The organism is Silanimonas algicola (genome assembly GCF_054777375.1).
This window is the reverse complement of the sequence record NZ_BAAHAS010000003.1, coordinates 601,152-658,822: the sequence shown is the minus strand read 5'-3', so window position 1 is coordinate 658,822 and position 57,671 is coordinate 601,152. Positions and strand designations below refer to the sequence as shown.

The 57,671-nt window shown below is 71.1% G+C and carries 40 protein-coding genes and 1 riboswitch (2 of these 41 cut by a window edge); of the genes, 16 read left to right on the top strand and 24 right to left on the bottom strand.

Features of this window, described 5'->3' with window-relative positions; all coding sequences use genetic code 11:
- The 3 genes from ACYVAK_RS13025 to ACYVAK_RS13015 all read right to left on the bottom strand — a co-directional run.
- Positions 1-181: the 5' end (the start) of a BTAD domain-containing putative transcriptional regulator gene (locus ACYVAK_RS13025; protein ID WP_461061662.1), read on the bottom strand. It extends 1,514 nt beyond the left edge of the window; only the first 181 of its 1,695 coding nucleotides appear in the window; the start codon lies at positions 179-181; its stop codon lies beyond the left edge, outside the window.
- 97 nt (positions 182-278) lie between these two features.
- Positions 279-1,031, bottom strand: coding sequence for a DUF6445 family protein (locus tag ACYVAK_RS13020; protein WP_461061660.1), 753 nt, complete (start codon positions 1,029-1,031; stop codon positions 279-281).
- 2 nt (positions 1,032-1,033) lie between these two features.
- Positions 1,034-2,548, bottom strand: coding sequence for a tryptophan halogenase family protein (locus tag ACYVAK_RS13015; protein WP_461061658.1), 1,515 nt, complete (start codon positions 2,546-2,548; stop codon positions 1,034-1,036).
- A 139-nt stretch (positions 2,549-2,687) separates the two neighbouring features.
- On the opposite strand from ACYVAK_RS13015, the gene ACYVAK_RS13010 reads away from it, so the two are divergent.
- On the top strand, positions 2,688-3,644 hold the full coding sequence (locus tag ACYVAK_RS13010) for an alpha/beta hydrolase (protein ID WP_461061656.1): 957 nt from the start codon (positions 2,688-2,690) through the stop codon (positions 3,642-3,644).
- A 22-nt stretch (positions 3,645-3,666) separates the two neighbouring features.
- Here ACYVAK_RS13010 and ACYVAK_RS13005 read toward each other — a convergent pair whose 3' ends face one another.
- Together ACYVAK_RS13005 and ACYVAK_RS13000 are read right to left on the bottom strand one after the other, a co-directional pair.
- The gene (locus ACYVAK_RS13005) at positions 3,667-6,030 is read right to left on the bottom strand and encodes a glycoside hydrolase family 31 protein (RefSeq protein ID WP_461061654.1); all 2,364 of its coding nucleotides are present in this window, start codon (positions 6,028-6,030) and stop codon (positions 3,667-3,669) included.
- On the bottom strand, positions 6,027-8,375 hold the full coding sequence (locus tag ACYVAK_RS13000) for an amylo-alpha-1,6-glucosidase (RefSeq protein WP_461061652.1): 2,349 nt from the start codon (positions 8,373-8,375) through the stop codon (positions 6,027-6,029). Before ACYVAK_RS13000 ends, ACYVAK_RS13005 begins: the two co-directional genes overlap by 4 nt.
- Before the next feature lie 144 nt (positions 8,376-8,519).
- On the opposite strand from ACYVAK_RS13000, the gene pulA reads away from it, so the two are divergent.
- From pulA to malQ, 5 genes are all read left to right on the top strand, one after another.
- The gene (pulA, locus tag ACYVAK_RS12995; RefSeq protein ID WP_461061650.1) at positions 8,520-11,246 is read left to right on the top strand and encodes a pullulanase-type alpha-1,6-glucosidase; all 2,727 of its coding nucleotides are present in this window, start codon (positions 8,520-8,522) and stop codon (positions 11,244-11,246) included.
- Between the two features lie 80 nt (positions 11,247-11,326).
- On the top strand, positions 11,327-13,822 hold the full coding sequence (locus ACYVAK_RS12990; RefSeq protein ID WP_461061648.1) for a glycogen/starch/alpha-glucan phosphorylase: 2,496 nt from the start codon (positions 11,327-11,329) through the stop codon (positions 13,820-13,822).
- On the top strand, positions 13,815-16,049 hold the full coding sequence (glgB, locus tag ACYVAK_RS12985) for a 1,4-alpha-glucan branching protein GlgB (RefSeq protein ID WP_461061646.1): 2,235 nt from the start codon (positions 13,815-13,817) through the stop codon (positions 16,047-16,049). Before ACYVAK_RS12990 ends, glgB begins: the two co-directional genes overlap by 8 nt.
- Positions 16,046-18,181, top strand: a complete 2,136-nt coding sequence (gene glgX, locus ACYVAK_RS12980) for a glycogen debranching protein GlgX (protein ID WP_461061644.1) — start codon at positions 16,046-16,048, stop codon at positions 18,179-18,181. Before glgB ends, glgX begins: the two co-directional genes overlap by 4 nt.
- Positions 18,181-19,701 carry a 4-alpha-glucanotransferase gene (gene malQ / locus ACYVAK_RS12975; RefSeq protein ID WP_461061642.1) on the top strand — a complete coding sequence of 507 codons (1,521 nt, stop codon included), beginning with the start codon at positions 18,181-18,183 and terminating at the stop codon, positions 19,699-19,701. Before glgX ends, malQ begins: the two co-directional genes overlap by 1 nt.
- Before the next feature lie 40 nt (positions 19,702-19,741).
- Here malQ and ACYVAK_RS12970 read toward each other — a convergent pair whose 3' ends face one another.
- A complete protein-coding gene (locus ACYVAK_RS12970) occupies positions 19,742-20,119 on the bottom strand; it encodes a hypothetical protein (RefSeq protein WP_461061640.1) in 378 nt (125 codons plus the stop codon).
- 95 nt (positions 20,120-20,214) lie between these two features.
- Here ACYVAK_RS12970 and ACYVAK_RS12965 point away from each other — a divergent pair, with 95 nt between their 5' ends.
- Both ACYVAK_RS12965 and ACYVAK_RS12960 read left to right on the top strand, forming a co-directional pair.
- Complete coding sequence (locus ACYVAK_RS12965; protein ID WP_461061638.1) at positions 20,215-20,979, top strand: AraC family transcriptional regulator; 765 nt, start codon at positions 20,215-20,217, stop codon at positions 20,977-20,979.
- Positions 20,976-22,202 carry a saccharopine dehydrogenase family protein gene (locus ACYVAK_RS12960; RefSeq protein WP_461061636.1) on the top strand — a complete coding sequence of 409 codons (1,227 nt, stop codon included), beginning with the start codon at positions 20,976-20,978 and terminating at the stop codon, positions 22,200-22,202. The genes ACYVAK_RS12965 and ACYVAK_RS12960 overlap by 4 nt, the downstream gene beginning before the upstream one ends.
- 3 nt (positions 22,203-22,205) lie before the next feature.
- Here the strand turns inward: ACYVAK_RS12960 and ACYVAK_RS12955 are convergent, their stop codons facing one another.
- The gene (locus ACYVAK_RS12955; protein ID WP_461061634.1) at positions 22,206-22,790 is read right to left on the bottom strand and encodes a DUF4136 domain-containing protein; all 585 of its coding nucleotides are present in this window, start codon (positions 22,788-22,790) and stop codon (positions 22,206-22,208) included.
- Between the two features lie 27 nt (positions 22,791-22,817).
- Complete coding sequence (locus ACYVAK_RS12950) at positions 22,818-23,432, bottom strand: DUF4136 domain-containing protein (protein ID WP_461061631.1); 615 nt, start codon at positions 23,430-23,432, stop codon at positions 22,818-22,820.
- A gap of 186 nt (positions 23,433-23,618) precedes the next feature.
- Here ACYVAK_RS12950 and ACYVAK_RS12945 point away from each other — a divergent pair, with 186 nt between their 5' ends.
- Positions 23,619-24,713, top strand: coding sequence for a serine hydrolase domain-containing protein (locus ACYVAK_RS12945; protein WP_461061629.1), 1,095 nt, complete (start codon positions 23,619-23,621; stop codon positions 24,711-24,713).
- A 43-nt stretch (positions 24,714-24,756) separates the two neighbouring features.
- On the opposite strand, the gene thiC is transcribed toward ACYVAK_RS12945, so the two are convergent.
- From thiC to ACYVAK_RS12925, 4 genes are all read right to left on the bottom strand, one after another.
- Positions 24,757-26,637, bottom strand: coding sequence for a phosphomethylpyrimidine synthase ThiC (gene thiC / locus ACYVAK_RS12940; RefSeq protein WP_461061627.1), 1,881 nt, complete (start codon positions 26,635-26,637; stop codon positions 24,757-24,759).
- A gap of 55 nt (positions 26,638-26,692) precedes the next feature.
- Positions 26,693-26,786: riboswitch (TPP riboswitch) on the bottom strand.
- Positions 26,787-26,839: 53 nt separating this feature from the next.
- Positions 26,840-29,263, bottom strand: coding sequence for an Ig-like domain-containing protein (locus ACYVAK_RS12935; protein WP_461061625.1), 2,424 nt, complete (start codon positions 29,261-29,263; stop codon positions 26,840-26,842).
- 174 nt (positions 29,264-29,437) lie between these two features.
- Positions 29,438-32,599, bottom strand: a complete 3,162-nt coding sequence (locus ACYVAK_RS12930; protein ID WP_461061623.1) for an efflux RND transporter permease subunit — start codon at positions 32,597-32,599, stop codon at positions 29,438-29,440.
- A 6-nt stretch (positions 32,600-32,605) separates the two neighbouring features.
- Positions 32,606-33,814 carry an efflux RND transporter periplasmic adaptor subunit gene (locus ACYVAK_RS12925; RefSeq protein ID WP_461061621.1) on the bottom strand — a complete coding sequence of 403 codons (1,209 nt, stop codon included), beginning with the start codon at positions 33,812-33,814 and terminating at the stop codon, positions 32,606-32,608.
- 71 nt (positions 33,815-33,885) lie between these two features.
- Here ACYVAK_RS12925 and ACYVAK_RS12920 point away from each other — a divergent pair, with 71 nt between their 5' ends.
- The 3 genes from ACYVAK_RS12920 to ACYVAK_RS12910 all read left to right on the top strand — a co-directional run bounded on the left by ACYVAK_RS12920 (position 33,886) and on the right by ACYVAK_RS12910 (position 36,740).
- On the top strand, positions 33,886-34,545 hold the full coding sequence (locus tag ACYVAK_RS12920) for a TetR/AcrR family transcriptional regulator (RefSeq protein WP_461061618.1): 660 nt from the start codon (positions 33,886-33,888) through the stop codon (positions 34,543-34,545).
- 115 nt (positions 34,546-34,660) lie between these two features.
- Positions 34,661-35,314 carry a protein-L-isoaspartate O-methyltransferase family protein gene (locus ACYVAK_RS12915; protein WP_461061616.1) on the top strand — a complete coding sequence of 218 codons (654 nt, stop codon included), beginning with the start codon at positions 34,661-34,663 and terminating at the stop codon, positions 35,312-35,314.
- Between the two features lie 22 nt (positions 35,315-35,336).
- Entirely contained in the window at positions 35,337-36,740 is a 1,404-nt protein-coding gene (locus ACYVAK_RS12910) for a TolC family outer membrane protein (RefSeq protein ID WP_461061614.1), read from the top strand.
- Positions 36,741-36,799: 59 nt separating this feature from the next.
- Here the strand turns inward: ACYVAK_RS12910 and waaA are convergent, their stop codons facing one another.
- Positions 36,800-38,104 carry a lipid IV(A) 3-deoxy-D-manno-octulosonic acid transferase gene (waaA, locus tag ACYVAK_RS12905; protein ID WP_461061612.1) on the bottom strand — a complete coding sequence of 435 codons (1,305 nt, stop codon included), beginning with the start codon at positions 38,102-38,104 and terminating at the stop codon, positions 36,800-36,802.
- A gap of 38 nt (positions 38,105-38,142) precedes the next feature.
- Here waaA and lpxL point away from each other — a divergent pair, with 38 nt between their 5' ends.
- Positions 38,143-39,078, top strand: a complete 936-nt coding sequence (gene lpxL, locus ACYVAK_RS12900; RefSeq protein WP_461061610.1) for an LpxL/LpxP family Kdo(2)-lipid IV(A) lauroyl/palmitoleoyl acyltransferase — start codon at positions 38,143-38,145, stop codon at positions 39,076-39,078.
- On the opposite strand, the gene ACYVAK_RS12895 is transcribed toward lpxL, so the two are convergent.
- The 7 genes from ACYVAK_RS12895 to ACYVAK_RS12865 form a co-directional block, all read right to left on the bottom strand.
- A complete protein-coding gene (locus tag ACYVAK_RS12895) occupies positions 39,066-39,962 on the bottom strand; it encodes an LpxL/LpxP family acyltransferase (protein WP_461061608.1) in 897 nt (298 codons plus the stop codon). The two genes, lpxL and ACYVAK_RS12895, sit on opposite strands and share 13 nt — an antisense overlap.
- Positions 39,959-41,203, bottom strand: a complete 1,245-nt coding sequence (locus ACYVAK_RS12890) for an O-antigen ligase family protein (protein ID WP_461061606.1) — start codon at positions 41,201-41,203, stop codon at positions 39,959-39,961. Before ACYVAK_RS12890 ends, ACYVAK_RS12895 begins: the two co-directional genes overlap by 4 nt.
- Positions 41,184-42,284, bottom strand: coding sequence for a glycosyltransferase (locus ACYVAK_RS12885; RefSeq protein WP_461061604.1), 1,101 nt, complete (start codon positions 42,282-42,284; stop codon positions 41,184-41,186). The genes ACYVAK_RS12890 and ACYVAK_RS12885 overlap by 20 nt, the downstream gene beginning before the upstream one ends.
- A 15-nt stretch (positions 42,285-42,299) precedes the next feature.
- Positions 42,300-42,503 carry a zinc-finger domain-containing protein gene (locus ACYVAK_RS12880; RefSeq protein WP_461061602.1) on the bottom strand — a complete coding sequence of 68 codons (204 nt, stop codon included), beginning with the start codon at positions 42,501-42,503 and terminating at the stop codon, positions 42,300-42,302.
- Positions 42,504-42,565: 62 nt separating this feature from the next.
- Positions 42,566-43,249, bottom strand: coding sequence for a pirin family protein (locus ACYVAK_RS12875; protein WP_461061600.1), 684 nt, complete (start codon positions 43,247-43,249; stop codon positions 42,566-42,568).
- A gap of 69 nt (positions 43,250-43,318) precedes the next feature.
- Entirely contained in the window at positions 43,319-43,903 is a 585-nt protein-coding gene (locus tag ACYVAK_RS12870; RefSeq protein ID WP_461061598.1) for a YceI family protein, read from the bottom strand.
- 52 nt (positions 43,904-43,955) lie between these two features.
- Positions 43,956-44,543 (bottom strand): malonic semialdehyde reductase, encoded by a 588-nt coding sequence (locus ACYVAK_RS12865; RefSeq protein ID WP_461061596.1) that lies wholly within the window; start codon positions 44,541-44,543, stop codon positions 43,956-43,958.
- 151 nt (positions 44,544-44,694) lie between these two features.
- Between ACYVAK_RS12865 and ACYVAK_RS12860 the strand changes: the two genes are divergently transcribed.
- Complete coding sequence (locus ACYVAK_RS12860; RefSeq protein ID WP_461061594.1) at positions 44,695-45,723, top strand: mitochondrial fission ELM1 family protein; 1,029 nt, start codon at positions 44,695-44,697, stop codon at positions 45,721-45,723.
- Here ACYVAK_RS12860 and glnE read toward each other — a convergent pair.
- From glnE to ACYVAK_RS12840, 4 genes are all read right to left on the bottom strand, one after another.
- Positions 45,660-48,449, bottom strand: coding sequence for a bifunctional [glutamate--ammonia ligase]-adenylyl-L-tyrosine phosphorylase/[glutamate--ammonia-ligase] adenylyltransferase (gene glnE, locus ACYVAK_RS12855; protein ID WP_461061592.1), 2,790 nt, complete (start codon positions 48,447-48,449; stop codon positions 45,660-45,662). The genes ACYVAK_RS12860 and glnE overlap by 64 nt on opposite strands.
- 291 nt (positions 48,450-48,740) lie before the next feature.
- Positions 48,741-51,023, bottom strand: coding sequence for a beta-propeller fold lactonase family protein (locus ACYVAK_RS12850; RefSeq protein WP_461061590.1), 2,283 nt, complete (start codon positions 51,021-51,023; stop codon positions 48,741-48,743).
- A gap of 495 nt (positions 51,024-51,518) precedes the next feature.
- Positions 51,519-53,591 (bottom strand): dipeptidyl-peptidase 5, encoded by a 2,073-nt coding sequence (locus ACYVAK_RS12845; RefSeq protein ID WP_461061588.1) that lies wholly within the window; start codon positions 53,589-53,591, stop codon positions 51,519-51,521.
- A gap of 54 nt (positions 53,592-53,645) precedes the next feature.
- Complete coding sequence (locus ACYVAK_RS12840) at positions 53,646-55,169, bottom strand: AbgT family transporter (RefSeq protein WP_461061586.1); 1,524 nt, start codon at positions 55,167-55,169, stop codon at positions 53,646-53,648.
- Between the two features lie 120 nt (positions 55,170-55,289).
- Here ACYVAK_RS12840 and ACYVAK_RS12835 point away from each other — a divergent pair, with 120 nt between their 5' ends.
- Together ACYVAK_RS12835 and ACYVAK_RS12830 are read left to right on the top strand one after the other, a co-directional pair.
- Positions 55,290-56,846, top strand: a complete 1,557-nt coding sequence (locus tag ACYVAK_RS12835; RefSeq protein ID WP_461061584.1) for a C40 family peptidase — start codon at positions 55,290-55,292, stop codon at positions 56,844-56,846.
- On the top strand, positions 56,843-57,671 hold the 5' portion of the coding sequence (locus tag ACYVAK_RS12830; RefSeq protein WP_461061582.1) for a dipeptide epimerase. It continues 278 nt past the right edge of the window; only the first 829 of its 1,107 coding nucleotides appear in the window; its start codon is at positions 56,843-56,845; its stop codon lies off the right edge, out of view. The genes ACYVAK_RS12835 and ACYVAK_RS12830 overlap by 4 nt, the downstream gene beginning before the upstream one ends.

Sequence of the window (57,671 nt, the reverse complement as noted above, 5' to 3'; positions counted from 1 at the left end):
CCGATGCGGGCGGCAGATCCGGCCAAAGCAGTTCCGCGAGCTGTTCGCGCGGATGGCGTCGCCCTCCCTCGAGGACGAGGTAGCCGAGCAAGGCCCACGCCTTCCTGTATTGGATTCCCGGCCCGGCGTCGCTCGCGCCGTGGCGCAAGCGACGCTCGCCCAGCAGCTCCACCCTCAGCATGTCCTTCCTCCGCTCACCCGGTGGGGCGCCCGGCGCCCTCGCGCACCGCTCCCTGCGGACGCGGCTCCATTCTGCCAAACCGTCGACCGACCGACGCCTAGCGCGCGCGCCGACGGCAGGTGAAGAACCCGTTGATCGTCAGCCGGCCGACGGCGGGATCGTCGCTGAGGCGCTCGGGGTGGGCGATGTCGCCACTGTGGAACACGGTGCCGGAGTAGACGATCAGGCGGTTGAAGGCGGCCGGTACGCTGGCCACTTTCTCGAACCAGCCGTTGCTGCCGGTCAGGTAACCGGGCGCCACGCCGTGCTTCGCGCTGAACTCGGCGGGCGTCAGGCGCGATGAGTCCTCGATCATCGGCAACAGCTCGGCGAGCGCCCGCTTCGGCCGGTAGAACGCGGTGCCGCCCAGCATCGGATCATCGAAGAGATAGAGCACGGAGGCCGCGACCGACTGCTCCGGCGCGGTCGCCAGCTGGTCGACGTGCGGCTGCCATTGCCAGGGCATCAGGCTCTCGGGCGCGCGCGTCACCATCGACAGCCGGGCGTAGAAGCGCTCGGTGCGCCGGCCGTCGAAGCTGGCCCGGAAACGCTCGTCGAAGTAGGCGCCGAGGCCGGCGGCAACGGGTTCCGGCAGCCGCAACTCGGGGCCCGGAAAGGCGTTGTGCGGGGCATCGCGGAAGGCCGGCCGCGCCGCGACCGCGAACGCGCGCCAGGCCTCGGGGTTCTCGAGCGCGCCGTCGACGACGTGGCAGACCGGCACGCCGTCCACGGCCAGCACGCGGGCTTCCGCCCTGGGGGAAAACCGCAAGGCCGGCCACGACGGCGTCGGTGCGCCGTCGCCACGGTCCATGGTCACGCCGCCATCGGCGCGGCACAGTGGCGCGCGATGAACTCCTGGTGCGTCGGCATGGCGTGCACGCAGTTGGCGATCACGCCGCGCACGGCCTCGACGTGGCGCACGGCCTCCTCGGCGGGGATCGCATCGACCAATGCGTGGTAACCCCTCGGCATCCAGCGCTGGCCGATCAGCACCTGGATCCACGAGGGTTCGGCGAAGAGCTCGTCGTTCTGGCGGAAGACGCGGCCGTTCGAGCGGAAAAGGTCCATCTTGCGCTTCAGCGACTCCGGCACCCCCATCGTCCGCACGTGGTTCCAGAACGGCGTGTCGGTGCGCTCCGTCGCGTGGTAGTGCGCGATCAGGAAGTCGCGGATCGAGATGAACTCGTCGGCCGAATGGCGGTTGAACTCGGCGATGTCCGTGGCGTCGAAACCGGCGTGCGGGAAGAAGGCCGTCAGGCGCGCGATCGCCGACTGGATCAGATGGATCGAGGTCGACTCCAGCGGTTCCATGAAGCCGCTCGACAGGCCGACCGCGACGACGTTCTTGTCCCAGAACTTCTTCCGCATGCCGGTGGTGAAGCGCAGGATCTTCGGGTCCATCAGCGGCTTGCCTTCGAGCCGCGTCAGCAGCTTGGCGCAGGCCTCGTCCTCGCTGATGTGCGCGTTCGAGAACACGTAGCCGTTGCCGACGCGATGCTGCAGCGGGATGCGCCACTGCCAGCCCGCCTCCTGCGCGGTCGAGCGCGTGTACGGCGTCAGCGGGCCGGCACTCTCGCACTGCAGGGCGGCGGCACGATTGGCCGGCAGCCAATGGGTCCAGTCCTCGTAGCCGGCCTTCAGCGTCTGCTCGATCAGCAGGCCACGGAAGCCGGTGCAGTCGACGAACAGGTCGCCGGCGATGCGCTGCCCGCTCTCGAGCTCGATCGACGCGACGAACCCGTCCTCCGGACGCTGGTGCACGGCCTTGACCTTGCCCTCGATGCGCTTGACCCCGCGCTTCTCGGAATAGGCGCGCAGGTACTTCGCGTAGAGGCCGGCATCGAAGTGGTAGGCATAGCCGAGGTCGGCGAGCGGCGAGTTCGGCCGGTCGCGCAGTGCCGGCATGAACTTGTTGGCGCGGCCGGCGGCCGTGCAGATCGAGTAGTCGTCCATGTGGCCGGCACGGCCGAGCTGGCGCGCCTTGAGCCAGTAGTGGTGGAACGACACGGTGCCGAGGTCCTGGCCGATCCTGCCGAAGCCGTGGATGTAGCTGTCGCCCACCTGGCCCCAGTTGACGAACTCGATGCCGAGCTTGAAGGAGCCCTTGGTGTTGCGAATGAAGTCCGCTTCGTCGAGTTCGAGCGCCTGGTTGAACAGCTTGATCATCGGGATCGTCGCTTCGCCGACGCCGACGGTGCCGATCTCCTCGCTCTCGACCAAGGTGATCGAGTACGTGGGGCCCAGCACCTTGGCGAGGGCCGAAGCACTCATCCAGCCGGAGGTGCCACCGCCGACGATGACGATGGATTGGACGCGGGTGTCGCTCATGGTGGCGCGGATCCTGTGCAGGCACGGCGGCGCCCCCGCGCCGATCCGTGAGGCGCTAACGTTTAACCGAGCGCGCCGGGCCTGTCCACGTGAATACGGTTCCGGCGCCGTGAAGACCCTTCACCGGACGGAGACCCCGATGCCCCGCGCCCTGCCTGCCCTCGCCTTGCTGCTCGGATTCGCCCTGCCGGCCGGGGCCACGGCGCCAGCGGCCGACGCGCCGCCGCTGCCCGTCGTCGCCTCGGGACGCATCGATCGCTTCACGCTCCCCGCCGAGGGCCCCGTGGCGGCGCGCCCCGTCGACGTCTGGCTGCCGCCGGGGTATCCGGACGCGGCGCCCTACGCCATCGCCGTGATGTTCGACGGCCAGATGCTGTACGACGCCGGCACCACCTGGAACCGCCAGGAGTGGCGCGCGGACGAGACCGCCGCTGCCTTGCAGGCGGCCGGACGCACGCGCCCCTTCATCGTCATCGGGGTGTGGAACGCAGGTGCCGCACGGCATGCGGAGTACTTCCCGCAGCGGCCCTTCGACGCCCTGCCCGCCGACGTGCGCGACGCGCTCCGCCACGGCGCGAGGCGCGGCGAGGCGCCGCTGTTCAGCACGGACCTCTACAGCGACGCCTTCGTCGCCTGGCTCACCGATCGCCTGCTGCCCGAGGTGACCTCCCGCTATGCCGTCTCGTCCATGGCCGAGGACCGCGTGCTGATCGGCGCCAGCATGGGTGGCCTGATTTCGACTTACGCCCTGACGGAGCGCCCGGCGGCCTTCGGCGGTTTCGGGGCGATGTCGACGCATTGGCCGGGCCTCTTCCCCGAGGCCGACAATCCCGTGCCTCCGGCGTTTTTCGCCTACCTGCGCGAACACTTGCCCGCCCCGGGCCGGCACCGCCTCTACTTCGACCACGGTGATGCGACGCTGGACGCGCTCTACCCGCCCCTGCAGGCCGAGGTGGATCGCATCGCTGTCGCGAAAGGCTGGGCCTTCCCGGCATATCGCAGCCTCGCCTTCCCCGGTGCCGATCACTCGGAAAACGCCTGGGCGGCGCGCTTGGACGGGGTGTTCACCTTCCTGCTGCCGCCGCGCGCGGACTGAGTCTCGCGGCGACCGCCGCCGGTCAACACGCGGGCAGCGGGCGCCCCCCTTCGTCCTCGAAACGGCGCTCGCGTGGCGAGGCCTCCGTCCGGCCCTCGATCGTCTCGACGGCGACGCAGGCCACCCCGCGCGCCGTGCGCAGGGTCGCCCGCTGGCGCAGGAAGGCGCCGTCGCGATAGGCCATGGACTCGCCGTCGTCGTCGTACAGCGTGCCGGTGGCCCGGCCCTCGGCGTCGGGGAAGGCGCGGAACACGATCGGCTGCGCGGCCATCTCACCGGTGTGCTGCACGACAGGCTGCATCGCGATGATCGAGCCCGCACGCACGAAGATCGGCAGGCGCGCCACCGGCGCATCGACCTTGTGGGTCTTGCCGCCTTCGAGGCGCGCGCCGGTGTGGAAGTCGATCCACGCCCCCTTCGGGAAATAGACGTCCCGCGAGGTCGCCGCCTCGACGAGCACCGGCGCGACCAGCAGGTCGGTGCCGACGAGGAACTGGTCGCCGCGGCCGTGCGTCTGCGGGTCCTCGGGGTATTCGAGCATCAGCGGGCGCATCACCGGCAGGCCCGTGCGGCTGGCGTCCTCCACCGCGGTGTAGAGGTACGGCAGCAGGCGGTAGCGCAGCTCGATCGTGGCTTTGTTGATGCGCGTCCACGGCTGGCCGAAGGACCACGGTTCCTGGTCGGGCGTGGCCTGCTCGGTGTGGCCGCGGAAGAAGGGCGAGAACAGCGCGGCCTGCAGCCAGCGGGTGAACAGCTCGCCGGACGGGTAGCCCGAGAAGCCGCCGACATCGGCGCCGATGAAGGGGAAACCCGACAGACCGAAGTTCAGCAGCATCGGGATCGACTGCTGCAGCGAGGCCCATTCGGCGCGGTTGTCGCCGGTCCACACCCAGGCATAGCGCTGGCCGCCGGCGAAGGTCGCGCGAGTCAGAACGAAGGGGCGCTCGTTCGGCTTCAGCGCCGTGAGGCCCTCGAAAGTCGAGCGCGTCATCTGCATGCCGTAGAGGTTGTGCACTTCGGCGTGGTCGGTGGGCTGGCCCTCGTGGTCGAAGCGCACGTCGTCGGGCATGGTGTTGGCCGGCGGCACCCACACGGCCGGTTCGTTCATGTCGTTCCAGATGCCGGCGATGCCGATGTCGGTGAACATCTGGTGCTGCCGCCCCCACCACGCGCGCGTGGCGGGACGGGTGAAGTCGGGGAACACGCTGTTGCCCGGCTTGTTCGGCGCGTTGATCGGCCAGACCGGCCCTTCGAACAGGGTGCCGTCGGGGTTCTTGACGAAATGGTCGCCGGCCACGCCCTCGTCGAAGATGCGGTAGCCCGGCTCCTTGGTCGGATGCGGATCGAGGATCAATACGGTGCGGAAGCCCTGCGCGCGCAGGTCGGCGACGAGCTTCGCCGGATCGGGGAAGCGTTCGGCACTCCAGGTGAAGGGCTTGAACTCGTCCTGGTAGTCGATGTCGAGCCACAGCGTGTCGGCCGGCACCTGCTCCTGCCGGAACGTGTCGGCCAGCCGGCGCACGCGTGCCTCGGGGGTGTAGCTCCAGCGGCTCTGGTGGTAGCCCAGCGCCCAACGCGGCGGCAGCGGCGCGCGGCCGGTGAGCTGGGCGTAGCGCCGGACCACGTCACGCGGATGCGGACCCGCCACGATGTAGTAGTCGAGCTCGCCGCCATCGGCGCCGAAGCTCAGCAGGCCGCGGCGCTCGCGGCCGATGTCGAAGCTGCTGCGGTGCGTGTTGTCGAGGAACACGCCATGCGCGCGGCCCTCGCGCAGCACGAGGTAGAAGGGCACCGAGGCGTAGATCGGATCGGTGGAATTGTCGTAGCCGTAGGTGTCGCTGTTCCACATCACGTAGTGGTAACCGCCCAGCGACCAGCCGCGCTTGTTGAAGGCGCCGTTCTTCTCGCCGAAGCCGTAGACGTTGTCGGTGTCCCGCAGGGTCGTCCACGCGCGCACGGCCGACCCGTCATGGGCCATGCCGCGCCCCGGGTCGTCGGCGTGGATCACGCGGCCTTCGGCGTCCTTGATCACGAGGCGGAAGGGCGCGGCCTGCACCTCCACGCGCAGGGCGGCGGTGGCGATCACGCTGCCCGCGGCCGTGGTGTCGAAGCGGAAATCCTGTGCGCCGAGCTGGCGATCGACGACGGTGTCGCTGTGGTCACGACCGAAGGCCGTCGGCGAGTAGCGAACGCGGACCACCTCGGGGGCGAGCACGCTGATGGCGACATGCTCGGAACGGCCGCTGTCCGCGGCCGCGGTGAAGGTCACGGTGTTCCCCTCGCGCTGCACCTGCGGCAGCGATTCAAGGTGCCGCCACTGGGCGCCGGCGAGTGCCGGCACGAGCGAAAGCGTGACGAGAGCGAGCGAGCGGAGGCGCGGGATCATGGCGTGTCCTTGTCGGTGTCGGCCGGCGCCAGCAGTAGCGCGGCCGACGGTTGCGGCTGGCGGTCGAGGCCGCCGGATTCGATGAAGCGCTCGAGCACATCGCGCCCTTGGCGGATTGCCCAGCCCCCTGCGGGCGGGGTGGGCTCAGCGGCCAAGGGCCACGGGGTCGGCGGCGCCGGGATTGGCAGGTCGATGAGGAGTGGCGCGTCGTGCACGACCACGACCCGCGACTCGTGGGCGGCCAGCGCGCCCCCCAGCGACAGCCGGAGCGGCTGCTTGCGAGGCGCGAACGCCCAGCGTTGGCGACCGTCACGCTGCGTCACCGTGAATCGCAACGGCTCGCCGTCCCCCATCGGCAGCACGGCATCGATGTCGGTCCAGGCGGCGGGCAGCGCGGGCGCCAGCGCCACCACCCCATCGAGCAGGCGGGGCCGCACGCCGAGATAGTCCTGCACCGCGTTGCGAACGAACTCCGCCGTGCTCCAGCTCTGCGCGTAGGTGCCGGACGGGCGCACGCGACCGTCGTCGTCGAGCGTGGCATCGGCCAGTTCGGCGAGGTGTCCCGGGGCATCGTCCTCGAGGACCTGCCGGGCCAGTTCGCGGGTCACGCGGTAGGCGGTTTCCTGCTGGCCGAAACGCGCGAGGGCCGTGATCGCCGGACCGGCGGTCCACTGCCAGACGGTGCCGTTGTGGTAGGCGGCATCTTTGTGGTGATGCGCATCATCCACGTGCTTCGGATGGAAGCGCGGATCGTCGGGCGCGAGGGACAGCGGGCCGCGCGGAAGCAGCAGCGCGGCCGCGGTGTCGCGGGACACGGCTTCCTCGATGTCTGGCGACAGGAAGCGGTCACGCGAGGGCAGCGGCAGCACCGAGACCGCCATCCACGCGTTCGGGCGGACGCTGGTGTCGACCCGCCCATCGGGCAACAGGCGGTCGGCCAGTCGTCCATCGTTCCAGAAGCGCTTTTCGACCGCGGCGCGCACCCTCTCGGCCATGGCGCGATAGCGCAGGCCCGCCGTGTGGTCGCCGTGGCGTCGCTCGAGGTCGGCGCCGATCACCAGCACCGCATGCCAGAGGGCCTGGATCTCGATGGCGCGATCGCCGCGCGGCGACCAGCCGCGACCACCGCGGATCCGCGCATCCATCCAGGTGTCGGCCTCGGCATGCCGCAGCAGGCCTTCGCCGTCGAGGTGCGGCTCGGCACCGGCCGCGTAGTCGCGGATGACGTCGCGAAGCATCGCGAGGTGCCGCGTCTCGCCGGTGGCCTGAGCGAATTCCCACGCCGAACGGATCAGCCAAGGCGTGCCATCGACCGTGTTGTAGAGCGTGTCGCTGGCCGCCGCGACGCGGTTCGGCACGCGGCCCTGCTCAGGGCCGGCCGCTGGGTTCTGCCAGCGGGTGAAGTTGGCGATCACCGCCTCGGCACGCGCGAACTCGCCGGTGACGAGATGCGTGCCCGGCAGCGCGATGAAGGTGTCGCGGCCCCAGTTGTCGCGGAACCAGGGCAGGCCGGCCCACAGGCCAGGCCCGAACTCGTCGGTGCGGAACGTCGCGTTGCTGGCCACGGCCCAGGGGAAGGCGGCGTCGAAGGGGGCGTCGCCGGTGCGGAGCCGGAGCGAACCCAACGCCGCCTGGCGCCGCGCGAGTCCAGCGATCCAAGGGTCGCCGTCGACACCGGCCTCGGCGTGCAGTTCCGCGAGCGTGGCCGCCGCGCCTTCGGGCGTGGGGCCGAAGGCGAGGTGGACGGTCAGCGTCGACACCGGCACGTCGGGCTCGACGACGACGACGTCCATCGTGTCCTCGGCGCCCACGGCCCGACGCAGTGCGGCATCCGCCGGCATGCGACGCACCGGCACGCTGGCGGCGAACGCCGGCACCTCGCCGTCGCGTTCCGTCACCAGCAGGAGCGCGGCACGACGTCCGGAGCCCGCATCGGCACACAGGGACACCGCGGTGTGTCCAGCCTGCAGCTGCAGGGCCTCGACGCTGCCGTCCGGATGGCGCACCTCATGCCCCCAGGGGCGCAAGGTGTCGCTTTCCGCGGCCTCGCGGGGTCGCAGCATGCCATCGACCAGCAGGGCGAAGCCGCGAAGCAGCGAACGGTCCCCGGGGCCGGTCCAGGCGTGCATCCGGTAGCCGCTGCCGCCCAACGACGCGTAGGCGCGTGCATCGAGGTCACCGCGGTGCTGGTCGCTGGCGACGATGCGCTGGCCGCGGCCCTCCGGCCCCCCCTCGGCGCGAAGGCGGAGCGCGGGGGCGTCGCCCCCGGGCGCGCAGCGCGATTCCACGGCGTGCGCCAGGGACGACACGCCCAGCAGCCCCACCAGCGTGATGCATCGCAGCATATCCAGACCGTTCCTTCGAACCGATCGTGAGCGTAGCGAGTGCCCATCGCGCGCGACGGGCACGCATACGTATGCATGGCGAGGCGCCGGCCGGGCCGGCCCGCTCGGCCTAGGATGCAGGCCTGCCTGCCCGATGGACCTCGCATGCTGCTTCGCACCACCGCCTTCGTCGCCCTCGCCCTCGTCGCGAACCCTGCACACGCGATGCCGCCGCCCGACACGCGTCCCTCCGAGTGCGCGGTGCACGCCGGCAGCACGGTGATCCATCCCTGGTCCGACGCGCTCCCCGCCCACCAACGTGCCGCGTGGCTCAATGCCACGCAGTTGCGCTGGGCCGCGCCGGCGGAGGCCGCGAGCGTGGTGCTGCTGCGCGCACCCAGCCCGCACCTGCGGCTCGTTCCCGGTGCCGAACCCGAGGGCAACACCCACCGCCATGCACTGAGCCCGATCCGGCTTCGCAGCACCGAGGCCCGCTTCAGCCACGTGCCGGGCGCGACCTTCGCGCTGTCGACCCCGCTGCCGCACGAGGCTTGGCGCGAGACGCTCATCGTCGCGGCGCTCGATGCCCAAGGCCGGGTGCTCGACGCGACCGGCCTGCAGAACGCCGGGGCGCTCGACGCGGTGTTCGCCCCCGAGGCGAGGGACGCCGCACTCGGCGCCACGATCGAAGGGGGTGCGACCCGTTTCGCCCTGTGGGCGCCCACGGCGACGAACGTCTCCCTGTGCCTGCTCGCCGACGGCGAGGACGACGCCCAAGGCAGGACGCCGTCCATCGCCGCGCACTGGATGGGCGCCGACCTGGCCAGCGGCGTCTGGACGCACCGCATCCCCACCGACCTGCGGGGGCGTCGTTACGCCTTCCTCGTCGACGTGCTGGTGCCGGGCGTGGGCCTGGTCCGCAACCGCGTCACCGACCCGTACGCGCTGGGCTTGAACGCGGACTCGCAGGCCTCCGTCGTGCTGGATCTCGAGGACCCGGCGACGATCCCCGACGGCTGGTCCGACGACCGCCGCCCCGACACCGTCCAGGGCAACACCGACCTCGTGGTCTACGAGCTGCACGTGCGTGATTTCTCGCGCGACGATGCGACGGTGCCCGAGGCGCACCGGGGCAGCTACCTCGCCTTCACCCACGGCGACACCGCAGGCATGCGGCACCTGCGTGCGCTGGCCGCCGCCGGCCTCACCGACGTGCACCTGCTGCCCACCTACGACCTCGCCACGGTGCCAGAGCGCGACTGCGTCGTCCCGGCACTGCCCACCGGCGAGGGGCCCGCGGGCGAAGGCGCACAGGCCGCGATCGGCGCCGTGCGCGAACGCGACTGCTACAACTGGGGCTACGACCCGTGGCACTTCAACGTGCCCGAGGGCAGCTACAGCACCGCGCCCGACGATGCGGCCTCGCGCGTCCGCGAGTTCCGCGCGATGGTCCAGGCGCTGCACAAGGCCGGTCTGCGCGTGGGCCTCGACGTCGTCTACAACCACACCATGGCCAGCGGCCAGGACCGGCAATCCGTGCTCGACCGCGTCGTGCCGGGCTACTACCACCGGCTGAACGCGCAAGGCACGGTCGAAACCTCGACCTGCTGCCCGAACACCGCCACCGAGGCCACGATGATGGCCAAGCTGATGATCGACTCGGCGGTCATCTGGGCGCGCGACTACCGCATCGATTCCTTCCGCTTCGACCTGATGGGCCACCAGCCCAGGGCGGCGATGCTCGACCTGCAGCGCGCCGTCGATGCCGCGACGGGACGCCGCATCCATCTGCTCGGGGAAGGCTGGAACTTCGGCGAAGTGGCGAACGGTGCGCGCTTCCCGCAGGCCGCGCAGGGCGTGTTGAACGGCACGGGCATCGCCACCTTCAGCGACCGCCTGCGCGACGCGGCGCGTGGCGGCCGGGCCGGCGATCGCGGCGCGGCCCTGCACGCGCAGGGCTGGCTCTCCGGCCTTCACCACGCGCCCAACGCGGCCAATGCCGCGCGTCCAAAGGCAGAGACCGAAGCGGAACTGCGCGGCGCCGAAGCGCTGATCCGCGTCGGCCTCGCCGGCACGCTCACCGATGTCCAAACCTTCGATGCCGACGGCGTGGTCAAACCGCTGCGCGACATCCGCTACGGCGACGGACCCGCCGGTTACGCCAGCCAGCCGACCGAGGTCGTCAACTACACGGAGAACCACGACAACCTCACGCTGTTCGACAGCAATGCGCTGCGCCTGCCGCTCGATACCCCGCGCCATGAGCGGGCGCGCGTGCAGGTGCTCGGCAATGCGCTGGTGCTGCTGGCGCAGGGCGTGGCCTACCTCCACGCCGGGCAGGAGCTGATGCGCAGCAAATCGCTCGACCGCAACAGCTTCAATTCCGGCGACGCCTTCAACGCCGTGGACTGGACCGGCGAACGCAACGCCTTCGGCACCGGCCTGCCGCCGGCATGGGACAACGAGGACAGCTGGCCGCAGATGCGCCCCGTGCTCGCCCGCGCCGACGAGCTGCGACCGCGCGCCGAGGACGCGGCCTTCGTCAACGCGTGGACGCAGGCCCTGCTGCGCCTGCGCCGCGACGAACCCTTGCTGCGCCTGACGACGAGCGAGGCCGTGCAGGCCGCGCTGCGCTTCGTGCCCGTCGACGGCGAGCCCGGACTCGTGGTCGCGCACCTGGACGGCCGCGCCCTGCCGGCCACGCACCCGGCCCATGGCCGGGAGCTGGTCTACGCACTCAATGCCGACCCGGCGGCCCGCCACGCCGTGATCGGGTCGCTCGGCGATGGCTGGCGTTCGCACCCAACTCTCGATGGGCTCGCCGAGGCCACGCTCGATGCCGGCGGGCGCCTGTCGGTCCACGGCCGCAGCGTCGCGGTTTTCGTGCGTTGATCAACCGTCCGCGCCATGACGGCCCATGAATACGTTTTCACGCCCGCCCCGGCGCGGACGCGGGTCTTAAGCTCCCGCGGATGACGACCCAGCCCGCCACCGCCCCGGCCACGACGCCGGCCGCCCCGCCCGCCGCCGACCTCGTCGCGGCCTTCCGTCGAGCGCTTGCCATGACGACCACCGACGGCCGCGAGGCCCCTGCCGCCCGCGCCGCGCTTCGCGCCGCCGCCGACGCCTGCCGCGGCCCGCTGGCCGAGCGCTGGGCCGCCACGCAAGCGAAGGACGCCGCGCGCGGCAAGGACCAGCGCCGCGTGCACTACCTGTCGATGGAATTCCTGATGGGCCGCGCGCTGCGCAACGCGCTGGCCGCCCTGCAGCTCGAACCCGCGCTGCGCGATGAACTCGGCCACCACGGCGTGTCGCTGGCCGACGTGCTCGAGTCCGAGCCGGACGCCGCCCTCGGCAACGGTGGCCTCGGCCGACTCGCGGCCTGCTTCCTCGACAGCTTCGCCGAACTCGGCCTGCCGTCCTTCGGCTACGGCCTGCGCTACCGCTACGGCATGTTCGCGCAGGGCCTGCAGGACGGCGCGCAGGTGGAGCGCCCCGACGACTGGCAGCGCGACGGCACGCATTGGGACTTCGAGCGCAGCGACGTCGCCTTCGTCGTCGGCTTCGGTGGCCACGTCGAGGCGGACGCCAGTGGCGCGCGCCGCTGGGTGCCCGCCGAGCGTGTGCGCGCCCGCGCCTTCGACTTCGTGGTGCCGGCGCATGCGCATGGCCACGTCGCCACGCTGCGCCAGTGGGAGGCCAGCGCCGATCAGCCGATCGACTTCGCCGCCTTCTGCCGCGGCGATTACGCCGCTGCGGGCGCGGCACAGCTCGCCGCCGACACGCTGAACTGGGTGCTCTACCCGGACGACAGCACCGAGGCCGGCCGCACGCTGCGCCTGAAGCAGGAGGCCTTCCTCGTCTCCGCCTCGCTGCAAGACCTGATCGCGCGACACCTCGCCGAAGGGCGTCCGCTGGCCGAACTCGGCCGCGGCAATGCCATCCACCTCAACGACACGCACCCGGCGCTGGCCCCGGCGGAACTCATGCGCCTGCTCGTCGACGAGCACGGCCTCGAGTGGCCCGAGGCCTGGGCCATCACCCGCCAAGCGGTGGCCTACACCAACCACACCCTGATGCCGGAGGCGTTGGAGACGTGGCCGGTCGCGATGGTCGAGCGCCTGCTGCCGCGCCACCTCGAGATCATCTACCGCATCAACCACGAGTTCCTCGGCGAGGTGCGCGCCAAGGCCCCGGGCGACGAGGCCCTGGTGCAGCGCGTGTCGATCATCGACGAGCAGCACGGCCGCCGCGTGCGGATGGCCGCCCTCGCCGTGGTCGCCTCGCACCAGGTCAACGGCGTGGCGAAGCTGCACTCCGACCTGATGGTCGAGACGATCTTCGCCGACTACGCCCGCCTGTACCCCGAGCGCTTCACCAACGTCACCAACGGCGTCACGCCGCGACGCTGGCTGCAGCAGTGCAACCCGGGCCTGTCGACCCTGCTCGACGACACCATCGGCACCGGCTGGCGCCGCGACCTCGCGCAGCTTTCGGGCCTGCGCGCGCAGGCCGGCGACGCCGCCTTGGGCCAGCGCCTCGCCGCGGTGAAGCGCGCCAACAAGGAAAAACTCGCCGAGCGCATCCGCCGCGAACTCGGCGTGGTGGTCGACGTCGACTCGCTGTTCGACGTTCAGATCAAGCGCATCCACGAGTACAAGCGCCAGCTGCTGAACCTGCTGCACGTCGTCGCGCGCTACCAGGCCATGCTGGCGAACCCGGAAGGCCCGGACGGCCGCGGCTGGACGCCGCGCACCGTGGTGATCGCCGGCAAGGCCGCGTCCGCCTACGTCGCCGCCAAGCAGATCGTGCGCCTCGCCACCGACATCGGCCGCGTGGTCAACAGCGACCCGCGCCTGCAGGGCAAGCTCAAGCTGGTCTTCCTGCCGAACTACGGCGTGTCGCTGGCGGAGTCGATCATCCCGGCCGCCGACCTCTCCGAGCAGATCAGCACCGCCGGCACCGAGGCCAGCGGCACCGGCAACATGAAGTTCGCCATGAACGGCGCGCTGACCATCGGCACCTGGGACGGCGCCAACATCGAGATGGCCCAGCACATCGGCGAGGACGACGTCTTCGTCTTCGGCCTGCGCGCCGACGCGGTGGCGAACCTCAAGGCCGTGGGCTACGACCCGCGCTGGATCGCCGCGCAGAACACCGCACTCAAGGCCGTGCTCGACGCCATCGGCAACGGCGCCTTCAGCCCCGGCGAACCGCAGCGCTACCGCGCCCTCGTCGACGGCCTCCTGAACCGCGACGCCTACCTGCTGCTCGCCGACTTCGCCGACTACGTGGCCACGCAGGCGCGCGTGGATGCCCTCTACCGTGACCCGGCGGCGTGGAACGCCGCGGTGCTCCGCAATATCGCCGGCATGGGCTTCTTCTCGGCCGACCGCACGGTGGCCGAATACGCCGCCAAGGTGTGGGCCGTGCCCGGCACCACGACGGTCGCGAAAACGAATGCTTGACCCGGGCGCCGTCGCGGCCCTGCTCGCGGCGCGCCATGCCGATCCCTTCGCCGTGCTCGGCCTCCACGCCGACGCGGCGGGCGCGCTGTGGGTGCGCGCCCTGCTGCCGGGCGCGGAGACGGTCGAGGTGCTCGACGCCGCCAGCGGCAAGGCGGTGGCCACCCTCGGCCCGCGAAGCCTCGACGTCTCGGGCGGCGAGACCGTCGCCACGCCCCTGTTCGAAGGCAAACTGCCGCGTCGCAAGCAGCGCTTCGATTACCGGCTTCGCGTGCGCTGGGCCTCCGGCGAGGAAGGCGTCTATGCCGACGCCTACGCCTTCCCACCCTCGATCACCGAGGACGAGCTCCGCGCCTTCCACGAAGGCCACCACACGCGCCCACAGCGATTCCTCGGCGCGCACGCCATGACGCTCGACGGCATGGCCGGCGTGCGCTTCGCCGTCTGGGCGCCGAATGCGCGCCGCGTGTCGGTGGTGGGCGACTTCAACGGCTGGGACGGCCGCCGCCATCCGATGCGCCTGCGCCACACCGCCGGCGTGTGGGAGCTGTTCGTGCCGCACGCCGCCCCCGGCGATCTCTACAAGTACGAGCTCGTCGATGCCAACGGCAGCCTGTTGCCCGCCAAGGCCGACCCCTACGCGTTCGCGAGCGAACTGCGGCCCGGCAATGCCAGCCGCGTGGCCGCCCCGCGCGCGGACACCCCGCTGCCTGCCGGCCGCGCGCCGCACAACCACCGCGGCGTGCCGATCAGCACCTACGAGGTGCACCTCGGCTCCTGGGGGCATCCTGGCCTGGCCGCCGCCACGGCCGCGCGACCGCATTGCGCCGCGCACACCGCGCGCAGCGGCTTCCCTCACTGGGACGCGCTGGCCGCCGTGCTGCCGGCGTATGTGGCCTCGCTCGGCTTCACCCACGTCGAACTGCTGCCGATCACCGAGCACCCCTTCGACGGCAGCTGGGGCTACCAGACCCTCGGGCAGTTCGCGCCCACGGCACGCTTCGGCGAGCCCGAGGGCTTCGGCCGCTTCGTCGCCGCCTGCCACGCGGCGGGTATCGGGGTGATCGTGGACTGGGTACCCGCCCATTTCCCCCGCGACGCCCATGGCCTCGGCCGCTTCGACGGCACCGCGCTCTACGAGTACGCCGACCCGCGCGAGGGCGAGCACCGCGACTGGGGCACGCTGATCCCGAACTTCGGCCGCAACGAGGTGGTGAGCTTCCTCACCGGCAGTGCGCTGCACTGGCTCGAGCATTGGGGCGTGGACGGCCTGCGCGTCGATGCCGTGGCCTCGATGCTCTACCGCGACTACTCGCGCAACGCCGGCGATTGGATCCCCAACGCGCACGGCGGCCGCGAGAACCTCGAGGCCATCGCGCTGCTGAAGCACCTCAACACCACGATCGGCCGCGAATGCCCCGGCGCCATCACGGTGGCCGAAGAGTCCACGAGCTTCCCCGGGGTATCGGCGCCGGTGCACGCCGGGGGGCTCGGCTTCCACTTCAAATGGAACATGGGGTGGATGAACGACACCCTGCGCTATGTGCAGGAGGAGCCCGTCCACCGCCGCTGGCACCACGACCGGATGAGCTTCGGCCTCGTGTACGCGTTCAGCGAGAACTTCATGCTGCCGCTGTCCCACGATGAGGTGGTGCACGGCAAGGGCTCGATCCTCGGTCGCTGCCCCGGCGACGAATGGCAGCGATTCGCGACCCTGCGTGCCTACTACGGCTTCATGTGGGGGCACCCGGGCAAGAAGCTGCTGTTCATGGGCCAGGAGTTCGCCCAGGGCACGGAATGGAACCACGCCGATTCGCTGCCCTGGCCCCTGCTGCAGTACGCGCACCATGCGGGCGTCCGCGACCTCGTGCGCGACCTCAACGCGCTCTACCGCGCCACGCCCGCCCTGCACGCGCTGGACAACGACGCCGCGGGCTTCGAATGGCTGGTCGGCGACGACCGCGAGCAGAGCGTCTATGCGTGGGCCCGGCATGACGGCGAGGGCGACGTCGCGCTCGTCGCCTGCAACTTCACCCCGGTGCCGCGCGAGGGCTACCGCCTGCCGCTGCCGAAGGGCGCGCCGAAGGCCTGGCGCGAAGCCTTGAACACCGACTCGCGCCACTACGGCGGCGGCGATGTCGGCAACGGCGGCGGCGTGCTGAAGGCGAAGGACGGCGGACTCGTGCTGACCCTGCCGCCGCTGGCCACCGCGGTGCTGCGTCCGGCATGAGCCGCTGGCAGCCCGGCTCGCATGCGCCCTTGGGCGCGCACGCCCGGGACGGCGGCGTGGACGTCGCCGTGGCCTCGCAGCGCGCGAAGCGCATCGAGTTCTGTGTGTTCAGCGACGACGGCCAGCGCGAGCTCGAACGCCTGCCCCTGCACGCGGGCGAGGACGGCGTGTTCCATGGCCGGCTTGAGGGCGCGGAGCCGGGGCTCGTGTACGGCTTCCGCGCGCACGGTCGCTACCAGCCGGAATCGGGTTACCGCTTCAACCCCGCCAAGCTGCTGCTCGACCCGTATGCCCGCGCCGTGGTCGGCGACTTCCAGTGGCGCCCCGAACACCACGGCTGGGCCGCGAGCCACCCGCAGGGCCGCCAGCCCGACACCCGCGACAACGCCGCGTTCGCGCTGAAGGCCCGCGTCATCGACGCGCCCGCGCCGCTCGCCGACGGCCTGGTGCTGCGCCCCGCCGCGCGCCCGCGCCGCCCGCTGCGCGACAGCGTGCTGTACGAACTGAACGTCCGCGGCTTCACGATGCGCCTGCCGGGCGTGCCCGACGCGCTGCGCGGCACCTTCGAAGGGCTCGCCCACCCGGCGGCCATCGCGCACCTGAAGTCGCTCGGCGTCACCACGCTCTCGCTGATGCCGGCGATGGAGTGGCTTGACGAGGCGCCGCTGGCCGAACGCGGCCTGCGCAACTACTGGGGCTACAACACGATCGCGTTCTTCTGCCCGGCGCGGCGCCTGTGCCACCGGCCGGATGACGCCATCGGCGAATTCCGCCGCATGGTCGCCACCCTGCAGCGCGAGGGCTTCGACGTCGTGCTCGACGTGGTACTGAACCACACCGCCGAGGGCGACAAGCACGGCGCGACGATCAGCTTCCGCGGCCTCGACAACGCCAGCTGGTACCGCCTCGTCGGCGACGACCGCAGCCGCTACGAGAACGTCAGCGGCTGCGGCAACACGCTGCGGCTGATCCACCCGCGCACCACGCAGTTCGCCCTCGATGTGCTGCGCTGGTGGGTCGAGACCATGGGCGTCGACGGCTTCCGCTTCGACCTGGGCGCCGCGCTCGGCCGCACGCGCCACGGCTTCGACCCCTCCGCGCCGTTCTTCGTCGCGCTGCGGCAGGACCCGACGCTGGCGCAGGTGCACCTGATCGCCGAGCCGTGGGACGCCGGCTTCGAGGGCTACCAGCTCGGCCGCTTCCCGGGCCGCTTCGCCGAATGGAACGACCGCTTCCGCGACGCCGTGCGCGGCTACTGGCTGGGCGCCGACGCCACCGCCGACGGCCACCCGCGTGCCCCGGTGCCGCGCAGCGAGTTCGCCAAGCGCTTCACCGCCTCGAGCGACCTGTTCCAGCACGGCCAGCGCCGCCCGCAGTCCAGCATCAACTACGTGGCCGCGCACGACGGCCGCACGCTCGCCGATGTCGTCGCCTACGCCGCGCGCCACAACCACGCGAACGGCGAGCACAACCGCGACGGCCATGCGCACGAGGTCTGCGCGAACTTCGGCGCGGAGGGCCCGACCGACGACCCAGCCCTGCTCGCCCGCCGCCGCCGGGTTCGGCGCGCCCTGCTGGCGACCACGCTGCTCGCGCAAGGCACGCCGATGCTGCTGGCCGGCGATGAAGCGGGGAATACGCAATCCGGCAACAACAACGCCTACTGCCAGGACAACGCCACCGGCTGGATCGACTGGTCCGGCCTCGGCACCGACGACGATGCGCGCGCGCTGATCGCCCAGCTGATCGCACTGCGCGCCAGCGAGTCCTACCTGCGCTGGCCGACGTGGTTCCTGCCAGAGCCCGGCGAGGACGACCCGGCCATCCGCTGGCTGCGCCCCGACGGCAACGACATGCGCGTTGAAGACTGGCACGACGCCGGCGACGGGGCTTTCGCCTGCCAGCTCCGCGCCGCCGGATCGTCCGCGCCGCGCGGCTGCATCGCCTTCAATCCGGGCGGGAGCGACCGCACCTTCGAACTGCCCGATGGCCCGTGGCAGGTGCTGTTGGAAACCTCCGGCACCTCCCCGTCCCGCGCCCCCGTCACCACACTCGCGTCCCGGGCCGTGCTCGTCCCGGCCCACGGCCTGCTCGTCCTTCGCCGCCTCTCCTCCGCTCCGGAGCCGACCTGATGTTCAACCTCGACCAGCGCGCCGCCGGCGTGCTCCTGCATGTCACTTCCCTGCCCGGCCCGCACGGCATCGGCGATTTCGGCCCGGAGGCCTTCCGCTTCGTCGACTGGTTGAAGGAGGCCGGCCAGACCATCTGGCAGTGGCTGCCGGTGAACCCCATCGGCCCGGGCAACTCGCCCTACCAGAGCGTGTCGGCTTTCGCCGGCAGCCCGCTGATGATCGCGCTCGAAGGCCTGGTCGCGAACGGCTGGCTGAAGGCCCCCGCGCTGCCCGAGGGCGGCTTCGACGCGCACAAGGTCGACTTCGGCAAGGTCGTCGAATGGCGCAACACCCGGCTGCGCGAGGCCTATGCCGGCTACGTCGCGAAGAACGCGCCGGCCGAGCGCGCGGCCAAGGCCGAGTGGGCGAAGCGCGAAGCCTACTGGCTCGACGACTACGTCCTGTTCATGGCGTTGGAAACCGCGCACAGCGGCATGCCGTGGTGGACCTGGGCGCCGGCCCTGCGCGACCGCGATCCCAAAGCCTTGGCTGCCGCGCGCATCGAGCACGCCGCCGAGATCGGCTACTGGACGTGGGTGCAGTGGTGCTTCGACACGCAAGCCGCCGCACTGAAGCGCTACGCCAACGAGCGCGGCATCGCGATCATGGGCGACCTGCCGATCTACATCGCGCACCACAGCGCCGACTGCTGGGCGCGCCCCGATCTGTACCAGCTCGACGCGCAGGGCCAGCCCACGGCCGTGGCCGGCTGCCCGCCCGACGCGATGGCGCCGACCGGCCAGCGCTGGGGCAACCCGCTGTACCGCTGGGACCGCATGGCGCAGGAAGACTTCGCGTGGTGGAGCGACCGCGTGCGTCGTGCGCTGGGCCTCGCCGACGTGTTCCGCATCGACCACTTCCGTGGCTTCGCCGGCTACTACGAGATCCCCGCGAGTTGCCCGACGGCCGAGGAAGGCGAGTGGGTGCCGGGCCCCGGCAAGGCGCTGTTCGATGCCATCGAGAAAGCCCTCGGCCCGCTGCCCATCGTCGCCGAGGACCTTGGCCTGATCACGCCGGACGTGATCGAACTGCGCGACGGCTGCGGCTTCCCCGGCATGACCATCCTGCAGTTCGCCTTCGGCGGCGACGCCACCGACCCCTTCCTGCCGCACCACAGCGTGCCCGCGCGCGTGGCCTACACCGGCACGCACGACAACGACACCGTGCGCGGCTGGTGGAATTCAGCGACGCCGCGCGAGCGCCAGTTCGCCGGCAGCTACCTGCCGGCCTCCGAACACGACATCCACTGGGCGATGGTGCGCGCCTGCGCCAACTCGGTGGCGAACTTCGCCGTGTTCCCCCTGCAGGACGTGCTCGGCCTCGACGCCGCGCACCGCATGAACATCCCCGGCACGATGGGCGAGCACAACTGGAGCTGGCGCTTCACCTGGCCGATGGTCGACGACGAAGCCAAGCGCGTGCTCGGCCTGATCACCGCCACCAGCGGGCGCGGGCCGTGGGGCTTAAGCGGGGTGGGTTGAGCGACCCGAGCACGACGCTTCGACAAGACGCGGCGTGGTCTCAAAGCCTCGCCGCGCGCCAATGAAGCGCGGCGGCCAACGCAAGTGCCACCAAGGCCGCCACATCAATCCACACCACCCGCGCGATCAGAGCGTTGTAACCACCCACGCTCCACGCAATCACCAGAAAACTGCTGATGCTGATGAAACCAACAACGGCCGCAACAGATCGCCAGGCCGGGACGAAGGCCGCCGCCACCATCACGCCGCCGACCAAAGCAAACAGCACGGCGCGGTGTTGCATCAGGATGAGCAGGTTCGGGTCGGTGATGGGCAGGCCGTAAAGGCGCTGCAGTGAGGCGGCGCCGAGGACGCCGGTCACGGGCAACAGGTGCACCAGCCCAACGAGCAGCCATAACGTCGCGGAGAATGCTTTCATGGTGAAGAGCTCCCGAGGGATCGGCGATGGCGAATCCTAGGCCGCGAAGGTCACCGGCGCTTCCAGAAACGTGCGCTTCGCCGCGAGGCCAGTTGGTGGACGGGGGGCACGCCATCCTCTACATCGGTCCGGCATTTCCGATTGCGGCGCACCGCAACAGCGTGACGGTCCTGGCCTTCGGACTCGACGATGCCTTCGAAGTGGCCGAGCACCTGGACGAGCCGCCGGGCTCCGGCCGGCTTGCGCGCAGCGCGGTGATTCCGGCCGGCCAGTGGCATCGCTTGCACACGCCGGCCTCGACCATGGCGTTTCTCTACCTCGACGCCGGCGATCGGTCGTGGCAAAGGCTTGCTGCCTCGGCCACACCGGGGCCGAGAGGGTGTGCCATCGGCATTGCGGCTGAAGGGATGGCACTGCAGGTGCTTCGACGCCTGTGTGCACAGCCCCATGCGCAACGCGTCGACTTCATCGCCCTGACGTCGTGCTTGGGAATCGAAGCACCCCGCATGGACCGAAGGATCGAAGCCTCGCTGGCCCGTCTGCGTTCAGACCCCAGCCTCACGCATCGCGTCAGCGAGCATGCGACGCAAGCCGGGCTGTCGGTCTCGCAATTCCAACGCCTCTTTACCCGGAGTACCGGCCTGCCTTGGCGTCGTTGGCGCCTGTGGCAACGCACCTCTTCGGCGGTGCGCGACATCATTGCAGGCGCCTCGCTCACCGAGGCCGCCCACATCGCGGGCTTTTCCAGCGGCGCGCATTTCAGCGATGCCTTCAAGGCGATGTTCGGCATGCCGCCTTCCAACCTCAACGCGATCGACCTCACGTGGACGGTCATCGACGTGCGAACATCAAGCCCATGAACAAAGAATTCGACCTCATTGTGTTTGGTGCCACCGGCTTTACCGGCCGTTTGGTGGCGGAGTATCTCCACGCGACGTATGGCGCCGCAGGGTCCGTGCGCTGGGCCATGGCCGGCCGCAGTGCGGCCAGGCTCGCCGAAGTGCGCGACGCGCTCGGCCTGCCGGCCACCCTGCCCTTGCTGGTGGCCGACGCCGCGGACGCGAAGGCGCTGCAAGGCCTCGTCGCCAGCACGCGCGTGGTCATCACCACCGTCGGGCCTTACCAGCAATACGGCGAACCACTCATCCGCGCCTGTGCCGCCTCCGGCACCGACTACGTCGACCTCTGCGGCGAGCCGGGCTGGATGGCGACGATGATTCCGGAACTGGACGCGCCCGCGAAAGCCAGCGGCGCGCGCATCGTCTTCTCCTGCGGCTTCGATTCCATTCCCTTCGATCTGGGCGTGCTGCACGCGCAGCAGGAAGCGGCGCAACGGCTGGGGGCGCCCCTCGCCCGCGTGCACGGCCGGGTCAAGGTCATGAAGGGCACGTTCTCGGGCGGCACCGTGGCGAGCATGCTGGCCACGATGGAAGCGATCGGCCGCGACCGCAGCCTGGTCCGCACCCTGGTCGATCCGTTCGCACTGGTGCCCGGCTTCAAGGGGGCGCGCCAGCCGAACGACAACACGGCGGAATTCGATGACCTGGCCAAGGCATGGACCGCGCCCTTCGTGATGGCCACCATCAACACCAAGAACGTGCACCGCAGCCACGCCCTGCTGGGGCATCCGTGGGGCAAGGACTTCGTCTACAGCGAGCGCACGCTCACCGGCGAGGGAAAGGCCGGCGAGAAGCGCGCGCGGTCGATGGCGCGCCACGCCAAGCTGCAGACGATGCTGCTCGCCTTCGCGCCCACGCGCGCCCTGCTGCGCCGGTTCGCGCTGCCGAAGCCCGGCGAGGGCCCGAACGCGACGCAGCGCGAGAAGGGCCGCTACGAGCTGCTGTTCTTCGGCGCGACGGCCGACGGCCGCACGCTGACGACGCGCGTCACCGGCGACCGCGACCCGGGCTACGGCTCCACCAGCAAGATGATCAGCGAGGCCGCGCTGTGCCTGCTGCAGGACGTCGATCGCGGAACGACGCCGGGTGGCGTGTGGACGCCGGCGGCGGCGATGGGGATGCACCTCGTCGAGCGCCTGCGCGAGCGCGCCGGCCTGAGCTTCGATCCCGTCGAGGGTCGCTGACGCTCAGGGCGTCGACGACCGTGCCGGCAGCGCCGCCATCACGCGGCGCAGGGCGACTTCGAAGGCCTCCGCCTCGCCATCGCGGCCGACCCGCGGCACGTCGACACCACCGGTCCACACCACGCGCTTCGCTCCGGCGTCGACGATGTCGATGGCGATCGCGCCGGGCCACCGCGAGCGCTCGCGCGAACCGTGGCCGCCGAGCGGGATGCCCACGCCCACGCCGCCACGCGTACTGCCGCCGCCCACGCCCATGCCGAGGCCCAGGCTGAAGGCCGGACCACCGCCACCATCACGCGCGGCGGCGATCACGTTGATGCGCAGCGACGGGGCGTCGGGATCGAGGCGATAGCCACGGGACTCCATCTCGCGGCGCAACACCGCCCGGGCGCGTTCGCCGGCCATCGTGCCGTAGCCCTCGCGCTCCATGGCCAGGGGCTCGAAGAACGCAAACGTCGCGTAGGTGCGCACATCGGCCCCGGGCGCCTGTTCGGCGGTGGCGATCGGGGTCGAAGCACAGCCGGACAGGGACAGGGCAACGACGGTCGCGAGCAGGGCGGACGCGAGGATCCGGGGGCGCGGGGGCATGGGCATCACTCCAGGGACGGTGTGGCGTCAGGGGGTGGCCGACGCCGGCCGAACCGCGGGCGACGTGCCAGCCGCGCGATGCGGGAACGCGTCGAAGATCTTCACGATGGACGCGACGGCGCGCTCGCGACGCTCGGCCGGGGTTCGGCCGGCGGCACTCCCCACCGCGACGCCCTCCCAGACGAGACGCTTGCCGCGCGCGTCGACGAGGTCGACGTTGACGGTGCCTTCCGTGTACTCCATCAGCTGCGCGCGCTCGCGCCAGACGGGCACGGTGACGAACGCGTTCGCGCGGTAGCTGTAATAGGTGGCGTAGCCGGTGGTCGGCACCGACACCACGTCGGCCTTCTCCTCGACGAAGGCGTTGATGTTGAGCCGCAGGTCGGGCGAAGCCTCGTCATACACGTAGCCGCGCGCTTCCATCTGCCGGCGCGCTTCATCCTTCAGGCGCGCGCTGAGCAGGGTCGTGTAGCCGCGGGTTTCGAGCGCCAGGGGCTCGTAGAAGGCGAAGCTCCGGTAGCGCGAGAAGTCGGCGCCCGGGTCAGCGTCGGTGGTCACGCGCGGGCCGGTCGCGCAGGCGGCGAGGAGCAGGGCGGCAAGCGCCGGCGCGGCGGCGCGGAGGAACGGAGGGAGACGGAACATGGCAGGCCTCGGAGCGGGACGCGATGACCCGATGCTACCCGCCCCCGCGATGACCGGCGCAGCGGGACGGCGTCGGATGGACCACGAGCCGACTCCAGGTTCCGAAGTGTTCAGACTTGTCGAGACGCCGGGAACTCCAGGCCACCGCGGCCATCGAACAGGCTCCCATCCCTGAGGTCCTCCCGCATGTTCCCGATCGTGCGTTGGTTTGGCCTCGGCCTCCTGCTGCTCGCGCAGGCGGCCGCCGCCCACGGCACCGAGCGCCGCCACCCCGCGATCGACCGGGCGCTGCTCACGGCATCGGCCGAAGGCGAGTTCCGCGGCGTTGTCCTGATCGCGAAGGGCGACCGGCTTGTGCACCACGCGGCGTACGGTCTGGCCGACGCCGGGAGCGGGCGCGCCAACACCGTCGCCACGGCGTTCCAGATCGGATCCCTCACCAAATCATTCAACGCCGTCACCGTCATGCAACTGGTCGACGAGGGCCGCCTCGACCTGCAGGCACCGATCGGCCGTTACCTGCCCGGACTCGCGCCGCGGCTCGGCGACCGGCTCACCTTGCACCTTCTGCTGAAGCAGCGCTCGGGCCTTCCGGTGCATCTGGAGCGCATCGCGCCGCAGGGGGATGAGCAGGCGAGTCGCGAGGACCTCCTCGCCCTGATCAATCGGGCCGAGTTCAGCTTCCCACCGGGCAGCCGGCATGAATACTCGAACCTGAACTACCACCTCGCCGCCATGGTGATCGAGGCAGTCACCGGCAAGACCTTCGGCGAGGTGCTGCAGACCCGGACCTTCGGCCCGCTCGGGCTCTCGCGGTCCGGTGCCGAAGCCTTCGGCAAGCCACCCGCGCATCGCGCGCTCGGCTACCGGGACGGCCTGCTCGGCTGGCGCCATGTCGAGAACAACATGTCCTACACCTTGGGATCGGGCGACCTGTACGCCACCGCCGAGGACCTCTGGCGCTGGAGTCGCGCGCTCGACGATCCGACCTACGTCTCACGGTCGGGCCGAGCCGCCCTGTTCGACGGTGGCAGCGAGGCCGACGGCTTCTACGGCTACGGTTTCCGCATCCAGCCCTACGGGCGCCCGGGCGGCGGCACCGGCACGCTGGTGCGCCACGGCGGGTCGATGGACGGCTTCCTGTCGAACCTGCACCGCTATCTCGACGATGACCTGACCGTCATCGTTCTCGGCAACCAGCGGCCGTTCGACATCCGCGCGCTCACGCGCCAGCTCAAGACGCTGGCACTGGACATGCCGGAGGCCGGCGAGGCGGAGTGAAACCCTCCGCGCACCCTCGAAGAGTGCGCGGAGGGGGTTCGCCTCAGTCCTTCCGGTAGACCTGGGCACCCTGGGCCCGGAACTCCGCCGACTTCTCGGCCATGCCCTTCTCCAGCGCCTCGGTTTCCTCCGCGACACCCTTCTCCGCCGCGTAGTCACGCACGTCCTGGGTGATCTTCATCGAGCAGAAGTGCGGGCCGCACATCGAACAGAAGTGCGCGACCTTGTGCGCGTCCTTCGGCAGGGTCTCGTCGTGGTAAGAGCGCGCCTTCTCCGGGTCGAGGCCGAGGTTGAACTGGTCCTCCCAGCGGAACTCGAAGCGCGCCTTCGACAGCGCGTTGTCGCGGGCCTGCGCGCCCGGGTGGCCTTTCGCCAGATCCGCCGCGTGCGCGGCGATCTTGTAGGCCATGATCCCTTCGCGCACGTCCTCGCGGTTCGGCAGGCCGAGGTGCTCCTTCGGCGTCACATAGCAGAGCATCGCCGTGCCGTACCAGCCGATCATCGCCGCGCCGATGGCGCTGGTGATGTGGTCGTAGCCCGGCGCGATGTCGGTGGTGAGCGGGCCCAGCGTGTAGAACGGCGCCTCGCCGCACTCGCGCAGCTGCTTGTCCATGTTCTCCTTGATCAGCTGCATCGGCACGTGGCCGGGGCCTTCGATCATGGTCTGGACGTCGTGCTTCCACGCGATCTTGGTGAGCTCGCCGAGCGTCTCCAGCTCGCCGAACTGCGCGGCGTCGTTGGCGTCGGCGATCGAGCCGGGGCGCAGGCCGTCGCCGAGCGAGAAGCTCACGTCGTAGGCCTTCATGATCTCGCAGATTTCCTCGAAGTGCGTGTAGAGGAAATTCTCCTTGTGGTGCGCCAGGCACCACTTGGCCATGATCGAGCCGCCGCGCGAGACGATGCCGGTGACGCGCTTGGCGGTCAGCGGCACGTAGCGCAGGCGCACGCCGGCGTGGATGGTGAAGTAATCGACGCCCTGCTCGGCCTGCTCGATCAGCGTGTCGCGGAACAGCGCCCACGTCAGTTCTTCAGCCTTGCCGTCGACCTTCTCCAGCGCCTGGTAGATCGGCACCGTGCCGATCGGCACCGGGCTGTTGCGCAGGATCCACTCGCGGGTTTCGTGGATGTGCTTGCCGGTGCTCAAGTCCATCACCGTGTCGCCGCCCCAGCGGATCGCCCACACCAGCTTCTCGACTTCTTCGGCGATGCCGGAAGAGACCGCCGAATTGCCGATGTTCGCGTTGATCTTCACCAGGAAGTTGCGGCCGATGATCATCGGCTCGAGTTCCGGGTGGTTGATGTTCGCGGGGATGATGGCGCGGCCACGGGCCACCTCGTCGCGCACGAATTCCGGCGTGATGCGCGCCGGCAGCACGGCGCCGAAGCTCTCGCCCGGGTGCTGCTTCAGCAGGTGCGCTTCGCGGATGGCCTCCAGCCGCTGGTTCTCGCGGATGGCGATGTACTCCATCTCCGGCGTGATAATCCCGCGGCGCGCATAGTGCATCTGCGTGACGTTGGCGCCGCTCTTCGCACGGCGCGGCAGCGCGCGGTTCGGAAAGCGCAGCGAATCCAGCTTGGTGTCGTGCTCACGGGCGCGACCGAAGGCCGAGGTCAGGCCGCCCAGCACTTCGGTATCGCCGCGCTCTTCGATCCAGCGCGCGCGCAAGGCCGCCAGTCCGCGAGAAAGATCGATGTTCGCGCTCGGGTCGGTGTACGGGCCCGAGGTGTCGTAGACCGCCAGCGGCGCGTTCTTCTCCACGCCCACCGTGCGCGGCGTGGGGCTGAGCGCGATCTCGCGCATCGGAACGCGCAGGTCGGGGCGCGAGCCCTCGACGTGGATCTTCACGGAGCCCGGGATGGGGCGGGTGACTTCTTCGGAAAGCTGGCGGGTCTTGTCCAGCAGGTCCTTGGCGACGGCGTTCATTCGATGGCGCTCTGCTCGGCCCCGGTCGGGGCGTGGGGAAACGGGCAGGAGCGCCGTCGAGCGCGTCGAAGTCTCCCTACGGCGGCGTCACCCGCATCAGGTTCGAAGGGTCTCTCTCAGCCCAGCCACGGGCACCCCTGCTTCCGGCGCGCATTGAAGCACGCCCCGGGCAGAGCGTCACGCCGTGGGCGCTGCGATGACGTCACGACGACGGGCAACCGAGGCCGGCGGTCTCGCCACCGAGGCGCTCCAACGTCTCGTTCCGCGCCACCCCGCCGCGCAAGCCCGTGCCCAGCACGGCGTCGACGCGCGTCAAGATCGGGCTGAGCGACGGCGCGAAAGCCCGGTCGAGGTCGCCCACGGTCTCGCCCCGACGCTCGCCGCGCGGACAGAACAGGCAGGCATTGCGGTAGGCGACCAAGGGCAGCCGGCGGCTCCCGAGGACACGGAACCCGCCCCCCTCGGCCGACAGGTAGCGCGGCTCACCCCGGGCGTCATGGGTGAACAGGCCATAGAACTCGTAATCGGCGGTGATCCACAGGCCATAGCCCTCGCCGGCGTATGCCGGGTCGTACCAGAGGCCCGAGAGGTCCCGCGGGGCGCCGCGATCAACGGGGCAGCCGCGTCCGAAATCGAAGAGCCGCTGCGAGCCGACGCGGCCATCGACCTCGAACGACCAGACCGGCGCACCGCCATCGAGCACGGCGAGGCTGCCTCGACCCACGACGGCAAGCCGCCGGCCACCGTTGCCCATCGCACTGCGGTAGATCGTCGGCGCCCAAGCGGCACCATCGGCCGGGGCCTCACCCTGCAGATACAGCCAGGTACTCGCCCCGGCGTCGTCGAAGGCGTACCAGATCCCGGACCAGTTGCTGCCCGCGCGGTCGACGATCAGGCCCTCGCCCGGACGGGAGGGCGGCGCGTAGACGCCGGGGCGCAGGCGCGGCTCGAACCCCTCTTCCGTCGCCAGGTCCACGTTGATCGCCACGTCGCCGAGGTCCATGGCGGCCTGCTCGACGCGGACGAACCAGCGACCGGCGGGGGTGTCCCGGATCTCGAGCGTGGCCACACCCTCCACGCTGCGCGCACGCGCCGCAGGCTCGGCGGCAGCCCCGGGAGGGCGGACCACGACACCGTCCTCGGTGCCGTCCGGCGCAGGTGCGCGATGCAAGGCCAGCGACATCGTCCCGTCGGCCACGGCGGACACCGTGAACGAGGCCGTGCCTTCCGGCACGTCGAGCACCAAGGCGTCGGCGATAGCGCCCTCGGGCAGGCCGAAGCGCACGGTCTCGCCGTCGCGCAGCAAGCGGGGTGCCACCCCGCTCGCGGCGCCCACCAGCGACAAAGGCACCCATCCCAGCGTGGTCCCGGGCTCGCTCTCGACCTTCATCCACGCCTCCTGCAGTTCGCCGGGCAGCAGCGCCTGGTCGACCCAGGACACGCGGAACGCCGCGTCGGCACCGGCTTCCACGCGGCCGGGAGCGGTCCACGCGAGCGGCGAGGCATCGGCCACATCGATCTCCAGGACCTGCAAGCGGGCCGAGACGCGCCGACCTTCGCGGTTGTGGGCGTATACCCACCAGTGGCGTCGCTCCTCGGCGGGCACCGACAGTTCGAGTACGCAGCGCTCGGTGCCGGCGGAGCGCGCCGAGACGCAGGCCACTTCATCGGAGGTCGCGCGCCGGTTGCCGTCATCGTCCGTGCCGACGTACAGGTCGACATCGGCATCATCGGCCGCGAGGTCGACCCGAAGACGCAGGTCGCGCCCCGACTCCCCTCCCTCCGCGGTGAACAGCGTCTGCGCCGAACCGCCACCGGCCCAAGGCTCCAGCGGCGTCGCGTCGACGGATATGGGGAACGCGTAGGTCGACGCCTTGCCCGTCCCCGTGAAAGTCAAGCGCGGCTCCGGGAGCTCGGGCAGTCCGCGGAGAGGCAGGTCGGCGAAGCCCGCACCCGCCGACACATCGAGCCGGACCGGCGCGACGGGCAGGATCACCACCTCGACATCGGCCTCGACGCAGCGCGCCGCCGCCTCGCAGAGGCGGTAACGGAAGCGGTCTTCCCCCACGGCGCCGGCGTGGGGCCGGTAGCGCAGGTGGAACCCCCCTTGCGACCGGGGGAGCACCTCGAGATCGCCCTGCGAGGCGGCGGAAACGACGTCGAGGCGGCCTGCGACGATCCGCCCGGGCTCGAAGCGGTCATTGGCAAGGACGTCGAAGTCGACCACGGCCGACCCCGCGACCAGCTCGAAACGGTCGGGACGCGAGGCGAGTGGCGCCGCGATACCGTCCGCCGCCAGACGCACCTCCACCGGGGCACTGCATCCGCCGTCGTCGCAGGCGCGGTAGGTGAAGCGGTCCGTGCCGTCGAAGCGCTCGTCCGGGGTGTAGCTGAAGCTTCCGTCCGGGAACAGGATCAGCTGGCCTGCCGACGCCGGCTCGGCGGGCTCCAGGAAGAGGCTGTCCCCGTCAGCATCCGTATCGTTGCCGAGCACGCCGGGGGGACGGACATCCACCGACTCGCCCTGCCGGAACACGTACCGGTCGGGCTGCGCCTCGGGGCGCGCGTTGGCGAATGCGGCAGGCGAGGCGAGGGCCAGTGAGACGAGGACGAGGAGCGGACGCATGGCGGGACGTGCGGCAAGCCAAGGGGACGCCCCCATGGTAGGACCAGCGTCCACGGGGTCCAACCGGCCGCGCGTGAAGATCGCCGCCGGGCCGCCGCAAGGGGCGGGGGAGGGAGCCGGTTCGCGGACGACCCGGCGGCGAATCTCGGACCGGGGCCCGGACCCCGGTGTGACTCAGTAGCGCGGCGCGGCGTCCGGGGCCTTGATGCGGAACCACGCCGCATAGAGCGCCGGCAGGAACAGCAGGGTGAGCGCGGTGGCGACGATCAGGCCACCCATGATCGCGACCGCCATGGGGCCGAAGAACACGCTGCGCGAGAGCGGGATCATGGCCAGAACGGCGGCGAGCGCCGTCAGCACGATGGGGCGGAAGCGGCGCACCGTCGCATCGACCACCGCCTGGAACGGCGCGTGGCCTTCGGCGATGTCGTGCTCGATCTGGTCCACGAGGATCACCGAGTTGCGCATGATCATGCCGCTGAGCGCGATCGTGCCGAGCATCGCCACGAAACCGAACGGCACCTGCGGGATCAGCAGGAACCACACCACGCCGATCAGCCCGAGCGGGGCGGTCATCAGCACCATCGCCATCCGCGAGAAGCTGCGCAACTGCAGCATCAGCAGCGTGACCACCGCGAACAGGAACAGCGGCATGCCCGCCGCCACCGACTGGCCGCCGCGCGCCGACTCCTCGACCGAACCGCCCGTTTCGAGGCGATAGCCCGGCGGCAGGTCGGCGCGGATCGCCTCCAGCGTCGGGAGGATCTGGTTCGTCACGGTCGGCGGCGTGACGCCCCCCTCGACATCGGCGCGGATGGTAACGGTGGGCAGGCGGTTGCGCCGCCAGATGATCCCCGGCTCGAAACCGTAGTCGATGCGGGCGATCTGCGCGAGCGGCACGGGCTTGCCGCTCGCGGTCGGCACCGCCAGCGACCCCAGCAGCGACAACCTCGTGCGCTCCTCCTCCGGGCCGCGAAGCAGGATCTCGATCAGCTCGTTGCCTTCGCGATAGGTGCTCACCGGCGTCCCGGAGAGCGACCCCTGCAGGAAGGCCGCGACCTGCGCGGAACTCACGCCGAGCGCGCGGGCGCGATCCTGGTCGATCTCGAGCCGGACGACCTTGCTCGGCTCGTCCCAGTCGAGGTTGACGTTGCGGGCGTGCGGGTTCGCCAGCACCTGCGCCTTGACGGCGTTCGCGATCCGCAGCACCTCGTCGGGGTGCTCGCCGGAGACGCGGAACTGCACCGGGAAGCCCACCGGCGGACCGTTCTCGAGCCGCGTCACGCGCCCCTGCAGGTCGGCGAACTCGGTGTCGAGCACGCCCTGCAGCCACGCCTTCACCGCCTCGCGCTTCTCGATGTCCGGGGTGATCAGCACGAACTGCGCGAAGTTGGCCTGCGGCAGCTTCTGGTCGAGCGGCAGGTAGAAGCGCGGCGATCCCGTGCCGACGTAGGCGACGTAGTTGACGATGTCCGGGTGGCCGTCCAGCTTCGCCTCGAGGCGCTTGGCGGCCGCCTCCGTCGCCACCAGCGAACTGCCCTCGGCGAGCTCGAGGTCCACCATCAGCTCGAGCCGCGTCGACGACGGGAAGAACTGCTGCGGGATGAAGCGGAACATCGCCAGCGAGCCGACGAAGGCCACCACCGTCACGAGGATCACCGTCTTGCGGTGGCGCACGCACCAGGCCACCAGCGCGCGGAAGCGCGAGTAGAACGGCGTGTCGTAGGGGTTGTCGTGGTGCGCGGTGTCCGGCGCGACCCAGGTGGCGATGGCCGGCGGCAGGCGCTTCGCCAGCGAGGTGCGCAGGGCGCCGATCACGCCGCCGCCGTGGCTGGCCAGCATCTGCTCGCGGTCGGGCAGCAGCTTGTCGCCGAGGTAGGGAATGAAGACCACCGCGACGATCCAGCTCAGGATCAGGGCCAGGACGACCACCTGGAAGATCGAGCGGGTGTACTCGCCGGTGCTGGAGGCCGCGGTGGCGATGGGCAGGAAGCCGGCGGCGGTGATCAGCGTGCCGGTGAGCATCGGGAAGGCCGTGCTCTGCCAGGCGTAGGCCGCGGCTTCGAGGCGCCCGAAGCCCTGCTCCATCTTCACCTGCATCATCTCGATGGCGATGATCGCGTCGTCGACCAGCAGGCCGAGCGCGAGGATCAGCGCGCCGAGCGAGATCTTGTGCAGGCCGATGCCGAGGAAGTACATCGCGGCGAAGGTCATCGCCAGCACCAGCGGGATCGACAGCGCGACGACCAGGCCGGAGCGCCAGCCCAGGCTGAGGAAGCTCACCAGCAGCACGATCAGCACGGCCTCGGCGAGGACCTGGACGAACTCGCCGACCGAATCACGGACCGCCGCCGGCTGGTCGCTGACCTTGGAGAGCGTCATGCCGGCCGGCAGCGTCGACTGGATGCGGGCGAACTCGGCTTCGAGCTGCTCGCCGAGCTGGATGATGTCGCCGCCCTTGCGCATGGAGACGCCGATGCCGATGGCGTCCTGGCCCATGAAGCGCATGCGCGGCGCGGCCGGATCGACGAATCCGCGCTTCACCTCGGCCACGTCCTGCAGGCGGAAGGTGCGGTCGCCCACGCGGATCGGGAACTGGCGGATCGCCTCCACGGAGTCGAAGGCGCCGGACACGCGCAGCTTCACCCGGTCGCTGGGCGTCTCGAAGAAGCTCGCGCCCACCACGGCGTTCTGCTCGTCGATCGCGCGCTGCACGGCATCGAGCGGTACGCCGAGCGTCGCCAGCTTGGTGTTCGAAAGCTCGATCCAGATGCGCTCGTCCTGCAGGCCGATCAGCTCGACCTTGGCGACGTCGGGCACGCGATGCAGCTCGAGCTCGATGCGCTCCGCGTAGTCCTTCAACGTCGCGTAGTCGAGGCCATCGGCCTGCAGGGCGTAGATGTTGCCGAAGGTGTCGCCGAACTCGTCGTTGAAGAACGGGCCGACGATGCCGGCCGGCAGGGTGTGGCGGATGTCGCCCACCTTCTTGCGGGCGGTGTACCAGAGCTGCGGCAACTCGGCCGACACCATCGAATCCTTGGCCATGAACAGCACCAGGGATTCGCCGGCGCGGGAGTACGAGGTGATGCGCTCGTACTGGCCGGTCTCCATCAGCTTCTTCTCGATGCGGTCGGTGACCTGCGCGGCCACCTCCTCCGCGGTTGCGCCCGGCCACATCGTGCGGACCACCATCACCTTGAAGGTGAACGGCGGATCCTCCGACTGGCCGAGGCGCTGGTAGCTGAAGATCCCGACGATCGCCAGCACGATCATCGCGTAAAGGACGAGGGCGCGGTTCTTCAGCGCCCAAGCCGACAGGTTGAAGTCGAAGGCCATCGCGGCTTATCCGGCGATCGCGGCGTCGAGTCGGTCGGCCCCGGCTTCGAGCGCGGTACTCGCGTCGTCGCCCAGGGGGCGATCGGCGGGAGCATCGACGCGCACGGGGCGGTTCTCGCGATCCACGGGTTTCACGGCATCGTCCTCGCGCAGCAGGTGCACGCCGCTGATCACGACCCAGTCGTTGGCGTCGATCCCGCCGGAGACCGGCACCTCGGTCTCGGTGTAGGCCCCCGTCTGCACGGGCACGCGCTTCACTCGACGGCCGCCGTCATCCAGCACCCACACCGCCGCCTGGCCGTCGACCTGCGCGAGCGCGGACAGCGGGACGCTGAGGGTCGGTGCCGCCGCGTTGGCCGCGTAGACGCGGGCGCTCTGGCCGAGCTCCACGCGCACCCCCTCGGGGAGGACGAGCGCGACCCGCGTGGCGTAAGTGCGGGCCTGCGGATCGGCGGCCGGCGAGATCTCGCGGATCGTTCCCGGCACACGCTGGCCCGGCGCGGCCCAGAGCTCGACGAGCACGCCCTGGCCCACCCGGAAACGGGCGACGTCCGCCTCCGGCAGGGCGATCGCGACTTCCCGCTCGCCGTCCTCGGCAAGCCCGAAGGCGGTCTGCCCGGCGGCGACCACCTGCCCCGCCTCGACCTGGCGGAGGGCGACCACGCCGGCGGCATTCGCCCGCAGCACGCCATAGGCCGCCTGGTTGCCGGCGACATCGAGCTGCGCGCGCGCCTGCGCGACGCGCGAATTGGCGGCATCGAGGGCGCTCTTGCGGGCGTCGAACAGGGAGCGGCTCACCAACTGGCGCTGGAACATCACCTCGATGCGTTCGAACTCGGCCGCGGCGAGCCGGGCGTCGGCTTCCGCGGCGGTCACCTGCGCCTGCGCGGCGTCGCGGTTCAAGCGCAGGTCCTGCGCATCGAGTTCGGCGAGGGGCTGGCCGGCAACCACGCGATCGCCAACGTCGACCAGACGCCGGGCGACTTTGCCGCCCACCCGGAAGGCCAACGGCGTTTCGTGGCGGGCGCGGATCTCGCCGGCAAAGGCTTGGACGGCTCCGGCGGCCGGCGTCGGCTGCTGTACCAGCACGGGGCGGGCCGGCGGCGGGCCGTCCCCGCCGTTGCCGCAGGCACTGAGCAGGCCGGCGGCCAGCAACACGGGCGCGAACCGGCGCACGGCGCGGAACGTCAGGAGGATGGGGCGGCAGGCGGGCATCGGAGCGACCACGATTCATGAACTCCTCGGTATGGTATATTTCGCAAACTCCCGAGTTCAATAAATTTCTTGTGACGACGAAGGCCCGCCCCGGCACGCCCGGGCGCCCCAAAGATCCCGAGAAGCGCGCCGCCCTGGTGGAGGCCGCCGGCCAGTTGTTCTGCCAGCACGGCTTCGAGGCGGTGAGCCTCGAGGCCATCGCGCAGGCGGCCGGGGTGTCCAAGCTCACGATCTACAGCCACTTCGGCGACAAGGAGGGCCTGTTCACGGCCGCCGTCGAGGCGCGCTGCGCCGACCAGTTGCCCCACGGCCTGTTCGAGTACACGGCATCCCTGCCGGTGGCCGAAGCACTGCGGCAGATCGGGCTCGGCTTCGTCGACCTCGTCTACAGCGACGACGCGGTGCAGTTGATGCGGATGATGGCCGCCCAGGCGGCACAGGCCGGGCAATCGACCCGACTCGCCCAGCTCTACTTCCAGGCCGGACCGAAGCGCGCGCTCGAGGAGATGGAAGGCTTCCTCGCCGCGGCCCGCGATCGTGGCGAACTCGCCGTGGACGACATCCGCCTCGCCGCGGCGCAGTTCTTCGTGCTCCTGAAGGGCCTGCAGCATTTCCGCATCCTGCTGGGGCTCGAGCCGGCGCCGGCGCCCCCCGCCCGCGCCGCCCACGTCGACCGCTGCGTCGCCCTGTTCCTGCGTGCCCACGCACCGGAGGCCGCGCCCCGGCCCTGACCGAAGTCGCGGTGACCTTCGTCACTGCCTTGGCACGCCCGGCTCCGGCACTGTAGGCCTTGCCGGCGGGGCCAGCCCGTACACTATGCGGCCCTGTTCCCGAGGACGTCCCACCATGACCATCGACTTCAACCAGGCCCGCCACGCGATGGTCGAGCAGCAGGTCCGCCCTTGGGAGGTCCTCGACCGCCGCGTCCTCGACGTACTCGGCGACGTGAAGCGCGAAGATTTCGTTCCGGCCGCGCACCGCAAGCTCGCATTCGCCGACCTCGCCCTGCCGCTCGGGCACGGCGAGTTCATGTTCAAGCCCGTCATCGAAGGTCGCCTGCTGCAGGCGCTGGACGTCGCGCCGACCGACGAGGTGCTCGAGATCGGCGCCGGCAGCGGCTTCCTCACCGCCTGCCTGTCGCGCCTCGCCCGTTCGGTGCAGGCCATCGAGCAGCACGCCGACTTCGTCGCCGAGGCGCAACGCCGCCTGCAGGTGCTCGAAACCAACAACGTGCGCATCGACGAGGCCGACGCCACGACGTGGGACACCCCGCTGCGTTTCGACGCGATCCTCGTCGGCGGAGCGGTTGCCGCGATGCCGGAGCGCTTCCTGCGCTGGTTGAAGCCCGGCGGCCGCCTGGTGCTGGTGCGCGGCGCCTCGCCGGTGCAGGAAGCGATCTGCCTGCGCAACGACGCCGACGGCCCGCGCGTCGAGAGCCTGTTCGAAACCGATATCCCCTACCTGCGCGGCTTCGCCCCGGAAGCACGCTTCACCCTCTGACCGTTCGATCGAAGGAAGCCCCATGCGCCTGCGTCCCCTCGCCCTTGCCCTGCTTGCCGCTGGCCTCGCCCTGCCGGCCGGCGCCGCCGACCTGCTGCAGGCCTATGAACTGGCGCGCAAGGGTGACCCGCAGCTGGCCGCCGCCGAAGCGCGCGCCGCCGCCGCCCAGGCCGGTGTTTCCCGCGCCCGCGCCGTGCTGCTGCCGCAGGTGAATGCCACCGCCAGCTTGAGTGACAGCGAAGGCGACAGCACGTCCTTCAGCAGCCGTCCGGACGGCCAGGGCGGCGTGGTTTTCGACCGCAATACCGGCAGCTCCGACTCGCGCAGCCGCCGCTACGGCCTCAACCTGAGCCAGACGATCTACGACCACGGCGACTACACGCAGCTCAAGGCCGCGCGTGCGGCCGCGGCCGAGGCCGAGGCGCAGCGCATCGCGGCCGAGCAGGCGCTGGCCGTGCGCGTCGCGACGGCGTATTTCAACACCCTGACGGCGATCGAGTCCCTCGCCTCGGCTCGCGCGCAGGAAGCCGCGGCGAAGCGCCAGCTCGACCAGGCCGAGACGCGCCTCGAAGTCGGCTTGGCGCCGATCACCGACGTGCACGAAGCCCGTGCCAGCTACGATGGCGCCCGCGCCAACGCCATCAGCGCGGCGACCCGCCTGGACGACGCCCGCGAAGCGCTGGCGGAGATCACCGGCGAGCCGCTGGGCTCCTTGAAGGGCCTGGGCGCCGACTACCAGCCCAAGCTCGATGACACCGAAGGCCTCCAGGCCTGGGTCGACAAGGCCCTCGCCGGGAACCCGACCCTGCAGGCCGCGGCGCTGGCGCTCGACGGGGCCGAGGCGAACGTCTCGACGGCCCGCGCCGGCCATCTGCCGACGCTGAGCCTGTCGGGCGGTTACAACGACTCCGCCACCTGGGGCAGCAACACGAGCGGCGGCGTCACCTTCCCGTCCGACAATCTCAACGACGGCCACAACGTCGGGATCACGCTGACCGTGCCGATCTTCAGCGGTGGTGCGGTCCAGGCCGGCGTCCGCCAGGCCCTCGCCAACCGCGATGCCACCGCGGAGCAGCTCGAGCAGCAGCGCCGCAGCGTGACCCGCCAGACCCGCAACGCCTACCGTTCGCTGGCCGCCGGCGCCGCCGAAGTCGAAGCCCGCCGCCTCGCCGTCGTCTCGGCGAAGGCGGCGCTGGAAGCCGGCGAAGCCGGCCTCGAAGTCGGCACGCGCACGGTCGTCGACGTGTTGCTGGCCCAGCAGACGCTGTTCGCCGCGCAAACCCAGTTCGCGCAGGCGCGCCACAACTTCCTGGTCAACGAGCTGTCGTTGAAGCAGGCGGCGGGCAGCCTGTCGCCCGCCGACATCGAGGCGGTGAACCGCCTGCTCAGCGCCGACGCGGAAGCCTCGCTCGACGCGACCAAATAAAGCGGCGCCCACGCGTCACGGGGATCGATGGAGGCGGCCGCGAGGCCGCCTTCGTCCGTTCAGGGGTGCGGAATACCGGCGACATCGTCGATCACGGCCAAGGTCCGCTGAAGCGCACCACGCTCGCGGTCGATGCGCTGACGCCCGGCGCGGCCGCGGGTCCGCGCCTCCTCCGGGTGCTCGACCAGCCACTGCACGGCAGCGGCCAACTGCGCGGCGTCGCCGATGATTTCCAGCGCACCCACGTCCTTCAGCAACGCGGTGATCTCGGCGAAATTGAAGGTGTGCGGGCCGCTCAGCACCGGCACGCCCAGCGCCGCGGGCTCGAGCAGGTTGTGGCCGCCGATGTCGCAGAGACTGCCGCCGACGAAGGCGACGTCGCCGGCGGCCAAGAAACCCGGCAGCTCACCGAGGCTGTCGATCAGGAAGACGGCGCAGCGCGCGTCCGGGCTGCGTTCGACGCTGCGGCGGCGCACGTCGAGTCCCGCCGCGCGCACGCGGTTCGCCACGGCGTCGAACCGCTCCGGATGGCGCGGCGCCCACAGCAGCAGCGCGTCGGGATGGGCCTCGCGGAGCCGCTGGTGCGCCTCCAGCACCGCCGCCTCCTCGTCGGCATGCGTGCTCGCCGCGACCCAGGTCGGCCGTCCGCCGCCCGCCTTGCGCCAGCCCACGGCTTCCTCGAGCGAGGCTTTTGGCAAGGGCTGGTCGAACTTGAGGTTGCCGGTCACTTCGATCCGCGCGTCGTCCCCGGCGAGCACGCGGAAGCGGGCCGCATCGGCCTCCGACTGCGCGGCCACCCGCCGCACGCCGGACAGCGCGAGGCGGATCAGCGGCCCCATCCAGCGGTAGCCGCGCAGCGAACGCTCCGACAGCCGCGCGTTGGCGATCACCACCGGCACGTCGGCGCGGGCACAGGCGACGAACAGGTTGGGCCACAGCTCGGTCTCGATGACGACGGCGAGCGCGGGGCGCACGCGCTCGAGGAAGCGCCGCACCATGCCGTGCAGGTCGTAGGGCAGGTAGACGTGGTGGACCGCCTCGCCCCACAGCGCGCGGACGCGCGCGGAGCCCGTCGGGGTGATGGTCGTGATCAGCAGCGGACGGTCGGGATGGCGCTGGCGCAGCGCGTTCACCAGCGGGATCGCCGCGTTGACCTCACCCACGGAGACCGCGTGCACCCACAAGGCCCCGGGCGGCAGCTCGGGCAGCGCGTCGAGCTGCGCGTAGCGCTCGCTCCAGCGCAGCAGGTACTCCCGCTGCCGGAGGCCCCGCCACACGAGGTGGTAGAGCGTGATCGGCACCAGCAACCACAGCAGGGCGGAATAGAACGCCAGCAGCAGGCGCCGGCCAAGGCTCAGGGACATGCGCGGAAGGGTAGCAGGGGCGCGCTTACAATCCGCGCATGACCGACGTTCCCTCCCCGCCCTCCGCCCGGACGCCGGCCCTCGGGCATCCACGCCACTGGGCGACGTGGCTCGGCGTGGCGCTGGGCTGGTGCGCAGCGCGGACGCCGGCGTGGCTGCAGCGACGCGCAGGACGCGCCCTCGGCCCGCTGCTGTGGCACGCCCTGCCCGCGCGCCGACGCGTGGTCGAGGCGAACCTCGCGCTGTGCTTCCCCGCCCTGGACGACGCCACGCGCGCGGCGCTGGCGCGTGAGAACCTCGCGCAGACCGGACTGGGCCTGTTCGAGTTCCTCCGCGCGTGGTGGGGCCGCGTGTCGGAGGGTTCACCGCGCTACGCCGTCGAGGGCCTCGAGCACCTCGAAGCGCTGCGCGCGCAGGGCCGCGGCGTGCTGCTCGTTTCGGCGCATTTCGTCCATCTCGAACTCTGCGCGCGCCTGCTGACGCGCCACGTCGCCGTGGCAGGCATGTACCGCCCGCACGGCGATGCGGCGATGGAGTGGGCGGTGAAGGCCGGCCGCCTGCGCTACGCCTGCGCGATGTTCGCGCGCGACGAGCTGCGCCCGGCACTGAAGCATCTCAAGGCGGGCGGCATCCTGTGGTTCGCGCCCGACCAGGAAAGCCGCCGTGGCGACAGCGTCTTCGTGCCGTTCTTCGGCCGGCCGGCCTGGAGCCTGACCTCGACGCACCAGCTCGCACGCCTTTCCGGCGCCGCCGTGTGCCCGTTCTTCCACGAGCGCCTCGCCGACGGCAGCTATCGGCTGGAGGTGCAGGCGCCGCTGGCGGACTTCCCGTCGAAGGACGCCACCGCCGACACGACCCGTGTGATGGCGGCCCTCGAAGCGATGATCCGCCGCGCGCCATCGCAATACCTGTGGCTGCACCAGCGCTTCAAGACGCAGCCCGACATCGGGCGCGGCGAGGCCTATCGCACGTAAAGCGGGGCTTCGCCCGCAGGACGCGTCTTGAAGCGGCGATGCACCCACAGGTACTGGTCCGGCGCCGCACGCACGGCGTCCTCCAGCACCTGCATGTAGCGCGCCGCGAAGGCCTCGGGATCCTGGGCCAGGGCCTCGAGCCCCGGGTCGTCGATGCGCACGAGGTAGCGACCGTCGCTCCCCCGGGCCATCGACAGGAATCGCACCGCGGCGCGACCCGCCCGCAACAGTTGCGGGGTCCCGGCGAACGTCGCGGCCGGCACCCCGAAGAAGGGCACGAAGACATGGCCGTCGCGGAAATCCTGGTCGGCGGAGTACACCAGCCGGCCGCCCTGGCGGAGGTGCCGGGCCATGCCGCGGGCGTCGAACTTCCCGACCGTCGGGCCGAGGCGATGCGTGCGCGCGGCATCGAGCAGGCGTTCAAGGCAGGGATGGCGGTGGTAGCGGCGCACCACGCCGCCCACGGGCGCGCCGAGGGCTTCGGCGACGAAGCGCGTCGCCAGCTCGGTGTGCATCAGATGGCCGGTCAGCAGCAGCACGCCCTGCCCCTTCGCGGCGGCGTCCCGGAGGTGCTGCAGACCCTCGACGTCGGCGAGGCCGGCGAGCGTGGACGACGGGGCGAACCACGCGCGCAGCAGTTCCAGCAGGGCGGTCGCCAGTGCGCGCTGGTGCTCGCGAAGCCGCTGCGCGCGTACCGCGGCGGACTCCTCGGCGAAGCACCGCGCGAGGTTCACCCGCGCCACCCGCCAACGCCTGCCGAGCAGCGGACGCAAAACCCAGCCCAAGGCGCTGCCGAGGGCGAGCACTGCCCCCTGCGGCAGCCTCGCGACCAAGGCCGCCGCCATGCCGAGGGCGCGCCATCCGAAGCACCGCGGCGCCGTCATGCGTCGGGCATGTCGCCGGGCTCGCGGTGCACCAGGGCACCGGCATACAGCGCGGCAAGCAGCAGGGTCACGCCCCCCCAGAAGGTCGAGTAGAACGCCAGATGCGTGTTCAGGGGGAACACCGTCACCAGCAAGGCGAACGCCGGCGCCGAGGCGCGCTCGCGCTGGACCGGCGAGGCGAATCGCCACGCGCGGAGCGCGATGGCCACCGCCGCGAACCACAGCAGGAGGCCGACGATGCCGGTCTCGGCCAGCACTTCGAGCACGATCTGGTGGGCGTGGAAGGCGCCGGGCTGGCCCCACTCGACGAACTGGTCGTCGGGCGCGGCGTGGGCCTTGTAGGCACGCTGGAAGTTGTCGGTGCCGACACCGGTGAGGGGATGCTCGAGGATGATCCGCCCCGTCGTCTGCCACAGCACCAGCCGCCCGGAGAGGGCGAAGTCGAGGCCCTCCTCCTCCATCTGCAGGGCTTCGAGGGTCCGCTCGACGCGCGGACCAAGGAACTCGCTGGTACTGGCAACGACGACCGTCAGCAGGCCGCCGACCAGCAGACCGGCGCCCGTCCGCCTCCAGCCCCAGTGGCGCAGGCCGGTGACCACCAGGGCCAGACCGAAACTGATCCAGGCGGCCCGCGCGCCGGCCAGCAGGATCACCACGCCGAGCGCGCCAGCAACGAGCAACCATGGCAACACCCCGCGCTTGGCGGCCGGCAGAAGGACGAAGGGGGACAGTGTCGCGAGCACGAGGCCAAGCTTGAGGTTGTCGGCGCCGAAGATGCCCGAGAGACGATCCGCCAGCGCCGGGCCACCGACGCTGTGCCCGGTGGCCGCCTGCACGAGGCCGTCGAGGGTCCACGCCGCCACCAGCACGGCGACGCCCCCCCCGACGAGGCGCGCCCCGCGCGCCGTGGACACGGCCATCGCGGCCAGCCAGAGGAACGGCAGGTAACGGAGGTCCTTCGCCGTCTCCAGCGCGGTGTTCGCCGGATCGAGGGCCAACGGGACCGAGAGCAGCTGCGGCAACCAGTAGCCGCAGAACAGGACCGTCGTGAGGGCCCAGGCCTCATGGCTCAGCACGCGCAGCGCGCCGCGGAAGCGCACGGCCCACATCAGACCGAAACCGAGCAGCGCCCCCAGCGACAGCACCGCCTCGGCCACGCCGCGCCAAGGCCAGCAAGCGACCTGCAGCAGCACCCACCAGGGCGCCAGCCGGGCGAGCCGGTCAACCAGCGAGTCGTGCATAGGTGTCGAGGGTGGACTGCTGCATGGCCGCGAGAGTGTAGGGAATGTGCGAGGGCGGAGCCGGCGCGCGGGCGAGCAGGATGGCGGCGCGGCGCACGAGAGCGGCGGCGTCGCCGAGGGGCACCGCGCCCTCCGGCTGCAGCACGCCGAGCTGCTCGCCCACGCCGCCGTGCGCCCAGCCAAGGACCGGCGTTCCCACGGAAAGCGCCTCGATCACTGTTCGCCCGAAGGCCTCGGGCTTGCGCGAAAGCTGCAGCACGAGGTCGCTGGCGGCATAGGCGCCAACCACGTCGCTGCGCGGCGGCGACAGGCGCAACGCCGCATCGACGCCGCGCGCCGCGGCGAGGGCGCGGAGTTCGGCGACATAGGCCTCGCGGCCCGGCTCATCGGTGCCGAGCAGCCACAGGGCCGTGGGCACGCCTTGCGCGCGAAGGTCGCCCAGCAACGCGATGGCATCGGCATGGCCTTTCAACCGCGTGCCACGTCCGGGCATCAGCAGCAGGCGGGTCTCGTCCGGCAATGCGAGTTCGGCGAGCACCGCCGCACGCGAGGCGGGGTCGGGCCGGGGCCGGCGGGGGAACTGCGCGGGATCGACGCCACGCGGAACCACCACGAGGCGTGGCGACGCTTCGGGCCAATGGGTCTGGACGTAGTCGCGCACGGTCTCCGACACGCAGATCACCGCCTCGCCGCGGGTCATCACGCCGCTGTAGCGGCCCGGCGAATTCAGCCCATGCACGGTGGTGACGAAACGGGGCCGCGGCGACAGGCCGCGCAGCGCCGCCAGCGCGATCCACGCCGGCAGGCGCGAGCGCGCATGCACGACGTCGGGCTTCAGCGCCTGCAGCAGGCGGCGCAGCGCGAACACCCGGAAGGGCGTGGCCAGCGACTTCGCGCCGATGGGCAACGCGTGGTGCGTACTGCCCGCGGCCTCCAGTGCTGGCACCAGCCGGCCGCCGGCCGACACCACGTGCGACGCATGCCCGGCCGAGACCAGGGCCGACGCGATCTCGAGGGTGGAGCGCTCGACGCCGCCCGCGTTCAGGGCCGGCAGCAGCTGGACGACGGTGAGGCGGCGCAAGGCCCGGCGCCGGCGTCAGTCGACGAGGACGTACTTCGCGCCGCAGTAGGGGCAGATCGACGTGCCGCCCTCGTTCTCGATGGGCAGGTAGACCCGCGGGTGCGAATTCCAGAGCTTCATCTCGGGCGTCGGGCACGAAAGCGGCAGGTCGGCGCGCTTCACGGAGTAGACGCGCTCGGTGTTGGCGGCCTTCTGGGCGGTGGCGTCGGTGCGGAGCATGGGCGCGGGCTCGAACGGCGAAGGTGCGCATTCTAGCCCGGCGCGGCCCCGGCCGCCCGCCTTCAGGCCGGCAGCTCGACCACCAGCAGGTCGGCCCCGAACGAGGACGCCAGCGCGAACCCCGGCTCATCGACGACACCCAGCCCATCGCCGGCGCGGAGGAATTGGCCGCGATGCACCAGCTCGCCGCCGATCACCTCGATCCAGCAGGCCGAACCACGGGTGGCCGGCACGACGGCCATCGCGCCGGGGACGATCGATTCGCGGCGCACCGTGGTGGTGGCGCCCCAGGGCAGCAGGGCGTCGGCCGGCGCCGCGATGCGCGATTCGCCGACGCCCGGCGTGGCCACAGCCTGCGCCGGCGCGGCATTGCTGTGCGCGGGCTGCACCCAGAGCTGCAGCAGGCGCAGGGTGGCGGCCGCGTCGAGGTTCGCCTCGACGACGTCGACGCCGGCACCCGCGCCGAGGCGATGCCATTGGCCCGCCGCGACGGAGCCGGAATCGCCGGCCTGCGACTGCACGCCGTAGGTGCCGGCGAGCACGAGGGTGAGCACTTCCATGTTGGCGCGCCGCGCCGCCGGCAGGCGCGCACCGGGCGCGAGCTCGACGCGGTTCAACACGCGCAGCGCGTGGAAGCCGAGCCAGTCGCGGTCGAAGGCGCTGCCGTGGCTGAAGGCGGCGGTGCCGGACAGGCCGGGGTCGACGAGGCGGCCGCGCTCAGCGGCAGGACGGAAGACGATGGGCATGCGCGGATTGTGCCGCAGAAACGACGACGGGCCCGAGGGCCCGTCGTGCTTCCACGTGAGTCGAGGCGCTTACTGCGCCGGCAGCTCGCGGTTGAACTCGGTCTCGATGCGGATCTTCACTTCCTTGCCGACGGCCGGAGCGTACTTGTCGAGGCCCCACTGCGTGCGGTCGATCGTGGTGGTGGCCGAGAAGCCGGCGACTTCGATCGTCGGGCGGAACGGGTGCGGCGCGATCTTGTTGAGCTTGACGTCGAGCACGACCGGGCGGGTCTGGCCGAGCATCGTGAAGTCACCGGTCACCTTGAGCGCGCCATTGCCGGCGTCCTCGACCTTGGTGCTCTTGAAGGTCATCGTCGGGTGCGCGGCGACGTTGAAGAAGTCGGCCGAGCGCAGGTGCTCGTCGAAGTCGGCCTGGTCGGTGTCGATGCTGTTGGTGTCGATGGTGACTTCGATGGACGAGTTGGCGAGGTTGGCGCGGTCGAGGTTCAGCGTGCCGTCGTACTTGGTGAACTCGCCCAGCGTCTGCGAGAAGCCGAGATGGTCGATCTCGAAGCCGATGTAGGTGTGGCCGGCGTCGAACGTGAACGCATCGGCGGCAAAGGCGGGGGCGGCGAAGGCGGCGGCGAGCGCGGCGGCGAACAGGGTCTTTTTCATGGTGTGCTCCGGGTGGGCGGGCCGCGGCGGGTGCCGCGGCGGAAGGGCGGGATCAGGCGATGCGGGCGGCTTCGTCGAACGACAGGCGCGGCGAGCGGGGGAACAGGCCGGCCGTGTCGCCGTAGCCGAGGTTGATCAGGAAATTCGACCTGACCGTGGTGCCGGCGAAGAAGGCGGCATCGAGCTTCGCGGCATCGAAGCCGGACATCGCGCCGGTGTCGAGCCCCAGCGCGCGCGCGGCCATGATCAGGTAGGCGCCCTGGAGGCTGGCATTGCGGAAGGCGGTGCTCTCGATCAGCGCGTCGTTGCCGGCGAACCAGCTGCGCGCGTCGGCATGCGGGAAGAGCTGCGGCAGCTTGTCGTGGAAGGCCATGTCCTGGCCGACGATGACGGTCACCGGCGCGGTCATGGTCTTCTCGACGTTGCCCGGGGCCAGCGCGTCTTTCAGCTTGGCCTTGGCTTCCGGCGACTTCACGAACACGAAGCGCGCCGGCGAGCTGTTGGCGCTGGTCGGGGCCCACTTCACGAGGTCGTAGAGCTGGTGCAGCAGGGCGTCGGGGACGTCCTTGGCCTGCCACGCGTTGTGGGTGCGGGCGCTGCGGAAGAGCTGGTCGAGGGCGGCGGCGTCGAGGGTCGTCATCGGGGATCCTGGGATGGGGGCGGTTCGATGGGGTCGCAGTATGGCGGCGCGATGCCGGGGCACGATGCGCGCCGCTGCAACAGGTCGTTGTGAACGCCGGAACGACGCGGCGCGCTGCGGGGTCGTCGCACGGCTGGCTACACTGCGGCGCATGGACGCGCCCCCCTCCGCCCCCGTACACGTGCTTCACGACGGTGCCGCCGGCAACCGCCGGCAGGCGCTGGCCCTCGCCGAGGCCTGGGCGCTGCCGTTCGCGGAATCCGTGCTGCAGCCCCGGCTTCCCTGGCGTTGGGCGGCTCCGCGGGTACTGCCCGGCAGCCACGCCGCCTTCGGGGCAGCATTCGCCGCCATGCTCGACGCGCCACCGCCGGTGGTGGTGGGCTGCGGACGCCAGGCGGCGCTCGCCACCCGCCTGTTGCGGCAGCGCGGTAGCGCGGTCGTCCAGATCCTCCACCCGCGCCTGCCCACGCCGCACTGGGACGCCGTCGTCCTTCCCGCGCACGATGGCGTCCAGGGGGGCAACGTGCTGGCCCTCGACGGCAGCCTGAACCCGATCGACGACGCCTGGCTGGAACGCGAGCGTGCGGCGCACCCGGCCCTCGGCGAGGGCGCGGGGCCGATCACCGTCCTGCTGGTGGGGGGGCCGACCGACGACAGCGACTGGGACCGACACGCGCTCGACGGCATCCTCGAGCTGCTGCTGCGCTGGCATCAGCGCGACGGGGGCACGCTGTGGGTCGTCGGCTCGCGGCGGACGCCGTCGGCGATGCGCCGTCAGGTCAAGCACCGCATGGGCGACCGCGCCCACGTCTGGATGGACGACCGCGACGGGCCCAACCCCTACGCAGGCGCGATCGCCTGGGCCGACCGTCTCGTCGTGACGCCCGATTCCGCCAACCTGATCAGCGAGGCCGCCGCGACGCGCGCACCCCTGTGGATCGCCGTGCCACGCTACAACCGCGGCCGCATCCGTCATCTCGTGGCGAAAGCCATCGACAGCGGCCGGGCCCGGGCCCTCGGGCCGGACAGCGCGCCGTGGCCGGTCGAGCCTTGGCGCGAAAGCGCCCGCATCGCCGAACGGCTCCGTCCCTGGGCTCTCGAACGGATCGCCGCGCGTCAGCCGGCCACCGGCGGCGACATCGCCGACAGCGCCGCACGCAACGAAGACGCCGTGCCCTGAACCAGCGCGACCGGCACGCGGCGCGGGCGGCGATCGAGCGTGCAGCCGAGCGACAGTCCGACGAGTGCCGCATGCGCCGCGACCACCGCCTCCGCGGCGACAGCGTCGACAAGCCCGACCTTCGCGAGCGTGGACACCAGCGCCGCGCTGTGCCGCGGCTGGAGCAGGGCGGGATGGGCGCCGGCGTGTCGCAGCACGGCATGCTGCAGGGCGAACTCGAGATCGACGAGCCCTCCCGCGCCCTGCTTCAGGTCGAAGTGCGCGGCGTCGCTGCGGTCGAGTTCGCGGCGCATGCGCTCGCGCATGTCGGCGATGTCCTTCGCCAACGCGGACGGCTCCCGGGGACGCGCGAGGATCTCGCCGCGCAGCGCGTCGAGCCGGGTCAGCAGCGCGACGTCGCCGGCGAGCGGCCGCATGCGGACGAGGGCCTGGTGCTCCCAGGTCCACGCGCGCTCGCGCTGGTAGCCGGCGAAGCTGTCGAAGTTCACGACCAGCAGCCCCTTGGCACCGTCCGGACGGAGCCGGACATCCACTTCGTAGAGCTTTCCGGCCGCCGTCGAGGTGTCGAGCAAGGCGACGAGCTTCTGCGCGACACGCAGGTAGTAGCGGCCCGCATCGAGCGGCCGCGCGCCGTCTGACACGGCGTTCGGGTCGGCGCCATGCACGAAGACGAGGTCGAGATCGGAGGCGAAGCCCAGCTCTTCTGCCCCGATGCTGCCGTAGCCGAGGACCGCGAAGCCACCGTCGGCGATGCGTCCGTGCGCGCGCTCGACTTCGCGCGTGGCGAGGGCCAGCGCCGCCCCCACCACCGCTTCCGCGACCGTGGCCAACCGGCGGGTCGCGAGCACGGCGTCGATGCGGCCGGCGCGCCAGGCCAGCCCGATTCGGAAGGCGAGGCTGTGGCGACGCTCGTTCAAGGCGATCAGCGCGGCCTCGGCATCGTCGTGCATCGGCACGAGGGCGGCGATGTCCGGCCCGATGGCCGCCGCCTCGGGCAGCGGCCCGGCCGCACGCACGTCGAGCAATTCGTCGAGCAGCAGCGGGTGTTCGGTGAGGCGCTCGGCCAGCAGCGCGCTGCCCGCACAGACTTCGGCGAGGCGTTCGAGCGCGGCGGGCTGCTCGGCGAGCAGCGCGAAGTAGCTGCTGCGGCGGCCGATCGCAGTGATCAAGGCGATGCCGCGCGCAAGGCTGGCATCGGGCGCATCGCTGGACGCGGCTTGTGCCGCCAGCGTCGGCACGATGCGGTCGAACCACGTGGCGGCCCGCGGCGAGAGGCCGCGTCGCAGGGCCGATGCCGAAAGGCGGCGCAGCGCGTCGTCGGCCGCTTCGGCATCGGCGAAGCCCGCGTCGGCGAGCACCGTCGCGGCCCCGCCCTCCGGCAAGGCCTCCCAATAGGCGGTCAGCGCGGCCGTGCGCGCGTCGACCGACGCCGAGGATCGCGCCGGCGCATCGCGCCCGCCCAGCACGGCGGCGAACTCCGCGGCGACCACGTCGCGATGCCCGCGGAGCGCCAATTCGAGCGCGGCCGCATCGGCGTACCCGAGGCCGCGCGCCACGCGCAGCCGGTCCAAGGGTTCGGCCGGCAGTGCGTACTCCTGCGCATCGCGCAGCATCTGCACGCGGTTCTCGACGCGGCGCAGGAAACGGTAGGCCTCGGCCAGCCGCTGTGCGGTGGCTTCCGGCAGATGCCCCGCGGCGGCCAGCGCGGAGAGCGCCGGCAGCAGGCCGCGGCGGCGCAGCGCCGGCTCGCGGCCGCCGCGGATCAGCTGGATCGCCTGCACCAGGAACTCCACCTCTCGGATGCCGCCGGGGCCGCGCTTCAGGTCGTCGGCCATGTCCCTGCGCGCGACCTCCGCTTCGATCATCGCCTTCATCTCGCGCAGCGAATCGAGCGCGGTGAAGTCGAGGTAGCGCCGGTAGACGAAGGGCCGCAGCGCCTCGACCATCGATTCCCCCGCCGCGAGGTCGCCGGCCACCGGGCGCGCCTTCAACCATGCGTAACGCTCCCAGTCACGGCCCTCGCGCTGGAAGTACGCCTCCATCGCATCGAAGCTGAGCGCCAGCCGGCCGCTGTCGCCGAACGGACGCAGCCGCAGGTCGACGCGATGGCAGAAGCCGTCGACCGTCGGCTCGTTCAGCAACTGCGCCAGGCGCTGGCCGAGGCGGACGAAGTAGGGCTCGGCGTCGAGCACGCGCGCGCCATCGCTGCCGCCGCCGCGCGGATAGGCGTAGACGAGGTCGACGTCGGAACTGAAATTGAGCTCGCCGCCACCGAGCTTGCCGAGCGCGAACACCACCAGCCGCTGGGCATGGCCATCGCCGTCGCGCACCGTGCCGAAACGCGGCGCGAACTCCGCCTCGGCTTGGGCCAACGCTCCCTGCAAGGCCTGCTCCGCGATGCGCGTGCTGCCCGCGAGGGTGGCGTCGACGTCATCGAGGCCATCGACGTCGCGGGCGACGAGGACACTCGACGCGGCGGTGCGCCAGCGCCGCAATGCGGCCATCGCCGCCTCGGGCGCGTCGGCCTCGAGCGGAGGGAAGGCGGGCATCGCGTGGCGGTTCGCGAGCAGTCCGGGCTGCCGTCGCAGCACGTCGAAAGCGAACTCCGAGGCGACGGCGAGGGGCCGCAGCGCGATGCGGGTCGCGGATTCCAAGGGCGTGGCGTCGGCCAGCGCGTCGAGCCGGCGCTCGACGAGGGCGTCGAGCATGGATTCAAGCGATGTCATGGTGCCCCGCCGAAAAAAGAACCCGCAAGGCCAGGGCGCTTGCGGGCTCGTGCTCCCTCCCCCACGTCGGAAGCGGTCCGATCCTGCGTTGGCGCCGCGAAGCCATGCACGCTGCATCGCAGCATCGCAGCATCGCAGCATCGCCGGGATGATCCCTGCCTGGTCGTCCACCTTAGACTTCCCCGACTGCCGGATATCGGAAGGCTAACCTATGGCGGCACGCTCAACGACGACGCCCCGCATGGCAGCGGGGATTCGCTCTGGTTGACGCTTTGCCACCAAGGCGTTCGATCAGTTCGTACCGGGACGCACCATCTGGGTGTTGCTGATCGAGCCGCTCGCCACGTTCACGATCTGATACAGGCCTTGGATGGCATTCGATGGTGCCGATGCGGAGACGATGAACGTACCGCGCGGCGACATCGCTCCAGGAACGCCCAACACATCGGCGAGTGCGAGCACCAGCAAGCCATTCGCCGGGATCGTGCCGCTCCCGGTCGTCGCGGGCGTTGTCCTGCCGACCGCGGCAGGTACGAAGCGCCACGTGAAGGCTCGCGCCACGTTGCCGGTATTCGTCAATGCGATGCGGCTGACGAAACCCGCCGGCAGCTCTACCAGCGGTGCCTGCAGCTCCACACCGTTGCGCACGATGCGGCCCGCTGCAAGCTGCGAGATGTTTCCATGGATATATGCCGCACTCGCCGCTGTTGGCATCACCAGCGCCGTGTAGTCGGCCGCCGGGATTGCGGCCACCCCATTCGTCTGCAAGCAGAGGTTGTCGTCGGTGAACCCCGTCGCACCCACGTTGAACGTCGCCGTCGTAGCCGTCAGCGCGCTCGCTGGCGTCGCCAACGTGGTGCACGTGTCGTCCGTGGCGAGGAACACGCGGCTCAAAGCGGCGCCCGTGAAGCTGCCGTCCGCGTTAGCCGCCGACGTGAAGTCGCCGACCACCCCGAGGATCGTTCCATTCGCGCCCGTCGCCATGAGGTCCGCCAGCGTGATCGGCGCACTGTCGGGACGCAGCGGCGTCGGCGTCACCAAACCGTACGTCAGCTCAGAAAGCCCAGCGCGCGTCGTCGTCGTGTCACCCGAGGCCACGAGCACCGAGTACGCCGGGCTCGCCTCCACATCCGCCGTCGAGGTGAACACCGGGTCGGCCACGAGTTGCCAGCTCGGGCCGAAACTCAGGTATGCCCCCGTGCGGGTGATGATGCGACCGGCCGTACCGCCGGCCTGCGCCTCCGAGGGATGGTCGTACAACGAGAAGCTGCAGCTCGCGTCCGCCGTCGACGTGATGCTGCGATTGCCCGTTACCGTCACCGTGTCCGTCGCGGTCAAGCCGCTGGTGCTCGCCGTGATCGAGAACGTGATGACGCTCGTCCCCAAACCGTTGATCGCACCAAGAGACGTCGCCGCCGTGTCGGATGCGACCACCGTGGAGCCTGCGCTGAACCGCACGTGCCCCGGGCACTCGAGGCGCGCATGGCGAACCTCGCCCTGCGAGAAGCTGTAGCCCAGCGCCGAGGTCAGGTTCAAGGAACCCGCCGTGTTCGTCAGCGTCACCGGGCTCATGCTGCTCGCCGCGATCTCCCGCGCGTACAGCACGGCCACGGGATTCGCGTCGCTGATCGTCACGCCCGTCGGCGTGGGCGCGGCGGCCGCGGGGCCCATCGCGATCGCGCGGGGCGAAGTGCCCGCCCCGAGGGGGATCGTCGCCACGACGGTATTCCCCGCGGTGTCGATCACGGACACGTTGTTGTTCACGTTGGCCGTGTACACGCGGCTGCCGTCGGGCGTTACGGCAAGGCCGAAGGGGCTGTTGCCTAGGGCCACCGAGGTGACCGTGTTGGTGGCCGTGGTGATGACGGACACGTTGTCGCTGTTCGCATTGGCGACATAGACGCGACTGCCATCGGGCGCCACCGCGACGGCGCGAGGTGCGGAGCCCACGGCTGCCGTCGCGATGACCGCGTTGGTGGCGGTGTCGATGATGGACACGCTATTGCCGCCGAGGTTCGCCACATACGCACGGCCACCCACGGGGCTAAACGCAACAGCGAGGGGGTTGGCGCCCACCGGCACCGTGGCGATGACCGTGTTACTCGCGGTGTCGATGACGGACACCGTGTTGCTATTGGTGTTCGCTGCATAGACGCGGCCGCCATCCGGGCTGACCGCGACGCCACGAGGGCTGGCGCCGACCGTCACCGTGGCCGTGACAGTATTGGTCGAGGTGCTGATGACGGACACGGTATTGCTGCCATCGTTGGCCACATACACGCGGCCTCCGTCCGGGCTGACCGACACCGCGCTCGGGTTGTTGCCCACGCCTACCGTGGCGACCACGGTGTTGGTGGCGGTGTTGATGACGGACACCGTGGTGCCATTGGTGTTCCCCACGTACACGCGGCTGCCGTCGGCGTTGAACGCAACGGCGGTCGGGCCGGGACCTACTGCGATCGGGCTGCCGGCGATGGCGTTGGTCGAAGTGTCGATGACGGACACACTGTTGCTGCCGCCATTCGCGACGTAGGCGAGCGGCTGTGCGAGGGCGCCCCCCGCGGACAGCAGCACGAGGAAAGTGAGTAGAGCGCGGCTCATGGAATGCATTGGCTTCGGGGACGTTGCGGCGTCGCGGCGACGGCCGGGTGCCGGGCTGGGCATGGTGGCGGCTCACCTTCGGCAGGGCAAGCCGTCGAACCACCGGCCAAGTTCACGATCGGATGCAGGTTCTGGATGGCATTCGATGGCGCCGATGCGGAGACGATGAACGCACCGCGCGGCGACACCGTCGCAGGTGCGCCCCGCACATCGCAAAGGGAGCGAACCACCACGCCTTTCTCCGGGATCGTCGGCAGGAGGCGCGCCGACCATGCCGTGGTCCGGCACTTCACCGCCTCGACGCAAGCCGATGCCGGACGACCAGGCGGCGCCCGTATCCGGGCAGCCTGCAGACCCACCTCCGGGACGGGCCGGCGGCATGGCGCGAGACGCCAACACCCGCAAGGCGGGGAGCAACGAAAAGCCCCGCATCGCTGCGGGGCCCCATCGAGGTCTGGCGCAAGCCGATCAGTCAGCCTTCGGCGCGTTGTGTTCTTCGAACCAGCGCTGCACCTGCTGGTACCAGAACACCGAGTTCTGCGGCTTGAGGACCCAGTGATTCTCGTTCGGGAAGTACACGAAGCGGCTCGGCACGCCCCTCATCAGCAGGGTCTGGTAGAGCTCGAGGCCGTGGTTCACCGGCACGCGAAGGTCGGTCTGGCCGTGGATCACCAGCGTCGGCGTATCGAAGTTCGCCGCGCCGAAGTGCGGTGAATTGCGGCGGATCACCTCGTCGTTGCCCTCCTCCCAGAACCCGCCGAAGCGCGGCATCTCGGTGGAGAAGTCCGCCGCGTACTGGGTGTAGAGGTTGTAGACCTTCGCGTGGGCGACCAGGGCGCGGAACGGATGCTCGCGACCGAGGATGATGCTGGTCAGGTAGCCGCCGTAGCTGCCGCCGCCCGCGACCATGCGGTCCTTGTCGATCCAGGGCTGCGCCGCGAACCATTCGGCTGCCTTGATCACGTCCTGGTAGGGCTTCTCGGCCCACTCCGGGTTGATCGAATCGGTGAAGGCCTGGCCGAAGCCCGAGCTGCCGTGGAAGTTCGGCCACGCGGTGACGTAGCCCCAGCTGCCGAACACCTGCGCGTTCCAGCGGAAGCTCATGCCGTCGGTGATGCCGTTGTGCGGGCCGCCGTGGATCAGCATGAAGAACGGGTACTTCTTCGTCTTGTCGAAGCCCGGCGGGTAGTTCACCCACATCTGGATGTCGGCGCCGTTGGCGCCCTTGTAGGTCACCGACTCGTAGGTGCCGAAATCGGTGTTGGCCAACAGCTCGTCGTTGATCGTCGAGAGCTTGGTGGCGCGGCCGCTGCGCGGATCGATGCGGACGAGCGTAGGCGGCTCGATGAAGGTCTGGCGCAGGCCGACCATCAGGCCGTTCTTCGCCAGCGCGAGGCCGTTGAACGAGGCCGGGCCGGTGATCGCGCGCGGCGATCCGGAGAGCGGGAACTCGTAGGCGCGCACGGTGCCGGCGTCGTCCACCGCGCCAAAGAGGCGACGGCTGTCCGGTGCCCACAGGTACTCGGAGACGGTGCGGTCCCAGTCGGCGTACAGCTCGCGGGTGTCACCGCTCCGGCGGTCGCGCAGCATCAGGCGGCCCTTGTCGGCGTAGAAACCCTCGATGCGCTGCTGGATGAAGCTGAGCGTGCGGCCGTCCGGGCTGTACAGCGGGGAGCCGTCGTTGGCCGGGTTCTGCGGCGTCAGGTTCACCGGCTTGGCGGTGACGGCGCCGGACGCCGGGATGGCCACGGTGAAGACGTCGTTGTTGGCGTCCTCGCGGGCCGGGTTCGAGTCGGCGACGAAGGCGAGCTCGGCGCCATCCGGCGAGAGCGCGAACAGGCCGTCGGTGCCCTGCACCGCCGCGCGCGGCAGCTCGAGGCCCGTGCCCAGCGTCAGCCCCTGCGGCACGCCGCCGCCGACATCGACGGCGAACACATGGAACTGGCGCTCGTCCATGTAGCGGTCCCACGCGGTCACCGGACCACCGTCCCAGACCATGCCGGTCATCTTGCTGGCGGCGCGCTCTTCGAGCCGCTTGCCCTGCTCGGCCAGCGGCAGGTCGGCGAACACACGCGAGACGAAGGCGAGGCGACGGCCGTCGGCGAACCACTTCGGGCTCTGCACCCCGGTGGCCAGCGTGGTCAGGCGACGCGCTTCGCCACCGTCGACCGGCATCACGTAGAGCTGCGGCGCCTTGTCGTCCTCGCGCTGCGCGGTGAAGGCGATGAAGCGGCCGTCCGGGCTGAAGGCCGGCGACCCTTCATTGCCCACGTGCGTGGTGAAGGCGCGCTCGCCGCTGCCGTCGGCGTTCCAGATCCACAGGTCGGTGTAGGCCTTGTCCTCCTTCATGTCGAAACGCGTCACCGGCGCGACGATGCGCGAGCCGTCCGGCGAGACGACCGGATTGCCGAGACGCTGGATCTGCCAGCTGCGCTCGACGGTGAACGGCTGCTTGCCGGACGGCGACGCGGCGACAGCGGTCTGCGCGGCAATCGGCGCGGTGGCCACCAGCAGCGCCAGGGCGAGGACGGAACGGATCATCGGGACTCCATCAGGAACGAGGTGGGAACGAAGGAACGGGAAGGGCGGCGGGGCTCAGAACCCCAGCGGGATCCCGAACAGGAAGAACGCGAGCAGCAGGGCGGTCCAACTCACGAGGAAGCAGGCCGAGTACGGCACCATCATCAGCATCATGTCGCCGATGGTGAGGTCGGGGCGATAGCGCCGCATGAAGGCGAGGATGATGCCGGCATACGCCATCATCGGCGTCACGATGTTGGTCGAGGAGTCGGCCAAGCGGTAGGCCGCGGCCACGAGGTCCGGCGTCATCTGCGGGTTCACCTGGTAGAGCATCGGTACGAAGATCGGGCCGAGCAGCAACCACTTCGAGGTCAGGCCACCGACGAACAGGTTGATCAGCGTGGTCGTGAGGATGAAGCCGATCAGCAGCAGCACCGGGTTGTCGGCGAGGCCCAGGCCGAGCAGTCCTTGGGCGCCGAGATAGGTGATGTACGCGCCCAGGCCGCTGTAGGTCAGCAGGCCGAGGAAGTTGTACGAGAAGAAGGTGAGCACCAAGATGTAACCGGTGGTGTTGGCCTGCTTCGTCATCGCTTCGACGACGTCGGCGAGCTTGCCGAACTTCCCGCTCGCGAAACCGAAGGCCATGCCGACGGCGACGAAGTAGAACGAGATCAGCAGGATCACGTTGTTCAGGAAGGGATGCACCTCGCGACCGTCCGGCCCGGTGAACGAGGCCAGCGGGCCGTAAGCGAAGCCGGCGATCCCGGCCAAGGCGAGCGGCGTGGCCCAGGCCGCCGCGCGCAGCCCGCGGCGCTCCGCCTCCGTCAAGGTGAACTCGCCGAGGTCGAGGTCGACAGGCTTCGTCCATGGCTGCAAGCTGAGCTTCGGCGCAACGAAGCGTGTCGTGACGAAGGCACCGACGATCGCCAGCAGGACCGTCGAGGCCACCATGAAGAAGTAGTTCATCGTCGCCGCGTTCAACGGCGTGCCGTCGGCGGCGGCAAAGGGCACGCCCTGGGCCTCGGCGAAGGTCTTGGCGTTGAGGCCCACGATCACGTCCGGCGGCGTCGCCGGGATCAGGTTGGCGCTGAAGCCCGCCGACACACCGGCGAAAGCCGCGGCCATGCCGATCAGCGGGTTCTGCCCCAGCGCGGCGTAGAGCAGGCCGGCCAGCGGGATCAGCACGAGGTAGCCGGCATCGGTGGCCAGCGAGCTCATGATGCCGAGGAAGACCAGCAACAGCGGCATCCAGCGCATCGGGACCTGGCGGCCGGCCTTCTTGATCAGCGCGCCCAGCAGGCCGGCATGCTCGGCCACGCCGATGGCCAGCGTCACGATCAGGATGACGCCCAGCACGCCGTTGCCGAAGCCGAGCCAGTTCGCCAGAAGGGCGTTGTCGAAGATCCAGCGCACGTGCTCGCTGGCGAGCATCGGCTTGATGGCCTGTTCGACCGGGCCATTCGGACCGAGGGTGGAGAACGTGGTGCCGCCGAGCAGGGCCGCCGCCGCGAGCGCCAGCGCGTAGAACCCGATGAACAGCAGCACCGGGTCGGGGATGGCTCGGGCGATGCGCTCGATGCGGGAATACGCGGTGGACAAGGGAGACCGGGGCCGGGATGACGAAAACGCGAAGGTGACGAAGCCCGCGTGAACGCCGCGCCTTCGATGCCCACGCCACCGCGGCTTGTCCCGGGGAGGGCGGCTCCGCATGATCGGCGGATGACGGACTCCCCCGCGGCCCTCCGGACCGCTTTGCTCCCGCTGGCCCGCTTCGTCCCCGCGCTGGCCCGTTTGGCCGGGACCGCCTTGGCGACGGTCGGCGTTCGCGGCACCGGCGTCGCCCTGCTGCTGGTTGCCGCTTTCGCAACGGCCGACGTCGACGCGCACCGAGCGCCGACGTCGGGCGACACCGCAGCGGGCGTCATGGCCGACGCCCCGGGGGCGGAAGGACTGCACCCCCCGGAGGCGGCCTTCGGCGCCGCCTACTGGATCGCGCGCTGGCCCGGCGCCGAACGAGTGACGATGGACGCCACGGCCGTTGCCGCCCACAACGCCCGGCTGTTCGACGCGGACCCCGCGGTGACGCGCCTCGACGCATTGCCCGCGACACTCTCCACCGACGCCATCCGCTCGCGCGTGGTGGCGCTGTCGACCGGGCCGACCGCGCCGCGCTACGGCGAGGACGGCCGCCTTCTCGGCGCGACGGACCACCAACGCTGGTCGGACGCACTGGGGCTCCGGGCTCTCGAGGCGGACGCCGGCGAACGCCCGGTCGGATGGGCCCTGGTGACGCGCCGCGCGGCGTTGCGGACGTTCCCAACGCACGAGCGCGTGTTCCGTGCGCCGGGCGAGAGCGACCTCGACCGCTTCCAGGAGTCGGCGTTCTTCCCCGGCACCCCGGTGGCCGTGCTGCATACAAGCGCCGACGGGCGCTGGCGCTTCGTGGTCGGCCCGACGTATGCCGCGTGGATCGAGGACGACGCCCTCGCCCACACCGACCGGGACACCGCCCTCGACTTCGCCGCGCGGGCTGGGCGCGTGGTGCTCGAGCCCGTGGCTCGATTGGCAGCGACGCCCGAAGCCCCCGCGGTTTCCGGTCTTGAACTCGACATGGGCGTGGCCCTGCCCGAACGGCGGGGGGCATCGCCATCGCTCCTGGTGAACGGCCAAGGTGCCTTGGGCGCCCACGTCGTCGAGGTGCCCCTCCGCGACGCGGACGGCGCGCTGGCGTTGACGGCGGCCTTGCTGCCCCGCGGTGAAGCCAGCCACGACGGCCCGCTGCCGGCCTCGCGGGCGAACGTGCTGCGGCAGGCCTTCCGCTTCCTCGGCGAGCGCTACGGCTGGGGCCATGCGAACGGCGCGCGCGACTGCTCGGGCTTCGTCAGCGAGGTGTATCGGAGCCTGGGCCTCGTCCTGCCGCGCAACACCGGTGACCAGGCGCGCAGCCCCGCGCTCGCGCGCCAGTCGCTCGCCGGCCTCGACCGCGCCGCCCGCCTCGCCGCCGTTGGCGCCTCGGCGCCGGGCGACCTGCTCTACCTGCCGGGGCACGTGGTGATGGTGGTCGGCCACGACGCGCAGGGCCCATGGGTCATCCACGACGTGCACCGGCTGCGCGTGCGCGATGCCGAGGGCGCGCTTGTCGAGTGGCGGGCCAACGGGGTGGTGCTGACCCCGCTGCTGCCGCTGCACATCGACGCCAGCACCGATTACCTCGATGCGGCCACCACGCTGGTACGCGTGCTTCCTGCGGACACCACGGGCAGGGACGCACGATGAGGATCACCGGCTGGCGCATCGCGCGGCTGTGCGTGCCATTGAAGGTGCCGTTCCGTACCGCGCTTCGCGAGGTCGACCGGCTCGACGACCGGGTGCTTTTGCTCGACACCGATACCGGCCACGTCGGGCATGGCAGCGCCGCGGCCACCGCCCTGATCACCGGCGAGACGCACGCGTCCATCGAGGCCGCATGGCGCCAGCACCTCCTGCCCGTGCTGCGCGACGGCGAGATCACCGCACTTCCGACCTTGCTCGCGCGCCTGCATCGCGCCATGGCGGGCAACCCCAGTGCGAAAGCCGCCATCGACATCGCCTTGCATGACCTCGGCGCGCAGGCCGCAGGCCTGCCCCTGCACCGCTTCCTCGGCAGCCGGCTCGAAGGCGTGGCGAGGCTGTCGACCGACGTCACCATCAGTGCGAACCCGTTGGCCACGATGCTGGCGGACACACGGGACGCACTCGACGCCGGCTACCGCGCCCTGAAGATCAAGGTCGGCAAGCATCCCGAATCCGACATCGGCACCCTGGTCGCCCTGCACGCCGAGGTCGCGGGGCGAGCGCGACTCCGCCTCGACGCCAACCAGGGCTGGACACCGCAGCACGCCGTCGCGGTGATGCAATCGCTGGAATCACGGGGCCTCGCCTTCGAACTGCTGGAGCAACCGGTGCCGGCCGACGACCTCGAGGGCATGGCCGCCCTTCGTGCGGCCATCGCCACCCGCCTGTTGGCCGACGAAGCGGTGTTCGACGCCCGCGACGCGCAGCGCGCGATCGCCGCCGGGGCGTGCGACCTCATCAATATCAAGCTGATGAAGAGCGGCGGCC

Coding starts and splice junctions, on each gene's coding strand:
- ACYVAK_RS13020 (WP_461061660.1), bottom strand. CDS start 1,031: ATGGACCGTGGCGACGGCGCACCGACGCCGTCGTGGCCGGCCTTGCGG.
- ACYVAK_RS13015 (WP_461061658.1), bottom strand. CDS start 2,548: ATGAGCGACACCCGCGTCCAATCCATCGTCATCGTCGGCGGTGGCACC.
- ACYVAK_RS13010 (WP_461061656.1), top strand. CDS start 2,688: ATGCCCCGCGCCCTGCCTGCCCTCGCCTTGCTGCTCGGATTCGCCCTG.
- ACYVAK_RS13005 (WP_461061654.1), bottom strand. CDS start 6,030: ATGATCCCGCGCCTCCGCTCGCTCGCTCTCGTCACGCTTTCGCTCGTG.
- ACYVAK_RS13000 (WP_461061652.1), bottom strand. CDS start 8,375: ATGCTGCGATGCATCACGCTGGTGGGGCTGCTGGGCGTGTCGTCCCTG.
- pulA (WP_461061650.1), top strand. CDS start 8,520: ATGCTGCTTCGCACCACCGCCTTCGTCGCCCTCGCCCTCGTCGCGAAC.
- ACYVAK_RS12990 (WP_461061648.1), top strand. CDS start 11,327: ATGACGACCCAGCCCGCCACCGCCCCGGCCACGACGCCGGCCGCCCCG.
- glgB (WP_461061646.1), top strand. CDS start 13,815: ATGCTTGACCCGGGCGCCGTCGCGGCCCTGCTCGCGGCGCGCCATGCC.
- glgX (WP_461061644.1), top strand. CDS start 16,046: ATGAGCCGCTGGCAGCCCGGCTCGCATGCGCCCTTGGGCGCGCACGCC.
- malQ (WP_461061642.1), top strand. CDS start 18,181: ATGTTCAACCTCGACCAGCGCGCCGCCGGCGTGCTCCTGCATGTCACT.
- ACYVAK_RS12970 (WP_461061640.1), bottom strand. CDS start 20,119: ATGAAAGCATTCTCCGCGACGTTATGGCTGCTCGTTGGGCTGGTGCAC.
- ACYVAK_RS12960 (WP_461061636.1), top strand. CDS start 20,976: ATGAACAAAGAATTCGACCTCATTGTGTTTGGTGCCACCGGCTTTACC.
- ACYVAK_RS12955 (WP_461061634.1), bottom strand. CDS start 22,790: ATGCCCCCGCGCCCCCGGATCCTCGCGTCCGCCCTGCTCGCGACCGTC.
- ACYVAK_RS12950 (WP_461061631.1), bottom strand. CDS start 23,432: ATGTTCCGTCTCCCTCCGTTCCTCCGCGCCGCCGCGCCGGCGCTTGCC.
- ACYVAK_RS12945 (WP_461061629.1), top strand. CDS start 23,619: ATGTTCCCGATCGTGCGTTGGTTTGGCCTCGGCCTCCTGCTGCTCGCG.
- thiC (WP_461061627.1), bottom strand. CDS start 26,637: ATGAACGCCGTCGCCAAGGACCTGCTGGACAAGACCCGCCAGCTTTCC.
- ACYVAK_RS12935 (WP_461061625.1), bottom strand. CDS start 29,263: ATGCGTCCGCTCCTCGTCCTCGTCTCACTGGCCCTCGCCTCGCCTGCC.
- ACYVAK_RS12930 (WP_461061623.1), bottom strand. CDS start 32,599: ATGGCCTTCGACTTCAACCTGTCGGCTTGGGCGCTGAAGAACCGCGCC.
- ACYVAK_RS12925 (WP_461061621.1), bottom strand. CDS start 33,814: ATGCCCGCCTGCCGCCCCATCCTCCTGACGTTCCGCGCCGTGCGCCGG.
- ACYVAK_RS12915 (WP_461061616.1), top strand. CDS start 34,661: ATGACCATCGACTTCAACCAGGCCCGCCACGCGATGGTCGAGCAGCAG.
- ACYVAK_RS12910 (WP_461061614.1), top strand. CDS start 35,337: ATGCGCCTGCGTCCCCTCGCCCTTGCCCTGCTTGCCGCTGGCCTCGCC.
- waaA (WP_461061612.1), bottom strand. CDS start 38,104: ATGTCCCTGAGCCTTGGCCGGCGCCTGCTGCTGGCGTTCTATTCCGCC.
- lpxL (WP_461061610.1), top strand. CDS start 38,143: ATGACCGACGTTCCCTCCCCGCCCTCCGCCCGGACGCCGGCCCTCGGG.
- ACYVAK_RS12895 (WP_461061608.1), bottom strand. CDS start 39,962: ATGACGGCGCCGCGGTGCTTCGGATGGCGCGCCCTCGGCATGGCGGCG.
- ACYVAK_RS12890 (WP_461061606.1), bottom strand. CDS start 41,203: ATGCACGACTCGCTGGTTGACCGGCTCGCCCGGCTGGCGCCCTGGTGG.
- ACYVAK_RS12880 (WP_461061602.1), bottom strand. CDS start 42,503: ATGCTCCGCACCGACGCCACCGCCCAGAAGGCCGCCAACACCGAGCGC.
- ACYVAK_RS12875 (WP_461061600.1), bottom strand. CDS start 43,249: ATGCCCATCGTCTTCCGTCCTGCCGCTGAGCGCGGCCGCCTCGTCGAC.
- ACYVAK_RS12870 (WP_461061598.1), bottom strand. CDS start 43,903: ATGAAAAAGACCCTGTTCGCCGCCGCGCTCGCCGCCGCCTTCGCCGCC.
- ACYVAK_RS12865 (WP_461061596.1), bottom strand. CDS start 44,543: ATGACGACCCTCGACGCCGCCGCCCTCGACCAGCTCTTCCGCAGCGCC.
- ACYVAK_RS12860 (WP_461061594.1), top strand. CDS start 44,695: ATGGACGCGCCCCCCTCCGCCCCCGTACACGTGCTTCACGACGGTGCC.
- glnE (WP_461061592.1), bottom strand. CDS start 48,449: ATGACATCGCTTGAATCCATGCTCGACGCCCTCGTCGAGCGCCGGCTC.
- ACYVAK_RS12845 (WP_461061588.1), bottom strand. CDS start 53,591: ATGATCCGTTCCGTCCTCGCCCTGGCGCTGCTGGTGGCCACCGCGCCG.
- ACYVAK_RS12835 (WP_461061584.1), top strand. CDS start 55,290: ATGACGGACTCCCCCGCGGCCCTCCGGACCGCTTTGCTCCCGCTGGCC.